This is a genomic window from Achromobacter sp. GbtcB20, assembly GCF_019091095.1.
GTDB lineage: Bacteria > Pseudomonadota > Gammaproteobacteria > Burkholderiales > Burkholderiaceae_B > Achromobacter > Achromobacter mucicolens.
This window is the reverse complement of the sequence record NZ_JAGXJZ010000003.1, coordinates 376,787-434,051: the sequence shown is the minus strand read 5'-3', so window position 1 is coordinate 434,051 and position 57,265 is coordinate 376,787. Positions and strand designations below refer to the sequence as shown.

Here is a 57,265-nt window from a genome sequence, read left to right as displayed (position 1 = left end):
CCACCGATACGGCCGAGCCAAAGGCGATGCCGGGGTCGATGTACTGGAAGACCTGCACGTAGAAGGCGCCGGCCACGCTCATGAAGGCGGCCGACAGCGCAATGCCGCCCAGCTTGACGCGCAGCGGATTCACGCCGATGGCGCGCGCCGCGTCCTCGTTGTCGCGCACGGCCTGCAGGTAGGCGCCGAAGCGCGAATGGCGCAGCCACGCGGTCACCAGCAGGGCCAGCAGCACGAACGCAAGCAGCAGGTAGATGTAGCCGCGGCGCGAGCCGAACTGCATGTTGGCCACGCCTTCCTGCAGCGGCACCATCAGCCCGACGCCGCCGCCGGTAAACGAGGCCGACAGCGCCAGGATGCGAAAGACTTCAGCGAATGCCAGCGTCACCAGCGCAAAATACGAGCCCTTGAGCCCGTAGCGGAACGTCAGCCCGCCCACCGCCACGCCGACCAGCGCGCCTAGCGCAATCGCCATGGGCAGCACCAGCCACGGGTTCAGGCCCAGGTTCAACTGGCCCAGCGCCTGCGCGTACGCGCCCACGCCAAAAAAGAGCGCATGCCCGAACGACAGCTGGCCGCCGTATCCACCCAGGATGTTCCAGGCCTGCGACAGCAGCGCCGCGTAGAGCGACATCATCACGAACGTCAGCAGCACGCCCGACTGGGCCAGCGCGGCCACGGCCACGAGCACCACCCCGAATAGCGCGATAGCGAAAAGATCCCGTTTCATGCTCAGCCCCTCGCCCCGAACAGCCCCTGCGGGCGAAACAGCAGCACCGCGATGAAGATCGCGAAGATGCCCATCTGTCCCAGCGAGTCGCCCAGGAACAGGCCGCCGATGGACTCCACCACGCCAATGAGCAGTCCGCCCACCAGCGCCCCCACGAAACTGCCCATGCCGCCCAGCACCACGATGGTGAAGGCGACCAGCACGAAGCCGCTGCCCACCTGCGGATTGACGTAGTAGGCCGGCAGCAGAAAGCACGCCGCCGCGCCCAGGCAGGCCATGCCGATGCCGAACGACACCGCGTAGACCTTTTCCACGTCGATGCCCATCAGCTTGGCGCCCTGCTTTTCGCGGGCGACGGCGCGGATGGCGCGGCCCAGGTCGGTGCTGCGGATGATCCAGAACAGCACCGCCGCCACCGCCAGCGCGCCGCAGAAGGCGATGACCTTGGGCAGCGCGATCATGGCCGGGCCGATCTCGACCGTGGACAGCGTGTACGCGGTGTCGATGCTGCGCGTGTCGGACTTGAACCAGACCAGCGCCAGGTTCTCCAGCACGATCGCCAGGCCCAGCGTCACGAGCAGGATGTTCTCGTCCTTGCCGTGGCTGGCGCGGTTGATGACGACGCGCTGCAAGGCGTAGCCCAGCACGAACATGCCGGGCACGACCAGCGGCAAGGCGGCATAGGGGTCGATGCCCAGCCGGTCCTTGAGCAGGTAGACGGCGTACAGCGCCACCATGAGCGCCGCGCCGTGGGCAAAGTTGATGATGTGCAGCACCCCGTAGATCAGGGTCAGGCCCAGGGCGATGAGCGCGTACACCGCGCCCGTCGTCAGGCCGTTCAGCACCGAGGAAAAGAGGATGGCGGGATCGAGCATGGATCTTGTCAGGCCTTCAGCGGGAACACGGCATCGGCCTGGCGGTATTCGGCCGGAAAGATCACCTTGATGTCGCCGCCGATCACCTGCGTGAGCAGCGGCTGCGCCCCGGTGTTCTGGCCATTGACGAACTTGGTCGGGCCATAGGGCATCAGGTTGTCCTGGAAGGTGCTGGACGCCAGTGCCTCGATGATCGCGGCGCGGTCGGCGGACTTGGCACGCTCCAGCGCATCGGCCAGCAGCAGCATCGCGGTGTAGGTCATGAAGACCTCGTAACTGAAGTACGCGCCCTTCTCTTCCACCCGGGCCTTCAGCGGCGCGACGCGCGCATCCTTCGGGTTGAACCAGTGGTTGCAGTCGATGATGCCGTTGGCGATGTCCGGAAATTCCTTCAGGAACTTGTAGCTGGAGGCCGCGCCGCCCAGCACCGAGTAGATGGCCTTGGGCTGCACCTTCTGCTGCTTCATGGCGCGCAGCAGCAAGGCGTATTCGTTGTAGTAGTTGGCCGGGATCACGATGTCGGGATTCACCGACCGCATGCGCAGCACGATGTTGTTGAAGTCGCGCGTCGGGTTCGGGTGCTTGACGACTTCCTTGACCTCGAAGCCGTGCTCCGGCAGCGCCTTGGACAGGAGCGCGGCGGTGCCCGTGCCGAACAACGAGTCCTCGTGCACGATCATCACGGTCTTGGCCGGCTTGCCGGCGGAGTCGTTCAGCGCGGCCAGGTCCAGGATGGCGCGTTCGCTACAGGCACGGTAGCCCGGACCGAAACGGAAGGTGTTCTTCAAGCCACGCTCGACGATCTGGTCGGCCACGCCCACGTCCACGACGTGCGGCAGGTTGTACTTGGCGGCCGTCTGCGTCGTGGCCAGGCAGATCGCCGACGCATACGCGCCCACGATCGCCGATACCCCCGCCTCGTTCATCTTCTCGACTTCGGCCGAGCCCGCCTCGGGACGCGATTGCGCATCGCCCAGCACCGCCTGCAGCGGCGCGCCGCCCAGCGACTTGATGCCGCCCGCCTTGTTGATGTCCTCGATGGCCAACAGCGCGCCCAGGCGGCATTGCTGGCCCGAATACGCCAGCGCGCCCGTCACCGGGTGCAGCACCCCGACTTTGATGGGCGCGGCGCCCTGCGACCGGGCCACCCACGGGGCGGACACGAGTGCCGCCGCGGCGGCGGATTGATAGAGGAAAGTGCGGCGCGAATTCATGGGCGGATCTCCGAGGGGTTCAATGAAATTGGGCCGACAGCTCTTCGCTGACCCAGACCTTGGCGTCGATGCTGCCGACGCGCGATAGCTGCAACTGATATTGGTAGCGGTCGGGCCGGTACAGGCCCTGCAGCAATTGCACCGGCCGGTCGCCCACGTCGCGCACCAGGCGCGTGACGGCCAGCAACGCCGAACCGACCGCAACGTCCAGCAGGCGCGCGACCTGCGCATCGGCCAGGCGCGCGGAAATCGTCTGCGTGGCGCCGCCGAACTCCACCCCCGCGGCTTCCAGCAGCATCAGGAGGGGTTCGCGTTCCAGGTCTTCGCGCGTGAAATCGGCCACGGACTGCGGCACGTAAGTGGTGATATGCGAGAGCGGCCCGGCATCGGTGCTGCGCACGCGCAGGCTTTTGTGCACGGGGGTGCCGGGCGGGATATGCAAGGCGTCGGCCACGGACGGCGGCGCATAGACGAGCGTGCTGTCCAGCACCTGCACCGACGTGCGCAAGCCCATGTTGACGATGTTCTCCAGCAGGCCGGTCAGGTGCGCCTTCTGCTGCGAATCGGGCGCCGGCGCACTGTGCGCGGTGGTTGCGCCGCGCAGGGGCCAGGTGCCCAGGCCGGGGCGCCGCGACACCAGGCCGTCGGCGACCAGCATTTCCATTGCCTTGCGAATGGTGATGCGCGCGACGTCGAACTGGTCCGCCAGCGCATGCTCGCCGGGCACGCCGTCCTGGTCGAACCGCCCCTCCTGCAGTTGTTCGCGCAGGACGAGATAGATCTGGTGGTATTTCGGAAGTGGCAATGAGGTTCCCATGACGGGAACTCTAGGGGTGTCCTAATGTACGGTCAATGGAACAAAGGGTCCCGGCGGTTGTTCTATCGGGAAAACACCGACTCGATCCGATTCCGTCCCCGCTGCTTGGCGTAATACAGCGCGCGATCGCTGCGGCTGAGCGCCAGCCCCGCATCGTCGTCGTTATTGTGCAGCGCGGAAATCCCGATGCTGACCGTCAGCGGGATGGGGCACCCGCCCGTGGAATACGGCGTGTCGGCGATCCGCCGCTGCACGTTGCGGGCAAAGACGTGCGCGCGTTCGAAGTCGGTGTCTGGAAGGACGACGGCGAACTCCTCGCCCCCGATGCGGCCCACCAGGTCGATTTCGCGCAATTGGGCGCGCAGCATGTTCGCGAAATGCTGCAACACACCATCGCCGATGGCGTGGCCCCAGGTGTCGTTGATGTGCTTGAAGTGGTCCAGGTCGCACATCAGCACGGCCGCCCCCTGACCGCCCTGCCCCTTTATCCGCGTCAGCTCCGCAGCGATGCGCGACATGAAGTGGCGGCGGTTGGGCAAGGTGGTCAGCGCGTCGGTCGCGGCCAGTTCGCGCAATTCAAGTTCCGCCCGCTTGCGGTCGGTGATGTCGGTGACAAAGCCGTGCCAGACCACGCCATTGTCGGCGTCGCGGCGCGGGCTGGCATCGCCCTGCCGCCAGCGCACGCCCTGAAGCGGCAGGCAGACGCGAAATTCCAGATGCCAAGGCATCTGCGCCGCGGCCGCTGCCTGCAGCGACGCGCGGTAGGCAGGCAGGTCGTCGGGATGGATGCGCTGTTCGATGGCGGTGGTGCTCGCGCGCACGTCGTCGGCGGTCAGTTCGAACATGTCCCAGATGCCCGCGCTGACATACGAGAACCACGATCCGCCCTCCGGCACCGGCCGGCATTGGAACACCAGCCCGGGCACGGCGTCGGTCAGGTTCACGACCAGATCCGCGGTGCGCTTGAGCCTTTCGGACATGGCGCGCAGGGTGCTGATGTCGGTGGTCGTGCCCATCATGCGCAGCGCGCGGCCCGTTTCGTCGCGGCTGACCACCTTGCCGCGGCTGCAGATCCACTTATAGCTGCCGTCCTTGCAGCGGATGCGGTGCTCGACTTCGTAGCTGTAGGTCTTGCCATCGAAGTGCGCCTGCATGGCGGCCCGGACATAGTCCAGGTCGTCCGGGTGCAGGCGGGTGTAGGCGTCTTCGATGCGCGTCGTCAGCTCGGCTTCGCTATAACCGAGCAACGCTTTCCAGCCCGGCGAATAGGTGATCTCGCCGGTCACCACGTTGCGGTCCCACACGCCGGTGCCGCTGCCGGCAATGGCCAGCGACAGTTTGCGGGCTTCGTCGCGCCAGGTGTCTTCGTCGGCACGCTCGCAGGCCAGCGCGTGGCGCTTTTCAATGGCCGTGGCCGCCAGGCCCGTCAGATCCTGCAAGGTTTGCTGATCGTCGGGGGATAGATTGCGTGTCTGGCTGTGCAGCAGGCGCAGCGTGCCGAGCAGGCGTCCATCGGCGGCGCGCACCGGATGGTCGAGGGACCAGGGACATGGCGCGGGCCCCGGCGCGGCGCCGGCCACTGCCCGCCACGCGCCGTCGGCGTCGGTGCACGCGATGATGACCGTGTCCACGCCTATCGTGCGCCGGGCCAGCCGCGCCAACCTGTCCAGCGGACCGTCCGGTTCGCGTGGCGCGCCGGCCTCGTTAGGGCCAGGCGGAGGGATGGGGGACGCATCTCCGGAAGCGGGCATTTCGAAACCTGATCAATACGGAATTCACCGGTACAGCCGGCCAGCGCGTGGTGGCTGACATTCTGTCACGTTCCGCACCAAAATTGCATCATTTCGGCGGGTTGATCAGGCAGATCGCGTCCCCGTTTTCCGTACTGCGGCGTCGTCCCCCCGCCCTTGCGCCCACCCGCTCAGGCCGCTTTCGGCCGGGTGTCCACCGGCAGGCACAGCAAGGCGGTCAGCAGGGCCAGACCCACATGCGCCACGTAGATGGGCGAGAAATCCGCGTGGCTGGCGGCGCCATGCCCCAGCAGCACCACGGTGACCGCCACACCCAGCACGCCGCCGATCTGGCGCGTCGCCTGGTTGACCGCGCTGCCCACCGCGTAATGCTGCGCCGGCAGCCGGTTCACCGCCGCGCCGGACAGCGACGGCAGCACCATGCCCACCCCGATGCCGCTCAGCAGCAGTCCGGGCAACCATTCGCGCACATAGGCCGGTTCCGCGCCCGGCACCAACAGAAACCACAACCCGCTGGCCGCATACACCAGCGCGCCGCCCACGAGGAAGGGCCGGTGCCCCATCCGCGCCGCCAGCCGGCCGGTGATGATCGCCGTCGGCATCACCAGCAGCGGACCGGGCGTGACCGCCAGCCCCGCGCGCGGCAGGCTGTAGTGCCACACACCCGTCATGTAGAAAAAGAACGCAAAGAACATCATGGCAAAGGCAATGCCAAAGCTGAGCGTCGCCAGATTCACGTAGCGATACGTCCGGTGCTTGAAGAGCGCCAGATCGACAAGCGGGTGCGGCGTCACGCGCGCCCAGACCACGAACGCGATCAGCGCCATCACGCCCACGGCGGCCGCAACCGTCAATTCGCCGCGCTGCCACGTTGGCGACTCCGACTGCACGATGGCCAGGGCCACCGCGCCCACGCCCACCATCAGCAACGCCATGCCTACCCCATCCACGCGCCGCCGCGCGTCGGGCCTGACCGACTCCTTGAGCATCCCCGCGCCGAACCACAGCGACACCGCGCCCAACGGCAGGTTGATGTAGAACGCCCACGGCCAGCCGGCCACGTCCACCACAAAAGCGCCCAGGCTCGGCCCGACGGCCGCCGCCAGTCCGCCCACCGCGCCCCACAGGCTCACCGCCACGGACCGCTGCGACGCCGGAAAGGCCGCCAGCACGATCGACAGCGATGCCGGCGTCAAAAGCGCCGCGCCGACCGCCTGCAGCACGCGCGCGGCGATGAGCCACTGTTCCGTGGCGGCCAGCCCACAGGCCGCCGACGCCGCCAGAAACAGCAGCACCCCGCCCATGAACATGCGCTTGCGGCCATGCGTGTCGGCCAGTCCGCCCGAGGGGATCAGCATGGCGGCAAAGACCACCGTATAGGCGTTCAGGACCCAGGACATGTCCGCGGCCGAGGCCGTCGGGAATCCTTCGCGCAGCGCGCCGAAGGCGGCATACAGCATCGTGCTGTCCAGCGACACCAGGAAGACCGCGATACTGGCGATCCAGAAGACGGGCCAGGGCGAGGCTTGCGGCGCGGCGGGCTGCGACGGGGCGACGCCGGTTGCGGTCAGGCTGACCGCCGCAGCCTTGTCGCCGGCGGTATCCGCCGCGACGTAGGCCGGGTCGTTGGCGCCCAGGCCGGCCGCGGACCCGGCGGAAGTTGTGGGGATACGCATGGCTGTCCGGTCCCCGCTTACAGATAGACGGCCGGGCTGGCGGTCAGGCCCTGCTTGACCTGGCGCGTCAGCTCGTCGGCCAGCACTTCGCGCTCGCCTGCCTCCAGCGCGTCCAGCGCCTGGGCCACGATGGCCTGCGGCGACGACTTGGGCGCATCGATGTCTTTGGTCAGATCGGTGTCCACGAAGCCCATGTGCAGGCCCAGCACCTGCGTGTTCTGGGCCTGCAGCTCTTGGCGCAGCCCGTTCGTCAGCGCCCACGCGGCGGATTTGCTCATCGCGTACACGCCCAGCATCGGCCTGTTGAGCCAGCTGGCGATCGACAGGACATTCAGGATCGCGCCGCCGCCGTTGGCGGCCAGCACCGGCGCGAAGGCCTGCGACACCAGTAGCGGCCCGAAGAGATTGACGTCCAGATGGCGGCGCGCCGACTCCACGCTACCCGGCGCGAGAAAACCGCCGAAGTCCGCAATGCCAGCATTGTTGATGACCAGCGTCACGTCGCCCGCCAGTTCGGCGGCGGCGGCCACATCTTCGGCGCGCGTCACGTCCAGCTTGACAGGCACGACGCCCTCCAGCGTGATGGCCGACGGATCGCGCGCGGCAGCGTAGACCTTGCGGGCGCCCCGGGCCAGCGCCTCGCGGGCAAAAGTCAGACCAAGGCCGCGATTGGCGCCCGTGATGAAAACAACGGCGTTTTTCAGTTCCATGATGCGCATTCCTGAGGATGAATTGATGTGGATGTAGGGACTTCGGCAAATCAAAATATGATGATCATCATATTTAAGGGCGGCAAAACGGCCGCGCAGTGCGGCCGGGGAAAATCGAATCAGTGAGACGTTGCGGCAGCCTCGTGGTCGTACTGGTCCAGCACCGCTTGGCGGGCGGAGGCCAGCACCGCGCGTCCGCGCGGGTTGTCGCCCAACGCCCGCGCCAGTTGCAACGCGCCGACCAGCGTGCTGAGCACGGCCGCGGCCGCGTGTTCGCCCGCCTGGGCGGGCAGCACCTGCTGCACGGCTTCCATCAGCCGCTGCACCCGGCTGGCCGCCACCTCGCGCACATCGTCCGACTGGCGGGGAATTTCCGAGGCCAACGCCGCCACGGGGCAACCCCGCTCGCAGCCGGCCAGATGCGCGTCGCTGAGATAGGCTTCGACCCAGGCGCGCAACGGGCTGGCGCCTTCGGCGCGGCGGCGTGCCATGTTCTGGGACAGGCGCGCCGCGCCGTCCTGCCCGGCGCGCTCCATCGCCGCCGCCAGCAACGCGTCGCGCGAAGGGAAATGCGCGTAGAAGCCGCCGTGCGTCAGACCGGCTTCCTTCATGACGTCCGCGACGCCTACCCCGGAATACCCGGCGCGGCGGATCGCGCGCGCCGCCGCATCGACAATGCGTTCGTGGGATTGTTCCTTGCGGGAGGCAGACATGACCGGGACGCCCGAAATATGATGATCGTCATATTAAGCCCGCCCTGTTCCAAAGGGCAAGCCCCGGCCCCTATTTCAGCGCCACGCCTCGGGTTCGAGGGTGACTTCGCCCTTGGCCGCCGAAAAATACACCACGCCGTCCGAGATATTGGCGTTCAGCTGCATCGTGCGCTCGGCCAGTTGGCCCAGCGCCCGGCTCTGCTCGGCCGGCAGGTTGATCACCTTCAGGTTGCGCGTGCGTTCCAGCTTGTTGCGCACGCCGTCCCACCAGATCTTGCTGGCCGAACCGCCATAGCAGTACACGATCACCTCGTCGGCACGGCCACAGGCGCGCAGGATGCGGCGCTCTTCGGGCTGGCCCACTTCGATCCACAGCTTGATCTCGCCCGTCAGGTCCTTCACCCACAGGTCCGGCTCATCGGTATCGCTCAGCCCCTTCGTGAACGAGAGCTCCTCCTGCGCATGCAACGCAAACGCCGCCAGCCGCACCATCATCCGCTCGTCCGTTTCCGAGGGATGACGCGCCACGGTAAGCCCGTGACTGCCGTAATAATGGCGATCGGTATCGGCGACGTTCAGGTCGGCCTTGTAGATGGTGGCGCGCAGGGCCATGGCGTAGGTCCGTTCAAAAGCGAATTGCGGGAAGGCCGCCATGATAACCGCCCGCTGCGGGGCGCCACGCGCCTCGGCACTCGTGAATCGCCCATGCCGGCGGGCATTGCAGCCGCCCGAAGCCGCAGGCCAAGCGCCACAGGCCACGGCTTAGGGGTCAAGGCTCAGGGGTCAAGGCTCAAGGGTCAAGACTCAAGGGTCAAGCCCAACGGCTAGACCGGGCGTTACACTTGCCGGGCCTGCGCCGCGCCAACCCTGCCGGCAGCGCCACTCAACATTCCCGCGCCATGACAGCCACCGCCGCCCTCCTCGCCTTCACCCTGGCCGCCGCCATCCTGACCATCACCCCCGGCCTGGACAACGCCCTGGTGCTGCGCACCGCCGCCGTCGAAGGCAGCCGCCGCGCCCTCATGGCCGGCCTGGGCATCAGCGCAGGCTGCCTGCTATGGGGCGCGATCGCGGCCTTCGGACTCGGCTCGCTGCTGGCCGTGTCCACGCTTGCCTACGACACCCTACGCATCTGCGCCGCCATCTACCTGTTCTATCTGGGCATCAAGCTGCTCTGGAGCACCCGCGCCGTGCGCAAGAACTCGGGCCGGGCCGCCAAGCAGATCAGTGGTACGGGCACGGAGGCTGACATTGGCACTGGCACCCGCACCGGCACCAGCATCGGCACTGGCATCGGCGCCGGCACCGGCATCGGCACCGGCACCGGCAACGGTACGGTGCCCCCCGCCTCCAGAATCGCCGCCGCCACGCGCCCCGGCAGCACCGCCACCGCCTGGTTCGTCCGCGGCTGCCTCACCAACGCCCTGAACCCCAAGGTCGGCGTCTTCTACATCACCTTCCTGCCCCAGTTCATCCCCGCCGGCGCCGACGTCCTTCGCTTCAGCCTGCTGCTAGCCACGGTCCACGCGATCGTCGGCATGCTCTGGTTCGTCCTGCTGGTAGCCGCCACCCGCCCCCTGGCCCGCTGGCTTTCCCGGCCCGCAGTCACCCGCGGCCTGGACCGTGTGACCGGGGCGGTGTTTATTGCATTTGGATTGAGGTTGGCGCTGGAAAAGCGCTGATGAATGGCGGGTTGTTTGAACACCCGCGCTTGGATGGGTGTCAGACACCCGGGAAGGCCGGCCACACTATCACGCGCATCTCGTAAGGGTGTCAGACACCTGGCGGGGGAGCACCGCGTCACCAGCGCGCAGCGTCATCACCACGACGCAAGACACCCAAACGCCAAAGAAGGCCGCCCGCGCGGCCGATTTTGGCGGCCCCGCAAGATCTTCCGCCCCACCCCACCCGCGACAAAAACGCAAGAACCCAACTCGCCCCGCCGCCCCGCGCCAGCAACTGACGGAGCGGCTGGTGACGGGACGGGTGCGAGCGCGGGGCGTCGATGCGCCCAAGGGAATCCGAAGGCAGGCGCCGAAGGGCGCCCACGAGGATGACGCAGGGGCAAGTCCGGAGCGAAGGCTCCGGACCGCAATCGTGGCCCCGCGCTCGCACCCGGCCCGGCGCCGGCCGCGTCTCAAGAACCCCGCCCGACGCCAGCACCGCCAGCACCGCCGGCATCGACAGCACCACCGGCATCGACAGCACCGCCAGCCAATACAGCGAATACAGCAAACAAAAAACAAAGCCAGAGGCAACCCAGCAAACCAGCAAACCAGCAAACCAGCCCACACCGCCTCAATAAACCCCAATAGCATGCCGCGCCACAAAATGCCCCTCACCCACGGCAACCAACGGCTCAACCAGCGGCTCATCCCCCACCCGGCGCATCGGGCTGGGAATCTCATCCACCAGCAGCGACCGCTCCCGATGCCGCCGCTGCGGATCCGCGATCGGCACCGCCGCCATCAGCTTCTTCGTATAAGGATGCTGCGGATTTTCAAAGATCGCCCGCCGAGGCCCGATCTCCACGATCTGCCCCAGATACATCACGGCCACCCGATGGCTCACCCGCTCCACCACCGCCATATCGTGCGAGATAAACAAAAACGACACACCCAGTTCACGCTGCAGATCCAGCAGCAGATTCACGATCTGCGCCTGAATCGACACGTCCAGCGCCGACACCGACTCATCCGCGATCACCACCTTGGGATTGAGCGCCAGCGCCCGCGCGATGCAGATCCGCTGACGCTGCCCGCCCGAGAACTCATGCGGATAGCGGTCGATCATTTCCGGCAGCAACCCGCACTTGTCCATCAGCCACCGCACCCGATCCTGCGCCGCTTTACCGCGCGCCACCTTGTGGATCAAGAGCGGCTCCATGATCGAATAGCCCACCGTCATCCGCGGATCCAGCGACGCGAACGGATCCTGGAAAATGAACTGGATATGCTGGCGCAGCGTCTGCATGGCGCTGCCGCGCAGTGCACCGATATTCTTGCCGTCGAATTCAATCGACCCGCTCTTGCTCTTGACCAGTTGCAGCAATGAACGGCCAGTCGTCGTCTTTCCGCACCCCGACTCGCCCACCAGCGACAGCGTCTCGCCCGGATACAGGTCAAAACTGACCTTCTCGACCGCATGCACGCGCTTCTGCACCCGGCCCAGAATGCCACCGGTAATGTCAAAGCTGGTGGTCAGATCCCGCACCTTCAGCACCGGCCCGTTCTCGCGCCGCACCGTCGATGGCGCGGCCACCGGCGTATCCACCAGCTTGGCCGGATCCGGCACGCGCGCGGCCTCGTCCACCTTCAACAGCGGAAACGGCGCCGGCTCGTCCGTGCCCTGCATCGCGCCCAGGCGCGGCACCGCCGACAGCAGCGCCCGCGTGTAGGCATGCTGCGGACGCGCAAAGATCTCGTCCGAACCGCCCTCTTCGACCTTGTCGCCCCGGTACATCACCAGCACGCGGTCGGCCACTTCCGCCACCACCCCCATGTCGTGCGTGATGAAGATCACGCCCATGTCCATCTCTTCCTGGAGCTGGCGGATGAGTTGCAGGATCTGCGCCTGGATCGTGACATCCAGGGCGGTCGTCGGCTCGTCGGCGATCAAGAGTTGCGGCTTGCAAGATAGCGCCATCGCGATCATCACGCGCTGGCGCATGCCGCCCGACAGCTGGTGCGGATAGCGGTCCAGAATGGCGCGCGCCTCGGGAATGCGCACGCGCTCCAGCATGCGCAGCGTCTCGGCGCGGGCGGCCGCGGCGTCAAGCCCCTGATGCAGCTGCAGGGCCTCGGCGATCTGGTTGCCGGCCGTGAAGCTGGGGTTCAGCGAGGTCATCGGCTCCTGGAAGATCATGGCGACATCCGCGCCGCGCACGCGTTGCAGCGTGGAATCGGGTGCATTGACCAGATCCAGCACGTCGCCGCTGCGCCGGCGCAGCAGCATCCCGCCGTTGGCAATATGTCCGCCGCCGTACTCGACCAGCCGCATCAGCGCCAGCGAGGTCACGGACTTGCCGGACCCCGACTCGCCCACGATGGCCAGCGTCTCGCCGCGGTTCACGTGAAAGGAAACATTGCGCACCGCTTCCACGGTGCGTTCGGGCGTTTTGAACCGCACCGTCAGGTCATTGACCTGCACGACGCGGTTGGAATCCATGGTTGCCATATCGATTACTTTTCCTGACGCGGATCGAGCGCGTCGCGCAGCCCGTCACCCAGCAGATTGAAGCCCAGCACCACCAGGAAAATGGCCGATCCGGGGAAGATCGACATCCAGGGCGCCTGGGTCATGAAGTTCTTGGCCGTGTTCAGCATCGAGCCCCACGACGGCGTCGGCGGTTGCAGGCCCAGGCCCAGGAAGGACAGGCTGGCCTCGGCGATGATGGCCGTGGCGATGGTGATCGTGGCCTGTACGATCAGCGGCGGCATGACGTTGGGAAACACGTGGCGGCCGATGATGCGCAGGTCGGAAGCGCCCAGCGCGCGGGCGCTCTGCACGTAGTCTTCATTTTTGACCGCCAGCACCTGCCCCCGGGTCAGCCGGATGAACTTGGGCGCCGCCGATACACCGATGGCGATCATTGCGTTCGTCAGGCTGGGCCCCAGGAAGGCGGCCAGCGCAATGGCCAGGATCAGGAAGGGAATGGCCAAGAGCGCCTCGGTGGCGCGCGAGATGACGCTGTCCGTCCAGCCGCCGAAGTAGCCCGCGGCCAGGCCAAAGGGCACGCCCACGACCAGCGCGATCAGCACCGACACCAGGCCCGCCATCAGCGAGGCGCGCGCGCCGTAGACCATGCGGCTGTAGATGTCCCGGCCCAGCTCGTCCGTGCCCAGCCAATGCGCCGCCGACGGCGCCTTGCGGATGGTGGTGAAGCTGGTTTGCAGGGGATCCTGGCTGACGATGAACGGGGCCAGGATGGCCACCAGCACGAAGAACAGCACGATGCCCAGGCCGAGCATCGCGATGCGGTTGCGTTTGAACTTGGCCCACGCGCGATTGCGGCTGCGGGGCGGCGTGACGGCTGCGGCCGTTGCAGGAATTGCGCTCATGAGTGCCTCAGGCGGGGATTGACCAGGATGTACAGGATGTCGGCCAGCAGGTTCATCAGGATGAAGCCCACCGCCACGCAGAGCACCACGCCCTGCACCACCGCGTAGTCGCGGGTGAACACCGCGTCGACCACCAGCTTGCCGAAGCCCGGGATTGTGAAGACCTGTTCGGTCAGCACGGCGCCGGCCAGCAGTTCGCCAAACAGCAGCGTGACCAGCGTGACGATCGGCATGAGCGCATTGCGCAGCGCGTGGCGCAGCACCACGCTGCGCGGCGACACGCCCTTCGCGCGGGCGGTGCGCACGTAATCCGCGGACAGCGCCTCCAGCATGGACGACCGGGTGTGCCGCATCAGGTACGCGGCAATCGCGGTGGACAGCACCAGCGACGGCATCAGCATGGTCTTGATGGACAGCCAGAAGTCCTCGGACGGCGACACGTAGCCCGAGGCCGGCAACAGCTTCCACTGCACCGACACCACCATGATGAGGATGATGCCCAGCCAGAAATTGGGAATGGACATGCCGGATAGCGCCGCGATGTTGGCGCCCATCTCGACGGGCTTGCCCTTGCGCACCGCGGCGATGATGCCCATGGGAATGCCCACCAAAAGCGCAAAGAACATCGCCATGGCGGCCAGTTGCAGGGTGACGGGCAGCTTTTGCGCGATCAGCGTCGTGACGGGCACGTCGGTGCGCAGGGACTTGCCCAGGTCGCCTTGCAGCACCTGCCCGGCCCAGGCCGCGTACTGCATCGGCAACGGGTCGTTCAGGCGGTATTTGTCGCGCAGGTAGTCCAGCACGGCCGGGTCGCGCTCTTCGCCGGCCAGGGTCAGCACCGGATCGCCGGGCAGGATTTTCTGCAGCATGAACACGATCATCGACACCAATATCAGTGTCGGGATCGCGACGATCACGCGGCGCAAGATGAGTTTAAGCATGAGGAAAACCGTAAGACAGGAACGACGGACGGCGCCGGCCGGACAAGGGACGATGCGCGTCCGCCGCAAACGACAACCGGACGCGCAAGGCGCGTCCGGCGGGTGCGGCGGTCGATTGCCGCCCCAACATTACTTCTGCGCGAACGTCACGCCCTTGAGCCGGATCATACCGTCCGGGTAGGGAGTGAAACCCTGGACCTTCTTGCTCATGACGAAGGGCCACGGCTGGTAGTAGTTGTACACGCCGGGCAGTTCGTCCTGGATGATGGTCTGCGCCTGGTCGTAGATCGCCTTGCGCTTGGCCTCGTCCGGCACCGTGCGCGCCTGGTTGAGCAGCTTGTCGACCTCAGGGTTGCAGTAGTGGCCGTCGTTCAGCGCGCCCTTGCAGGTGACGAAGGCGTGGATGTTGCCGTCGGGATCGACCCGGCCGGACCAGCCCAGCATCACGATCTGGAAGTTGCCGCCCGAGGCTTCCTTTTGCAACGCCGCGTATTCGGTCGGGCGCAGCGACAGGTCAAAGCCCGCCTCGGCGGCCATCGCCTGGACGATCTCGGCGATGGACGAGGTGGTGGTGTTGTTGCCAAACACCAGCTCGGCCTTCACGCGGTCAAAGCCGGCCTGCTTGAGCAGGCTCTTGGACTTGGCCACGTCGCGCTGGGTGACGGGGAACTTGTCGCTGTGATAGGGGCTGGCGGGCGGGAACGGCTGCTGGGCCGGTTCAAAGATGCCGCCGCCGGCCACTTCGTTGATGGCGTTGCGGTCGATGGCGTACTGGAACGCCTGGCGCACCAGCTTGTTCTTGAACGGGTTGTCTTCGGCGCGCTTGCCGTTGCCCACGTTGAACATGAACTGCTGGAAGCCCAGGCCAGCGACCGGTGCGAACGTCAGGCTGGCGTCGGTCTTGACCTGCGGGGCATCGGACGGATTCAGGCGCTCCAGCATGTCCAGGTCGCCGGCGCGCAGGTTGGACAGGCGCACGGTGGTGTCCGGGATGGGCAGGAACGTCAGGCGCTTGAACGCGTAGTCCTTGGCGCCGTAGTACTGGTCGAATTTTTCGAGAACGATGCGGTCGTTCTGGATGCGTTCGACGAACTTGTACGGACCCGAGCAGATGGGCTTGCGGCCCACGGCGGCGACGTCGTCCGAGAAGGTCTTGGGCGACAGCATCATGCCGGCTCGGTCGGACAGCTGCGCGAGCAGCGTGGCGTCCGGTTCCTTCAGGGTGAGCACCAGCGTGGTGGCGTCCGGCGCGTCGACCTTGGCGACCGAACGGAGCTCGCCCTTGCGCAGGCTGTCCGGCAGGCTCATGGCGCGTTCCAGGTTGGCCTTGGCCGCGGCCGCGTCGAACTTGGTGCCGTCGTGGAACGACGCGTCGTCGCGCAGCTTGAAGGTCAGCACCTTGTTGTCGTCGCTGAACGACCACGAGGTGGCCAGTTGCGGCACGAAGTGCAGTTTGGGATCGATGTCCACCAGCTTGTCGCACAGCGACGTGAACACGATGCGGCCCACGTAGGTGCGGGCGCGGTGCGGATCCAGAACATCGGGATCTTCCTGCAGGCCGATGCGGATGTTCTGGGCGCTGGCGGCGCCGGCGGCCAGCGCCAGCAGGCTGGCGCCGAAGGTCATGGTCAAGCGTTTCATTGTGTTTATTCCCCTTGTTGCTGCATTTGCCGGTTTAAGGAAGCGCTTTAGAAGCCCACCGCCTGGCCGTCACGACGGCTGTCGCTAGCGGCGACGTAACCCAGTTCGTTGTCGTTTTCGGACATGCGCCAGATGAATTGGCCGGCGCCGAAATCCATGTACGGATCGTCAACGGATTTCAAAGCATGCCCCAGGTCCTTCAGTCCCGCAATCGTAGAAGCCTTCATATTGGTCTCGATGTCGAGCGTGAAGTCGCGGTTGACCTTCCAGCGCGGGGCGCAGCATGCGGCCTGCGGGTTCTGGTGGTAGTCGATCATGCGGACCACGGTCTGCATGTGGCCCTGGGGCTGCATGTCGCCGCCCATGACGCCAAAGCTCATGACCGGCTTGCCGCCGCGCGTGAGGAAACCCGGGATGATGGTGTGGAACGGGCGCTTACCGCCTTCGACCACGTTGGCCGACTTGGGATCCATCGAGAAGCCCACGCCGCGGTTCTGCATGCTGATGCCCGTGCCCGGCACGACCACGCCCGACCCGAAGCCCATGTAGTTGGACTGGATGAACGAGATCATCATGCCGTTTTCGTCGGCGGCGGTCAGGTAGATGGTGCCGCCCGCGTGCGGACGGCCGGCCTCGAAGTGGGTGGCCTGGTCCAGGCGGATCAGCTTGGCGCGGCTGTCCAGGTAAGCGTCCGACAGCATCTGCTCGGGCGTGACCTGCATGGCGCGGGGGTCGGCGACGTACTTGTAGAGGTCGGCGAACGCCAGCTTCATGGCTTCGATCTGGATGTGCTGCGATTGCACCGAATCCACGGGAATGTCGGCCATGTCGAAGCGTTCGACGATACCCAGCGCGATCAGCGCGGCGATGCCCTGCCCGTTCGGCGGGATTTCGTGCAGCTCGTAGCCGCGATAGGACTTGGAGATGGGCTTGACCCATTCCGGACGGTAGCCGCGCAGGTCTTCCAGCGTCATCGCGCCGCCGCATTCCTTGCTGAAGGCGGCGATGCGCTCGGCCAGTTCGCCTTCGTAGAAGTCGCGGCCCTTGGATTCGGCGATGCGGCGCAGCGTGTTGGCGGCGTCGGGGAAGCGGAAGTGCTCGCCGACCTTGGGCGCGCGGCCTTCGGGCAGGAAGGCCTGGGCGTAGCCAGGCTGCGACTTCAGTTCCTCGGCGGCGGCGGCCCACTTGTGCGCCACGACGGGCGGCACGGCGTAGCCGCGTTCGGCGATCTCGATGGCGGGTTCGAACAGTTGTTCGAACGGCAGCTTGCCCAGCTTTTCATGCAACGCGGCCCAGCCGGCCACCACGCCGGGAACCGTGACCGCGTCCCAGCCGCGCTTGGGCTGGATGGCCAGGCCATTGGCGTCGGTGCCGTACTTGCGCTTGAAGTATTCGGTGTTCCAGGCGGCGGGCGCGACGCCCGACGAGTTCAGGCCGTGCAGCTCCTTGCCGTCCCAGACGATGGCAAAGCAGTCGCCGCCCAGGCCGCAGGAAACCGGTTCGACCAGGACGATCGTGGCCGCGGCCGCGATGGCGGCGTCCACGGCGTTGCCGCCCTTGAGCAGCATGCGCAGCCCCGCCTGGGCAGCCAGCGGGTGCGACGTGGAAACCACGTTGCGGGCAAACAGCGGAATGCGGACGGAAGGATACGGGTTGGCCCAGTCGAAGGTTTTCATGTGGCGGGTCTCATAAGGTTAAGCGGGCGAAGTTACTCTCGTGCTTTAATTAAATCAATTTGATTTTTTGTTCCGTCATAAAAGAATTTTTTATGAGTACGATCCGGTTCATGCGCACGTTTCTGGCTGTCGCGCACCATGGTTCCTTCTCGGAAGCGGCCGAGCAAGTGGCCCTGACGCAGGCGGCCGTCAGCTTTCAGATGCGCTCGCTGGAAGCCGAGCTGGGGCGAGAACTTTTCGACCGCAGCGGGCGCCTGGCCATCCTGAACGCGGCCGGGCGCGAATTGCTTCCTGAAATCAAGCACTTGCTTGATTTATACGACAGACTGCGGCGGCCGAACACCGCGCCCGGCGAATTGGCCGGGTCCGTGTCGGTGGGCAGCATCGTGTCCTGCATGGGGACGCTATCGAAGGTCATCTCGGGATTGAAAAAGGCCCACCCCAAGCTGGACGTGCGCATCCTGTCGGGCAAGGCCAGCGAGCTGGCGGGCAAGGTCGAGGACGGCGAGCTGGACGCGGCATTCCTGGTGGAAGCCGGGCGCAAGATGGCCAGCACGCGCTGGACCGCACTTTATGAAGAACAGATGGTGGTGATCGCCCCGCGCTCGGCGGCCGGCAAGGACGCCCGCGAAGTGCTGGCGGGCAATCCGTTCCTGCGCTTTGACCGCACCCAGCGCACCGGGCTGCAGATCGACCGGCTGCTGCGCCGGATGGCGGTGCCGGTCAATGACTTCCTGGAACTGAACGCGATCGAGACGCTGGTGGAACTGGTGCGCCAGGAAGTCGGCGTGACGCTGCTGCCGCTGATCAACGGGGCGAACTGGCAGCACAGTCCGGAGTTGCAGATCTTTCACCTGCCCGACGACCTGGGGCCGCTGTCCCGCTCCATCGGGATGCTGGAACGCCGCGAACACGCCCGCCAGGGCATCACCGCAGCGATCTGCGAGGCGTGCGCGCAGGCTTTCCGCGCACGCGAACCGCAGACCGCCGCGTGACGTTTACATCGCCATGGCCGGATCGGTCACGGACGCCTTGCCGGTTTCGACGCGGCCGGCAAAGCGGCGCAGCCACGACGGATCCTCGGCCAGCCGCACCGTGAAGTCGTACCACGCGTGGCTGCCCGCAAGCGCCCAATGCTGCTCGACCTGCGCGCCCGCCGCGACCGTGAAGGTCCAGCGCTCGTGGTTGGCGTAATACGCATTGGGCGTGACTTCAAAGGTGCACGGGGTCTTGCCGGCGTTGATGAAGCTGACGTAGACGTCGCCATTGGCGATGTCGTAGCAGACGCGGATCTCGGCATCCTGCTGCGCCGTGCGGTCATGCGCCACGTCGCCGGCGAAATGGCGGTGCCAGCCGTTGGGGCCCAGGACCCACAGGTCATATTTGCCGCCGTCGGCCGCCGTGTCCCAGCTGCCTTCGAGCTGCTTGCCCGGTTCCACGGTGTAGCGGCGCGGCAGGCGGTCCAGATGCAGGCGGTCATACACATGGAACACCGCGGCCTGTTTACCGGTGTTTGAAAACACCAGCCACATGTTGCCGGTGCCCGGCTGGCTGCGGCCGCTCGCGTGCAGCTCGTACGGCAAGGCGCGGGAATAACGCACGCCGGGCTCTTGCACACCCTTGGCCTGCGTGGACGGATCGGGCAGCGGCACGGCGGTCAGCGCTTCCTGCGCGGCGCGTTCCTGGTCCGATCCGCTGCGGGTCAGGATGTTCAGGTCGGGCAGCTTTTCGTCGTTGGGCGTGGCGAAGTTGAAGGCCGAGGTCAGGTCGCCCAGCACGGCGCGGCGCCACGGGCTGATGTTCTCTTCCTTCACGCCGAAGCGGGCTTCCAGGAATTGCAGCACGGAGGTGTGGTCGAAGGCCTGGGAATTGACCCAGCCGCCACGGCTCCAGGGCGACACGACGTACATCGGCACGCGGGGGCCGGGGCCGTAGACGCGATTGTCGGCCGCGTCCTGGGCGGACGCGTGCGTGTGGCGCTCCAGGTCGGTGTTGACGGTGGAGGCGCCGGCCATCGAGCCATCGGCATTCAGCGAGGGCGCGGCGGGCGGCGGCACGTGGTCGAAGTAGCCGTCGTTCTCGTCGAAGTTGATGAGCAGGACGGTCTTGCTCCAGACGTCCGGATTGGCGGTCAGCGCGTCCAGCGTTTCCTGGATGTACCAGGCGCCCTGCACGGGGCTGGAGGGGCCGGGGTGCTCGGAGTAGGTTGCCGGCGCCACGATCCATGACACCTGCGGCAGCGTGCCGTTCATCGCGTCGTCGCGCAGCGCCTGCAGGAAGCCGCCGTCCGGCATCGTGTTGGCGGTGCCCTTGTAGAGCGGATTGGCCGCGTCCATGCTGGGCGTCCAGGCCGGGTAAGGCGCGCCATTGCTGCCGTTGCCCGCCAGTTCGTTGGCGCGGCGGTACTGCTGGAAGCCAGCCAGTGGGTTGTCGCCGAAGTTCTCGGGCAGGTTCTGGTAGACCTTCCACGTCACACCGTTTTCCTGCAGGCGCTCCGGATACGTCTTCCAGGTCCAGCCGATGTTCGAGGCGCCCAGGCTGTCCCACTGGTTGCGGGTCGAGGGGCCGTTGCCCTGCGCCAGCGGATCGTTGGTGCCGGTCCAGTGAAAGAGGCGGTTGGTGTTGGTGCCGCCGTGGGTGGAACAGTGGTAGGCGTCGCACAGGGTGAAGGCATCGGCCAGCGCGAACTGGAACTCGACTTCCTTCTGGCGGTAGTAGCCCATCGACTGGTTCTGCTTGTAGCGGGGCCATTGATACATGCGGCCGCCGTCCCAGGCCATCTGCGCATCCACGTAGTCGTGGGGCGTGCCGGCCACGCGCTGGGCGTTGCCCTGCGTACTGTCCAGGTGGTACGGCATGACGACGCGCGTGCCGTTGGTCTGTTCCCAGACCGAGCGGTCCTGCGGCAGCGGGATGGTGATGCGGTCGCCAAAGCCTCGCACACCCTTGAACGTGCCGAAGTACATGTCGAACGAGCGGTTCTCCTGCATCAGGATGACCACGTGCTCGACGTCGTTGATGGTGCCGGTGCGGTTATTGGCGGGAATGGCGAGCGCGCGGCGGATCGCGGGCGGGAACATCGACAGCGCGGTCAGGCCCGCCGTGGAGGCAGCGGCGTTGCGCAGGAACCGGCGCTTGCCGGCGTGGATCGTGTCTTTATCGGACTTCACGGAGGATTTTCCTATGTGTCTGGAATAGGCGCGGCTCAGGGCGCGCAACGCAGTTCGGGCTTGGCCGGCGGCGGCGTGGTGGGCGTTTCGGGCTGGGTGGGCGTACCCGGATTGCCGGGCGTGGCGGCGTCGTCGTCGCCGCCATCGTCGCCACCGCAGGCGGCCAGGGTGGCGGTCAGCATCAACACCGCGCCGGCGCGCAGGAAACCGCGCAAAATCATGGACTTGCTCATGGGGTATTTATCCTTGGGACATCAGGGAAACAGTTCGTGGACGGACTTGCCGGACAGGGCGAGGGACTTCACTTCTTCCTCGGTCAACGCCCGCGACCAGAACGCCAGGTCATCGAAAATCATCGTGTACGGGCCCTTGGTGCCGGCGCAGCAGATGCCGTAGGTGCCGCGACCGTCTTCGTTCAGGCCGATGTGCGGACCGAAGATGCCGGCGACCTGGGCCAGGTTGACGCCGGGCGTGGCGGTGGAGGTCACGCTGCGCACAAAGCCCAGTTCGCTGTCGTAGCGGTAGGCGGTCATGGTGCGGGCCGTCTTGTCGATGGTCATGGCGATGTAGACGGGCTTGTTGGGCGTGAACTTCACGCCGTTGATGTCCGCGCGCTTGCCGCCGCCAGCGATGTTGAAGCGCAGTTCGGGCCCTGCCCATTGGGCGATGGTGATGCCAGGGTTGCCGCCGGAGTTGTAGTCTTTATTGCCGATGATCGAGCGGTCATTGGCGGTGCCGTCGGACTGGAACCAGAAGCCGATGGTGAACGCCTGCACGCTGTCCAGGAGGCCCGCCGGATAGTCCAGCTTGAATGCGCCCAGGGCCGCCGAGCCGCGCTCGTTCCGGAAGCTCTTGCCGTACACGCCGGGGTCGGCATAGGCGGGCGCCTGGGTGCCGTCGAAGGGCGTGATCGCGCCGCCGCCGGCGGCCTTGTCGGCCACGTCGCCCTCGAAGGGGAAGAACATGGTCAGGCCGGTGCGCAGCGAGGCCAAGAGGGGCACGGGCTTGACGTAGACGACCGTGGCGCGCGCGGCGCTGACCGCGTGGCCGGTGGAGACGCTGTAGGCCACTTCATGCACGCCCTCTGCAGTGAAGGTGAAGCCGGTGTCGACGTATTCGGTGGCGGTGCCGGGCAGGCGCGCGACTTCCTTGCCGTCGCGGCTGACGACGATGTCGCCGGCGGGCTCCCCAACGCGGACCCAGGTGACGGTGACGCTCTTGTTGTCCATGGAGGTGCGGGTGGCGACGCGGCGCAGCGCCAGCGGCTCGCTAAGCGCGGTGCCGGCCATGTCGTAGGCGGCGGCGTCGGGCAAGGCATCCAGGTGCGACAGGACGGTGGGCGCCACGTCGGCCGCGCTGGGCAGCGCGTACCAGTTGGTGTCCCATACGCCGTCGAACGAGGCGTCGTCGGCGCTGCCGCCGAGCAGCGCGGGCTGATTGGCGGCGAGCAGAATGGTCTTGTTGGAGGAGAACGGCAGGCCGTCGCTGCCGCCGGTCTTGTCCAGGCCGTGGCTTGTGGCGACGACCATGAGCCAGTTTTCGTTGGGATGCGCGGCGCGGCGGTCGGCCAGCTGTTTGGCCAGGACGCCAAGGGCGGCGTCGGTCTGGCGGATGACGGCGTCGTAGGTGGTGCCGAAGCCGTTTTCGGCAGCGGCGCGTTCGGGCGCGCCGAATTGCGCGACGACGAGGTCGTAGCCTTCGGCGATGCGGTCGCGGGCTTGAGAGGCGACGCAGTCGTCCTGGCCTGCGCAGTCGGTTAGCGTCTGGACGTAGCCGGCGTCGCGGTCGATGTTTAAAAGGCTGGCCAGCAGCGGAGAGTTGAAGGCGCCGGCGGTGCGCGCTTCAGGCTGTGCGGTCTTGATGCGTTGGAACAGGCTGGGGGCTTTCATGCCCTGGCTCTGTGCATTGGAGCGCACGCCGTGGACGTCGGCCCATTGCCCGGTGAGCAAGGTGGCCCAGCCGGGCGCGGTGAGCGTGGGCTGTTGGGTCACGGTGCCGGTCACGCCGCCGGTCCAGGCGCGGGTGACGGTCAGCTGGCTCAAGTTGGGCAGCGTGTTGTCCGCCACGCCGCGCCGCAGCGCGTCATACGTCAGGCCGTCCACGCCGACAAACAGCACCTTGCTGGCGCTCGCCTCGCCCGGCGTTGTCACGGGCGGCTGGGTCGGCGGGGCCACGGGGGCTTCGTCGTCATCGTCATCGCCGCCTCCACAGCCGGCCAACACGCTGGTCGCCAGCAACATGGCGCACCATCTTCTCCAATTCAATGTCTGCATTGCTTCTCTTCTCTTTTTCATGAAGGGGGTCTTACGCTGGCCGACATGGTGGCGACTGAACGTGAAAGACCCGTGAAGCAAAGGCGAGAAACCTTGATTGCTGAATCAGGATTCTTTTGCGGATGAGGCAATGCGCGTCGGACTTCTGGGCAGGTGGATTGCGTGCGAGGCAAGGGAGCGGGTGGGTTTTTGGCGGCTGGGAATGTGGTGATGGCGGGTGTTTTGACACTCGGAAAGTCGACACGACATGCCGGCGACCTTCTCCCAGGGCTGCCTGACGGCTTGTTCCCTTTTTGCGTGTTGGCTTGCCTGGGGTTGGGTTCTTGAGACGTCCGGCACGGCGACGGCCCGGGGCGCGCGGGGCCACGATTGCGGTCCGGACCCTTCGCTCCGGACTTGCCTAGGCGGCCCCCCCCGTCGTCATCTTCGTCCGCCTTCAGCTCCCTTCAGATTCCCTCGGGCTTATCGACGCCCCGCGCACCCCGGGCCGCCACCGCACCGGACTCGAGCGGCTGAAGTTTTCCGGGCGGCGGGACGGTCAGCGTGCTTGGCGTTCTGTTGGAGACGTGCCCGGGGTTGAAGCGGCTTGCGGTGCCCGTCCCCGGTTGGCCGCGCGGGCGGCCTCCGGGGACTTACGCGGTGTCTTGCGGCGTGGCGATGACGCTTCGCGTGTGGCGGGGTTTGGGTCGGAATTCTTTGGGGGGGAGGTGATGGTGCCGGGTGTCTGACACCCAATGAGACATTGCGGCAAACCGGCATTCACTTCCATGGGTGTCAGACACCCAACATTGCTGTCATGAATCGCCGCTATAGTCGGCCGCGTTGCTTCATCTGCCGTTCAATCCCATGCCTTTGTCCCTGCGCCTGCCCCTGCCCTCCGCGCCCGCCTTGCTGCGTGTCCTTGCCGTGTTGATTTTTGCCGCGGGGCTTGGCGTGTGGGCGTCTATCCTGTTTGCGCCACAGCCCGGGCCCCTGCCCCCGGCGGTCTCGGCCGCTGCGCCGCGTGCGGCCGACAATACGCCGGTCGCGTTGTGGTTCGGCAAGGACGAAGCCATGCGCACGCAGATAACGGTACTGGGGGTGATCGCGGCTGGGCCCGATGGTGCGGCCGTGCTGAGCGTGGACGGCGGACCGCCGCTGGCTTGGCGCGCGGGGGCTGAAGTGGCGCCGGGCATCGTGCTTCGCGACATCGCGGCGGACGCCGTGACGGTCGAGCAGTCGGGCCGCGCGAGCCGCCTGGCCGCGCCGGCTGCCCAGGACGCGCCGGGCGGAATCACGCGCTTGAAGTGAATGCCGGCGGGTGACCTGCCGGCGTGCGCATTACTGTCATATTTCATGTCCACAATCCCGGGCTTCTAGTGAAAGACCGGAGTTGCAAAGTGCGTCAGTTACCGCGCGGGCTTGCCCGCCAGCAGGGCTTCACCCTCATCGAGATCATGGTGGTGATTGTGATCATGGGGATTCTGGCCGCGCTGGTGGTGCCACGCGTGCTCGACCGCCCGGACCAGGCGCGTCAGGCGGCCGCCCGGCAGGACATTGCGGGCATCATGCAGGCGCTCAAGCTGTACCGGCTGGACAATGGCCGCTATCCGACCACGGCGCAGGGCCTGCGCGCGCTGGCGCAGAAGCCGGAGGGCGTTGCCAACTGGCGTGGCTACCTGGACAAGCTGCCCAACGATCCGTGGGGACACCCCTACCAATATCTGAGCCCCGGCGTCAAAGGCGACGTGGATGTCTTCTCGTTCGGCGCCGACAACAAGCCCGGCGGAGAAAGCGGCGATGCCGACATCGGTTCCTGGGAACTCTGAACGCGGTTTCACGCTGGTCGAAGTCCTGGTGGTGCTGGTGATCGTGGCCATCGCGGCCAGCATGGTGAGCCTATCGGTCGGCCGTGGCGACAATCGTCTGCGCGCCGACGCCGAGCGACTGGCGGACGCGTTCACCGTGGCGCAGAGCGAGGCCCGCAGCGACGGGCGCCCGATCCGGTGGCTGGCAAACGGCCAGGGGTGGTCGTTCGAGCGCAACGGCCGCGCGGCCGGCCCTACCGCGCAAGACGACATCCCGGTGCCCCCGGACCGTCTCGACACCGACGAGGTGCTGCGTCCGCAGGCCTGGTCGGCCAGCCCGGTGCAATGGCGGCTGGATCCGGACCGGCCGCTGATCTTCAATACGGAATGGGTGGCCGCGCCCATGACGTTGACGTTGAGCGCGGCAGACGTGCGCGTGACACTGCAACGCGATGCCGCGGGACGCTATGAGATCCGCTGACGAATTCGACCAGGCCGCCCTCGATGGCGCGGCATTGCCGCGTCCGCGCAACCGCGAACGCGGTTTCACGCTTATTGAAGTGCTGGTTGCGCTGGCGATCATCGCCGTGGCGATGGGCGCGGCGTTGCGCGCCACGGGCGTCATGGCCGCGAACAACCGCGCGCTGCAGGACAAGACCCTGGCGTTGCTGGCGGCGCAGAACGCACTTACGCAGCTGCGTCTGGAACAGACGCTGCCGCGCGCCGGCTCGCAGACCGTGCCGTGTCCGCAAGGCGGCCTGGCGCTGCAGTGCGAACTGGTCTTTACCAATTCGATGAACCGCAGCTTTCGGCAGGTGTCGGTGAAGGTCCGCGACGCTGCGTCTTCGCGCGATGGCGCGATCCTGCTGCAGCTCGACGGACTGCTGTCCAGCCTGCGATGATCGTGCGCCGCCCACCGCAACCCCAGGCCGGCTTCACGCTGATCGAGGTGCTGGTCGCCCTGGCGCTGATGGCGCTTGTCAGCCTGATGGCCTGGCGCGGCCTGGCCAGCGTGTCGGGCGCGCGCGATCTTATCGCCGCGCAGGCCGAGGACACGGACGCCATCGTACGCACGCTGGGCCAGATGGCGCGCGATGTGGAGCTGTCGTACGCGGGCCCTGCGTTCGATTCACCGGGTCTGGACGCGGTGTCGTTCACGACGGGCCTGCGGCTGTTGCCGCGCGCCGCCGGCGGGCAGACGCTGGAAGTCCTGCGTCCCGATCCCGATGGCAACGGCCTGTGGCAGCGTGTTCAATGGCAGGTCCGCAACGACGGCCTGTGGCGCACCAGTGGCCCATCCGCGCCGCGCAGTCCGCTGCCGGCGGCCGTTGACGGCGTGCTGCTTTTGCCGGGCGTGCGCAATCTTGCACTGCGCGCCTGGGTGCCGGGCGTGGGCTGGGTGGACGCGAACGCGGCGCTCACGGCGGCGCCCAGCGGGCTGGAGATCGTTTTTGATCGTGGCGTGCCGGGCGATCTGCGGCGCTACTCGCGCATCCTGGAGCTGCCATGAGCCGCAGGGCTGTTCACGCACAGGCCTCGTGCAGCGGTCATGGGAGAGGCGGCGGGAACCGCCAACGCGGCGCGGCGGTCGTCAGCGCGCTCATCGTGGTTGCGATCGTGGCCGCGCTGACGACCAGCCTGTTCCAGCGGCAGACCGCCAGCACGCGGCGCGTGGAGAATGAACTGGCGCGCGTGCAGGCGCGCGCGATGCTTGCGGGCGGCATCGACTGGGCGCGGCTGGTGGTGCGCGACCATGGCCGGCGCGAGCCCACCACCCGCGGCGACCAGATTTGGGCGACCCCGGTGCTGGACACCCGTATCGAGCGCCCCGGGGACGACCGCGTGGCGGTGTTCTCGGGCGGGGTCCAGGACGAACAGGGCAAGTACAACCTCTTCAACCTGGCGCGCAACGGCGTGGCGCAGCCCGAGCAGGAAGAGATTCTGCGGCGCCTGCTCGGCACGCTGGAATTGCCCGACACGCTGGCCGCGCGCATCGTCGACATCGTTGCGGCCGCGCAGCCGCCCGCGCTGGCGGCGGACGCGCCCAACACCGCGGCGCAGCCCGGCCCGCTGGCGCGCGCGCCGTTGCCGCGCGGCGTGGACGAAGTCGCGGCGCTGCTGGACCTTGAACCGCCCATGCGAAACGCGTTGCGGCGCACGATGACGCTGCTGCCGTCGGCCACCCAGGTCAACGTCAACACCGCGCCCGCGGAGGTGATCGCCGCGCTGGTGCCGGGGCTGTCGCTGGCGCAGGCCCGTGCCCTGGCGGGCGAGCGCGACCGCGGCAACTGGTTCAACAACACCGGCGACTTCGCCAACCGGCTGGCGGGCACGGGCGTGAAGACGCCCGCACCCGCCGTCTCCACCAATAGCAGCTGGTTCCTGGCCAGCGGCACCGTGGTCTATGAACGGGCGCGCGTCTCCATGCAGGCGCTGATGCGCAGCGCCCCGCCGGCCGCTCCCGAAACCCTCTGGACGAGAGAAACACCTTGAAGAACACCCTGCGCATCGCCCTGCCCGCGCTGGAGGAATTTGGCGCCGATTCGCCGCTGCCCTACGCCTGGTTCGACCGGCGCGGCCGCTGCGTGCGGCAAGGCGAGCTGGCGCTACGCGCTCTTGGGCACGCCTGGCCCCAGGCCGCGTGCGAAGCGGTTCTGCACCCGGCCGACGTCATTTCGGCCACGGTGCAGATTCCCGCCGTGGCGCGCGCGCACTTCGGGGCAGCCGTGCGCGGCGCGCTGGAACCGCTGGTCCTGAGCGACCTGGATGGCCTTGCCATCGGTCACGGCGCACGCGCCGCTGACGGGTCCGTTGCGCTGGCCTGGTCCCCGCGCGAACCGGTGCGCCGCGCGTGGGGCCTGCTGAGCGAGCAAGGCCTGCGCGTGCGCGCGCTGATCGCCCCGCAAGCGCTGGCGCCAGCCACCGATGCGCCGCTGCGCGACCCTGCCGATCCGCGCTGGCACGCGCCCTCGCCCGCCTGGTCGCTGGCCATGCCGCATCTTGCGCCGGTCAGCGTGTCACGCTGGCGGCCGGTGTGGCGATGGGGCGCGCTGGCGGCCGTGGTGTGGATTGCGGGTTTGAACCTGTATGCCGCGCAACTGCGCGGCGAAGCGGACACCTTGCGGCGTGGCATGCACGACCAGGTGCTGGCGGCATTTCCGAACGTGCCCGTCGTGCTGGACCCGGCACGCCAGGCGCAGCAGGGGCTGGACGCGTTGCAGGCCAATCGCGGCGCCGCCAGCGCCGGCGACTTCCTGCCGCTGGCCCGCGCCGCCGCGCAGGCGCTGCCCTTTGCCGCCGACAAGGTCGCTCACCTGACATATGCCGACCAGGCGCTCACGCTGCAACTGGCGGACGCCGGCCCGCAAGCGCAACGCGTCGCTGAAACGCCGGCGCTGATCCAGCAAGCCGCCGCCCTGGGGCTGAAGCTGGAGCGCGGCGACACCGACAACACCTGGCGCATCGTGCGCAGCCAACCATGACACCGCTACATCGACTTCAAGCCGCGTGGCAGGCCGCCCGCAAACCCGTGGACCCCGCGCTGGCGCGCGCCCGAGCGCGCTACCAGGCGTTGGCCCCGCGCGAACGCCGCCTCGTCGCCGGCGCCGCGTTGCTTCTGGGCGCGGCGATTGGCTTTGTGACGCTGATCGAGCCCGCCCTGAACACTGTGCGCAAACTGCACGCCGAGCTGCCAGGCCTGCGCACGCAGGCCGCCACCGTCGCCGACCTGACGGCGCAAGCCTCCGCCCTGCGTCAGCGCAACGCGGTGCCCGCGGGGGCCATGCCCAGCACGCAGGAACTGTCGGCCAGCCTGGAACGCGCCGGCCTGCCCGCCGGGCAATGGACGCTGGCCGATGCCGACGCGGGCGGCGTCGCGCTGTCGTTGGCGCAGGCGCCGTCATCGGCGCTGATGCGCTGGCTGGACGGCGCGGGGCGCGATTGGGGACTGGCCATCTCGCAGGTGGACCTGACGCGCGCCGCAAACGCCAACGGACGGCCGCTGCCGGGCCTGGTCAACGGCAAGGTCGTGCTGCTGCCGCCGCAGGCGGCCGGGAGCCGCTGATGCCGCTGAAACTTCCTTCACGCCGCGTGGCGGGCCTGTGGCTGGCTGGCGTGTTGTGCGCCGCAGCTGCGGGTGCCGCCGTACTGCCTGCGCGATGGGTGCTGGCGCTCTTGCCCGCCGACGCGCCGGTCACGTTGGCCGACGCCAGCGGCACGCTGTGGCACGGCAGCGCGTGGATCGCCCTTGGCGCCGAAGGCGTGCGCCGCGTGCTGCCGCAACCGGTGCAATGGCAATGGCGCTGGGACACGATGGCGCTCGACATCTCGCACCCCTGGCTGCAAGGCGCGTTGCGCGCGCGCCCGGGGTGGAGCAGTCTGGCGCTGCCCGCGTCGTCCTTGCGCGTGCCCGCGACGGTTCTGCCCGCGCTCGGCGCGCCTTGGAATACGTTGTCGCCGCAAGGCATGCTGGAAATCAGCTGGCAGCCTTTGCGCCTGGGCGCCCCGCTTCCCCCCGGCCCGGCCGTGGACGTGCGCTGGCGAAACGCCGCGACTGCGCTCTCGCCCATCTCGCCGGTGGGGACTTATTTGCTGCGCGTGCAGGGCGGTAAAACCGGCGCGACGCTGGTCCTCAGCACGGAAAGCGGCCTGCTCGACGTCAAGGGCCAGGGCGGTAGCGGCCCCCAAGGCATCAGCTTCCAGGGCGAAGCCACGTTCGCCCGATCGGCCAACGAGGCCGATCGCGCCGCGCTGGACGGTCTGCTGTCGACCCTGGGCCGCCGTTCGGGCGACACGGTGACGTTCAGCGTGGGGAAATCCGGGCGATAGGAGCGGCGTCGGGCGCGGCTGCTACGCGTCGCGCGTGACGCGCAGGATTTCCTCCGGCGACGTCTGCCCGGCGTCCACCCACCGCTGGCCGTCCTCGCGCATGCTGCGCATGCCGGCGGCCGCCGCGGCGCGGCGCAGTTCGCGTTCGTCGCGGCCTTCGTGGATCAGGCGGCGGGCCTCGTCGTCCACCGTGAAGAGCTCGTGGATGCCAGAGCGGCCGCTGTAGCCGGTGTGGTTGCAGGCCTCGCAGCCCACGGGGTGAAAGACCTGCACGCCATCCAGCATCGACGGCGACTTGCACGCCGGGCATAGCTTGCGCACGAGCCGCTGCGCCAGCACGCCCAGCAGCGACGACGCCAGCAGGAAGGGCTCGACACCCATGTCGGTCAGACGAGTGACGGCGGACACGGCATCGTTGGTGTGCAACGTGGCCAGCACCAGGTGGCCGGTCAGCGAAGCCTGCACCGCGATCTGCGCGGTTTCCAGGTCGCGGATTTCGCCGATCATGATGACGTCCGGGTCCTGGCGCAGGATGGCGCGCAGGGCGAGCGCAAAGCTCATGTCGATCTTGGCATTGACCTGCGTCTGGCTGATGCCGGCCAAGTCGTATTCGATGGGATCTTCCACCGTCAGGATGTTGCTGGTGGAGGCGTCCAGACGGCTCAGCGCCGCATATAGCGTGGTGGTCTTGCCGCTGCCGGTCGGGCCGGTCACCAGGACGATGCCGTGCGGCTGGCGGATCAGACGGTCCAGCTGCGACAGAACGCCCGGGCTCATGCCGAGCTTTTCCAGTTGCAGCCGGCCGGCCTCCTTGTCCAGCAAGCGCAGCACGGCGCGCTCGCCGTGCCCGGTCGGTAACGTGGACACGCGCACGTCGATGGGTCGCCCGCCCACGCGCAGCGCGATGCGCCCATCCTGCGGCAGGCGCTTCTCGGCGATGTCCAGGTGCGCCATGATCTTGATGCGCGAAATCAGCGCGGCATGCAGCGCCTTGCGCGGCGACACCACGTCGCGCAGCGTGCCGTCCACGCGGTAACGCACCACGGAATGCGTTTCGAAGGGTTCGATATGGATATCGCTGGCGCCGTCGCGCGCAGCCTGCGCGAACAGCGCATTGATCATGCGGATCACCGGCGCATCGTCCTGCGCTTCCAGCAGGTCCGCCACCTCGGGCATGTCCTGCATCAGCCGGTCCAGGTCGATCTCGTTTTCCGCCACGCCCATGACCGACGCGGCGTCTTCCGAGTGGCTGTAGGCCGCGGTCAGCAGCGTCTCCAGCGCCTCGTCGTCGATCTGCGTCAGCCCGATGTCGCCGTGGCAGCGCCGGATCTCGCGCACGGCCCATTCTGGCGTGCGCGGGCTGACCGTCAACTGCGCCTGCCCCCCGCGCAGCGACAGCACCGCGCGCTGCGCGCGGGCCCAGGCATAAGGCAAGGGGTGCGCGCTCATAGCAGCTTCTCGGGGTCCACCGCCACCGTCATCATGACCGGCCGCGGCGCGCGGATGGGTTGCTGGGCGGGCGCGGGCGGCGTGCCGGGATACTGGCGCACCGCAAAGGTCTCGACCGTGGCCGGCGGCGGACGGCGCAGCGTGGCCGCCTGCTGCTCGGGCCGCAAATCGTAGGCGTTGTTCGACACCGACGGCGCCGAGCCCGGCAGCGGCAGCATCGGCGCCTGCATGTCCGGCAGCGCCCAGTGGTCGCGCGGCTGCACCGCGCCCTGCGCGCGCCGCATGTAGTCGTAGCGGTCCATCGTGACGCTGGCGCTGCGGTTGGCGTCGCGCACCACGTACGGGCGCAGGAACACCATCAGGTTGGTCTTGGTGCGCTTGCGCGTGTCGTAGCGGAACAGCGAACCGATCACGGGCAACGAACTCAATCCCGGCACCGCGTTGGACGTGAGCGTCACGTTGTCTTCCAGCAGGCCGCCCAGCACGATGATCTGGCCATCGTCGATCAGCACGCTGGTGTCGATGGCGCGCTTGTTGGTGACGATGCCGGTGGTGGCGTTCGAGCGGCTTTCGTCGATGCTGCTGACTTCCTGGTAGATGTCCAGCTTGACCGCGCCGCCTTCGGAAATCTGCGGCCGGATGTTCAGTTTCAGGCCCACGTCCTCGCGTTCGATGGTCTGGAACGGATTGGAGCTGCCATTGCTGCCCGAGGTCACGTACTGGCCCGTCACGAACGGCACCGTCTTGCCGACCAGGATGCTGGCCGACTGGTTGTCCAGCGTCAGCAGGTTGGGCGTGGACAGGATGTTGGCCTCGCCCGTGTTCTGCATGGCGCGCGCCAGCACGCCCAGGTTGATGACCTCGTTGCCCAGCACGTCGACCGTGCCCTTGACCACGCCCAGGCTCAAGCCGCTGCCCAGCGCGTCGATCGAGGTCGGCCCGTTGCCGGTGATGCCGCTGCCGCCCAGGTTCGTGCCGCCGATGAAGCTGGTGCCGTTGCCGTTGATGTTGCCCGCGCCGGTCATCCACTGGATGCCGAATTCGGCGGCCTTCTCTTCACTGACTTCCACGATCAGGCTTTCCACCAGCACCTGCGCGCGGCGCTGGTCAAGCTGGTCGATCACTTCACGCAGGCTGCGGTACAACGGCTCGGGCGCGGAGATGATGAGCGAGTTGGTTGCGGGGTCCGCCTGGATGGTGGCGCCGCCCGCGGAATACGACACCGCCTGCGTCGAATTGTCTTCGCGCGCGATGCGCTCCTGTTCGCCCGACAGGCCACTGCGCGACGAGCCCGACTGGCTGGACATGCCCATGCCTGCCTGCGTCCCCGAGCTGCTGGCCGTGTTCTGCGCGCGCGCGCCGCCCTGCGCGCCGCCGGTGCTGCTGCTGGCGCCCGGGGCCACGCCCGGCGCCGAATTTGCCTGGCCCGTCAGCAGCCCGCCCAGCACCTCGGCGATGCGCGTGGCCTGCGCGTTGCGCATGTACACCACGTGCAGATTGCCCGCGCGGTTCTGCTGCGCGTCCAGCTTCTGGATCAGTTCGCGCGCCAGGCGCGTGCGCGCCGGGCTGCCCGAACGCACCAGCACGCTGTTGCTGCGCGGATCCGCCACGACCGCGATGCGCTGCGTGGGGTCGCTGCTTTGCGTGTCGAGCAGCTGCGAGGCCAGGATGGCGATGTCCGTCGCGATGGCCGATTGCACAGGCACCACGTCCGTGTCCATCGAACTGGGCACGTCGATGCGCGCGATGACCGCGGCGATGCGCTCCAGGTTGTCCGCATAATCCGTCACGACCAGCGTGTTGTTGCCGGGGTACGCGTTGATCGGGTTGTTCGGCGGCACCATCGGGCGCAGCACCGGCACCAGGTTCGCGGCGTTCTCGTACTTCAGCGGGAACACCCGCGTCAGCATTTCGCCGCTGTTGCCCCCGCCTTTGGCAAAGGCCGACACGGGCACGGGCGCCCTGCCCGCCGCGGCCGGCGCGCCAGCCGCAGGCTTGGCGCCTGCCGGTCCCGCTCCGCCCACAACGGCGCTGCCTTGCAGCTTGGCGTCGGCCTCGGGCACGACGCGCGTCACGCCGTCCACGTCGACGATGGCAAACCCTTGCAGCCGCAATGCGCCGGTCAGCATTGACAGCGCCTGCGCGCTATCGACAGGACGATCCGAAACCAGGGTGAGCTTGCCCTTGACGCGGGGGTCCACCAGGAAGTTGCGCTGCGTGAACAGGGACAGCGCGCGCAACACGGCGGGGATGTCCGTGTCGACGAAGTTCAGGCTGACGCGGTTGTCCGCCTGTTGTGCGTGAGCCGTGCCGGCGGCGGGTCCGAGTTGACTTGCGGCAAGCAGGAATGCAAGGCTGAATTGCGCGATGTGACGCATGACGAGATAGGTGCCCGAGACGTGAAATCGTTTGGAAAAACGGGAAAGCGCGTCGGAGTATACGGGGTGTGACTGCAACATCCCGGTCATATTTCATAGGCAAGGTGACGGGCTGGAAACCCTTTAAATTCGGGGCTCTTGGCGATTTCGGCAGGTGCTTCCGCTTTATTACAGCCATGCCTTCCTATCGCTATGAAGCCACCGACGCGCTCGGAAAAATCGTGCGCGGCACGATCGATGCCGACTCCGAACGCGGCGCCCGGAACCAGTTGCGCGGCCGCGGTTTGTTGCCCCTGTCGACCGCGCTGGCGGCGCGCGCCGAAGGCATGGGCGCGGCGCTGCGCGCGCGTCTGTCGGACGCCGATCTGGCGTGGTTGACGCGCCAGCTCGCCAGCCTCCTGGCCGCTCGCCTGCCATTGGATGCGGCGCTTAGCGCCACGCTGGAACAGGCCGAGAAAAAACACATTGCCGCCACGCTGGGCGGCGTGCGCGACGACGTGCGCGCCGGCCATCGCCTGTCCGCGGCGCTGGCCTCGCGGCCGCGCGACTTTCCCGAAATCTATCGTGCGCTGATCGGCGCGGGCGAGGAATCGGGCGACCTGGCGCAGGTGATGGAAAAGCTGGCCGACTACATCGAGGAACGCAACACCTTGCGCAGCAAGGTCATGACGGCCTTCATCTACCCGGCGGTGGTGGCCAGCGTATCGGTGGTCATCGTGATCTTCCTGCTGGGCTATGTGGTGCCGCAGGTGGTGTCCGCCTTCAGCCAGGCCAAGCAGGAATTGCCGATGCTCACGCGCGTGATGCTGGGGCTGTCGGACTACGTGCGCGAATGGGGCGCGGTCACGGGCATTGCAGCCGTGGCGGCCATCGCCTTGTGGCGCTACACGCTGCGCGCGCCGGCCGCGCGGCGGGCCTGGCACGCGCGCGTGCTGCGGCTGCCGCTGGCCGGCCGCTTCGTGCTGGGCGTGAACGCCGCGCGCTTTGCGTCCACCCTTGCAATCCTGAGCGGCAGCGGCGTGGCCCTGCTGACCGCGCTGGAAGCCGCGCGGCGCACGCTCAGCAACGACGTGCTGCGGCTGGCGGTCGACGAGGCCGCGGCGCGCGTGCGCGAGGGCGCGGCGCTGTCGTCATCACTGGGCGCGCAGAAGGTCTTTCCGTCGCTGCTGGTGCACCTGATCGCCAGCGGCGAGAAGACCGGGCGGTTGCCCGAACTGCTGGACCGGGGCGCGCAGAACCTGTCGCGCGACCTGGAGCGGCGCGCGATGGCGATGACGGCCCTGCTGGAGCCGGCGCTGATACTGCTGATGGGGGGATTCGTCCTCTTGATCGTGCTGGCGGTGATGATGCCGATTCTGGAGATGAACCAGTTGATCAGGTAGGAACGCGGGCCGCGAGTGCGGCCCGGTACAGACAAAGGCTCAGAGCGCCTCTTCGTCGCTCTCGCCGGTGCGGATGCGGATGGCCTGTTCCACCGGCGTCACGAAGATCTTGCCGTCGCCGATCTTGCCGGTGCGGGCGGCCTTGACGACGGCTTCGATGGCGGCTTCGACCTGGTCGTCGGGCAGCACGACTTCGACGCGGATCTTGGGCAGGAAATCCACCACGTATTCGGCGCCGCGATAGAGTTCGGTGTGGCCCTTCTGGCGGCCGAAACCCTTGACTTCGGTAACCGTCAGGCCGCTGACGCCGACTTCCGCCAGCGCCTCGCGGACTTCGTCGAGCTTGAAGGGTTTGATGATGGCGGTGACTTGTTTCACGTTGGTCGTCCTGGGTTTTTGATGTGGTGCGTCGCCCTGCCGCGCGGCCCGCTGTCTTGTGACACAGGCGGGCGCCGGGCGCAATGGACAGAGAATAACACCGCGCGGTCGCCACGCGGCGCCCGCGAATTTTCTGCCGCCGCCCCAATGTGGTGCGCGGCGCCGCCGTCAGCAGCCGCCCTCAGCTTTCAGGCGCCTCGTCGGGAATCTGGTCGGCCTCGCGCATCCAGACCACGGACTCGGAGTCGCTGGGCGCGCGCCAGTCGCCGCGCGGCGACAGCGAGCCGCCGGAACCCACCTTGGGCGCGTTCGGGATGCAGGTGCGCTTGAACTGGCTGGTCCGGAAGAACTTGTCCAGGAAGATCTTCAGGTTGCGCTTGATGGCGGCCAGATCGTATTCGTTGCGCACGACGTGGCCGGCCTCGGGCCACGCGCCCGCCTCGCGGTCGCGCCAGGCTGTCCACGACAGGAAGGCCACCTTGGTCGGCGCAAAGCCGTAGCGCAGCGTGTAGTACAGGTTGAAGTCCTGCAGCTCGTAAGGGCCGATCGAGGCCTCGCTCTTTTGCTCGGGCTTGTCGTCCGCGCCGCCCGGTACCAGCTCGGGGCTGACGTCGGTGCCCAGCACGTCCAGCAGCACCTGTGCGCCCTCGTCGCCCAGCCGGCCCGATTCGGCCACCCAGCGCACCAGGTGCGTGATCAGCGTCTTGGGCACGCTGGCGTTGACGCTGTAATGCGACATATGGTCGCCCACGCCGTACGTGCACCAGCCCAGTGCAAGTTCGCTCAGGTCGCCCGTGCCGATGACGATGGCATTGCTGAAATTGGCCAGCCGGAACAGGTGGTTGGTGCGCTCGCCTGCCTGGACGTTCTCGAAGGTGATGTCATAGACCGGCTCGCCATTGGCGTAGGGATGGCCCAGGTCCTTGAGCATCTGCAGGCAGCTGGGGCGGATGTCGATTTCAGAAGCCGTGCAGCCCACCACCGCCATCAGGCGGCGCGCCTGCTGCAGCGTGCGGGTGCTGGTGGCAAAACCCGGCATCGTGACCGCCAGGATGTTCGAGCGCGGCAGGTCCAGGGCGTCCATGGCCTTGGCGCACACCAGCAGCGCATGCGTGGAGTCCAGCCCGCCCGAAATGCCGATGACCACCTTCTTCATGCCGCTGGCCGACAAGCGCTGCGCCAGCGCCTGTACCTGGATGTTGTAGACCTCCTTGCAGCGCGCGTCGCGGCGCTGCGGGTCGGCCGGCACATAGGGAAAGCGCGCCACGCGCCGTTCCAGCGCCAGTTCGGCGTCCTCCAGCGGCGGATTGACCGGCACCGCCACGCGGCGGAACCGGCGGACTTCGTCCGCGTGGCGGCGCACGGACTGGCCGAAGGTGCTCTGGCGCATGCGTTCGCGCGACAGGCGGTCCAGGTCGACATCCGAGAACAGCAGGTGGGAATGGTTCAGGAAGCGCTCGGATTCGGCCAGCAGCTCGCCGTTTTCGTAGATGAGCGCCTGCCCGTCCCAGGCCAGGTCCGTCGACGATTCGCCCCGGCCGGCCGAGGTGTACATATAGGCCGACAGGCAGCGCGCCGATTGCTGCGACACGAGCTGGTGACGGTAGGCGGACTTGCCGACGACGATATTGGAGGCCGACAGGTTGACCAGCACCGTGGCGCCGGCCAGCGCGGCATAGGACGACGGGGGAATGGGCACCCAGACGTCTTCGCAGATTTCAACGTGGAACTGGAACAGGGGCAGCTTTTCCATCTGGAACAGCAGCTCGGACCCGAACGGCACCGTCTGGCCCAGCAGGTCGATCTGCGTGCCGATGGCGCAGTCAGCCGCGCTGAACTGGCGGGCTTCGTAGAACTCGCCGTAATTCGGCAGATACGTCTTGGGCACGACGCCAAGCACCCGCCCGCCGGCCGCCACCACCGCGCAGTTGAACAGTTGGTGCGCCATCCGCAGCGGCGCCCCCACGACGATGGCGATATCCAGGTCGGCGGTCGCCTCGACCACCTGAGCCAGCGCCGCCTCGCAGGCGTCCAAGAGGGCCTTCTGGTGAAAGAGATCGTCGCAGGTGTAGGCCGACAGGCCCAGTTCCGGGAAAGCCGCCAGCACCGCGCCGCCTTGGGCAGCCTGCTGCGCCAGCGCGATGGTCTGCGCGGCATTGAACGCGGGATCGGCGACACGGCACTCGGGCACGCCGACCGCGACCCGGGCGAAGCCGTGGGAATACAGGTTGAAGAACGGATTCGACATCGGGGATTTCGCCTGGGAGGTTCGCCTGGAGATTGCGACGTGGAGGGGTGCGCCGGGGGGGCTGGAGGCCCGGGAATCAACGGCCGGATTATCTCACGGGCCCTATTCCGCCTGGCGCGGCATCTTGCCGTCGGTCAGGCCGCGCTCGAACGGTAGCGCCGGACTGCCGTCCATGGATCCTTGCCGGTCGCGCTCGGCCGACAGCGCCGCCTGGATGGCGCTGTCGCGCAGGTATCCGCCCATGGCGCCGATGTCGGCGCCGGACGGCTGCTGGTACAGGCGCAGGCCCAGCTCGGGCAGGATCGCCAGCAGATGGTCGAACACGTCGCCCTGGATGCGTTCGTATTCCACCCACGCGGTCACGGCGGTAAAGCAATAGACCTCGACCGGAATGCCCTCGGAGGTGGGCTCCATCATGCGCACCATCATCGCCATGTCCTGGCGGATTTCCGGATTCTGCTTCAGGTAGGCCAGCGCATAGGCCCGCAGCGTGCCGATGTTGGTCAGACGGCGCCGGTTGGCCGGCACGCTGGCCAGTTCGCCCAGCGTCTGGTTGGCCTGAACGATGTCCTGCGTCTTGCTTTGCAGATAGTCGTGCAGCAGCCGGAACTTCATCAGCCGCTGCGCCTCGTCGTCGGTCAGAAAGCGCACGCTGGCCGCGTCGATGCGGATGGTGCGCTTGATGCGCCGGCCGCCGGACTCGAACATGTGCCGGTAGTTGCGGTAGCTTTCCGAGAACAGCTTGTAGGTCGGCACCGTGGTAACGGTGTTGTCCCAGTTCTGCACCTTCACGGTATGCAGCGCAATGTCCTTGACGAAGCCATCCGCGTTGCATTGCGGCATCTCGATCCAGTCGCCGATGCGCAGCATGTCGTTGCTGGTGAGCTGCGTGCTGGCCACCAGCGACAGGAGCGTGTCCTTGAACACCAGCAGCAGCACCGCCGACAGCGCGCCCAGGCCGGAGATCATCCAGAGCGGCGAGCGGTCGATCAGGATGGAAAGCACCAGGACGGTGCATACCGCCATCAGGATCAGCTTGCCGATCTGGATGTAGCCCTTGATGGACCGGGTCTGCGCGCGGGTCGTTGCCGAATAGGTGTCCTGCCAGGCGCTCAGCACGCCCGAAAACGCGATGAACACGCAGATCCAGGCGCCCGCGTGCGCCAACCGGCCCACGATGGTGACCACCCGCTCGGCATGGGGCACCAGGTCGATGCCCATGGACACCACCGCAAACGGCACCGCGTACCAGAGGTTCTGGTACGCGCGGCGGCGCTGCAGCGCCTTGTCCCAATCGCCGTGGCCGCTGACCACGAGCAGCCGGTGCGCCAGCAGCAGGACCACCCGCGCGACCACCCACTGCACGAACAGCGCGGTCAGGATGAGCGCGCCAATGCCGATCAGCGTCTGCGCCCAGATCTCCCGGGGCATATGGGTATCAATTTGGGTGACTAGCTCTTCCCATTCCAGGGGCATGGATCCGTACTCGCTTTACAGGGTCTAGAAATTGATCTGGATTATCCGACAACTCACGCCATCTGCGCGTTTTGGCCCCGCATAACGGCCGCCGTCGCCCGGCGTGGCGCAAGGCCCTATAATCCTGCCCATCATGGCAAACACTCCCTCCTCCGATCAAAACCAGTTCGCCAACAAGGCGCAGGCCTGGTCCGCCCGGTTCTCCGAGCCGGTTTCCGAACTCGTCAAACGCTACACGGCGTCCGTGGATTTCGACAAGCGCCTGGCGCGCCACGACATCCAGGGCTCGCTCGCGCACGCCGACATGCTGGCCGCCCAGGGCATCATCGGCGCCCAGGATCTGGCCGACATCCAGCGCGGCATGACCCAGATCCTGTCCGAGATCGACGCTGGCTCGTTCCAGTGGCTGCTCGACCTGGAAGACGTCCACCTGAACATTGAAAAGCGCCTCGTGGAACTGGTGGGCGATGCGGGCAAGCGCCTGCATACCGGCCGTTCGCGCAACGACCAGGTCGCCACCGACATCCGCCTGTGGCTGCGTGACGAAATCGACACCCTGCAGGATCTGCTGCGCCAGCTGCGCCACGCCTTGGCCACGGTCGCCCTGGAAAACGCCGGCACCATCATGCCCGGCTTCACGCACCTGCAAGTCGCCCAGCCCGTCACCTTCGGGCACCACCTGCTCGCTTACGCCGAAATGTTCGGCCGCGACGCCGAGCGCCTGGCCGACTGCCGCCGCCGCGTCAACCGCCTGCCGCTGGGCGCCGCCGCCCTGGCCGGCACGTCGTTCCCCATCGACCGCGAACGCGTCGCCAAGACGCTGGGCTTCGAGGGCGTGTGCCGCAACTCGCTGGACGCCGTCTCCGACCGCGACTTCGCCATCGAATTCTGCGCCGCCGGCGCGCTCATCATGACGCACGTCTCGCGCCTGTCCGAAGAGCTGGTGCTCTGGATGAGCCCGCGCGTGGGCTTCATCGACCTGGCCGACCGCTTCTGCACCGGCAGCTCGATCATGCCGCAAAAGAAGAACCCCGACGTGCCCGAGCTGGCCCGCGGCAAGACCGGCCGCGTCAACGGCAACCTGGTCGCCCTGCTGACCCTGATGAAGGGCCAGCCCCTGGCCTACAACAAGGACAACCAGGAAGACAAGGAAGGCCTGTTCGACACGGCCGACACGCTGCGCGACACGCTGACGATCTTCGCGGACATGGCCGGCGGCATCAAGGTCAAGGCCGACAACATGCGCGCCGCGGCCCTGCAGGGCTTTGCCACCGCCACCGATCTGGCCGACTACCTGGTCAAGCGCGGCGTGCCCTTCCGCGACGCCCACGAAGTCGTGGCCCACGCCGTGCGCGACTGCGAACAGCGCGGCTGCGACCTCGCCGACCTGTCCACCGCCGAACTCACGGCCTACCACCCCAGCATCACCGAGGACGTGCACCAGGTCCTGACGCTGGAAGGCTCGGTCGCCGCGCGCAAGCACGTGGGCGGCACCGCCCCCGAACGCGTCGCTGAAGAAGCCCAGCGCGTGCTGGCGGAAACGGCGCAAGGCTGATTTCGGCTTGCCGTAGATGCATTGGATGCAAGGCCCCCATTTGGGGGCCTTGTTGTTTCCGCCCTCAGGCAGCAATCCCGCTCCCGGGCCGGATATGATGGCGCCTTTGCCGCTCTGTCCCCGAGACCATGATCCTCGCGCGCGCGCCGCTCAGGCCCCTTATTCCACTGCGGATGTCGCTGGCCGTGCTGGCCGTCTCCGCGCTGCTCGTTGGCGCCGGCGCGCCGCCCGTCCAAGCCCAAACCGCCCGCAAACCCTCCCCGTACGAAAACGGCCGCCCCCTGCGCCCCGACGAGGTCGAGGCGCGCAAGGCCGAGGACGCGCGGTGGGGAGGCCCGCGGTTCCTGGCGCAGATCAAGACCCGGGCCGAATTCGATCAACTGGCGCGGGTCTATAACGCCGGCACGCCGCTGGAAATCCCCCATGTGCTGTTCATCATCGACCGCCAGCGCGCCGACCGCATCTATTACGTCAACACGCCGCGGTACGCGCTGCACGAGACCTTTGCGCGCGAGCGGCGGCTGCTGTCCGGCGACCGGGCCGCACTGGTGGCGCAGTACAAGGATCCCAATCGTCGTCTGCTGTTCGGCACGCTGAGCTGGCAGAACAGCCTGCCCGGCTATACCTATGAGTTCTGGGAAGGCGATCTGCTGACGCCAGAATTGCTGACCCTGACGGCGCAGCGGCTCGGGGCCACGTTCCCCGAGCCGCTGAAATTCAAGAGCAACTCCACGCTGCAGGAAGAGACCGCGCGGCGGGCCGGGCTGGACTTCGTCACGCAGGAGGCACTGCTGCGCGAGCAGACCTTCTTGCCGCTGAACACCGGGCGCGCGCAGGGACGGCTGCGCATCGTCAAGGCCGTGGATGAAACGACTGACCTCTCGCCCACCGACATCGTGGTGCTGGACGAGGTGCCCGTGGCGCTGACGCCGGTGGCGGGCCTGGTCACGCAGCGCCCGTCCACGCTGCTGTCCCACGTGAACCTGCTGGCCAAGGGCTGGCGCATTCCCAATGCCTACGTGCGCGACGCCGTGGCGGCCTTGCGCGAGCATGATGGCCAATGGGTCGAACTGACCGTTGAAAGCAACGGCTACCGGGTGCAGCGCATCGCGCAGCCGGCCGCGTCGCCAGCCACGGCGGCAACCCCAACCGCTGCCGCCTCGCTGCCCACGCCCGACCTGTCGGTGCGCGCCCTCAAGCCGCTGTCCGGCATGACCACGCGCGACAGCCGCCACTGCGGGGTCAAGGCGGCAAACCTGGGCGCGCTGACGGCCGTGTTGCCGCCCGCGGCCAGCGTGCCGGATGGGTTCTGTATCCCGTTTGCCCAATACGCGGCGTTCATGGACCAGTTGGGCATGCCCGCGCGCTTGGCGGCGCTGGAGCAGCGGGCCGACTTTGCCAGCGACGCCAACGTGCGGCGCGCCGAACTGGCCAAGCTGCGCCAGGACATCGTCGACGCAACGCCCGACCCCGCCCTGTCGGCCGCCTGGCGCGCCCGCTGGGAAAAGCAGTTGGGTGGCCACGGCGTCTTCGTGCGCAGCTCGTCCAATTCCGAAGACCTGCCGGGTTTCAGCGGCGCGGGCCTGTACACCACCGTGCCGAACGTCACGCAGGCCGATGCGCTGGTCCGGGCCGTGCAGACGGTGTGGGCCTCGGTCTACAACTTCGAGGCTTTCGAGGCGCGCCGCACGGCAGGCTTCGGGCAGGACGCCGTCGTCATGGGGGTACTGGTGCAGCGGGCCGCGGCGTCGGACAGCTCGGGCGTCATGATCACGCGCGATCCCTTCGACGCCTCGCGCCGCCACGTCACCTACCTGTCCGCCAAGCGCGGACTGGGCATCAAGGTGGTGGAAGGCAAGCGGCAGGCCGAACAGGTCATGTACTCAAGCTGGTCCAAGGCGGTTCAGGTGCTGAGCCGTTCCGCCGAGGACACGCAGCTCGTGGCTGACGCGGGCGGCGGCGTGCGCGAAGTGCCCATCGAGGGCGGCCGGCAGGTGCTGAACGATGCGCTGGTCGCCCGGCTGGCCGCCGTGGGACGGCAGGTGAAGAAGCGCTTGGGAAATGGAGACCAGGACATCGAATGGGCCGTGCAGGCAGACAAGATCCTGATCCTGCAAGCGCGGCCTTACATCGACGGGAGCCGCTGAAGGCCAGCGCGCCAGGCGCCCGATGGGACCGCCGCGCAGGTTCTGCATGCGGCATGAACAGGACGAAAGCAAACACGGCGCGGCCTTTGCGGGCCGCGCCGTGCCGGGGCATCAGGTCTGCAGACCGTCAGATATGCAAAGCATGCCCCAGCGCCTTGAGCGCGGCCTCCTGCACCGCCTCGCCCAGCGTGGGATGCGCGTGGATGGTGCCCGCCACGTCTTCCAGCGTGGCGCCCATTTCCAGCGACTGGCCAAACGCCGTCGATAGCTCCGACACCGCACGGCCTACCGCCTGCCACCCCACGATCAGGTGGTTGTCGCGCCGGGCCACCACGCGCACGAACCCGTCGGTGGATTCCAGCGTCATGGCGCGGCCGTTGGCGGCGAAGGGGAAGGATGCCGTCACGCAATCCAGGCCGGCGGCTTCAGCCTCGTGCGGCGACAGGCCCGCCACCACGACCTCGGGATCGGTGAAGCACACGGCCGGGATGGAGGCCGGCTGGAAGTGGCGGCGCTTGCCCGCCACCAGTTCGGCCACCATCTCGCCCTGCGCCATGGCGCGGTGCGCCAGCATCGGTTCACCGGCGATGTCGCCAATGGCCCAGACGTCGCGCATGGACGTGCGGCATTGGTCGTCGATGCGCAGCGCGTTGCCCTTGCGGTCCAGCTGCAGGCTTTCCAGCCCCCAGCCCTGCGTGCGCGGACGGCGTCCCACCGAGATCAGCACGCGGTCGGCCGGCAGCAGGGTTTCGGCGCCGCTGGCGTCTTGCACCCGCACCGCGTCGCCCTTGCCGTTCAACCCCAGCACCTTGCGGCCCAGGTGCAACGCCACGCCCATCTTGCCCAGCGCGGCCGAGACGGGCTTGGTGAGCTCGGCGTCGTAGGTTGGCAGGATGCGGTCCTGCGCTTCCACCACCGCGACTTCGGCGCCCAGCTTGCGGTACACGGTGCCCAGTTCCAGGCCGATGTAGCCGCCGCCCACCACCACGAGCTGCTTCGGGATGCTGGCGGGCGACAGCGCCTCGGTGGACGACACCACCATGCCGCCGAAAGGCATGGACGGCAGCGGCGTGGGTTCGGAGCCAGCGGCCAGCAGCAGGTGCTCGCACTGGATGCGAACGCGCCCCGCGTCGGGCGTTTCGACTTCGGCCGTCTTGCCGTCCAGAAGCGTCGCCCAGCCGCGCACGACTTCCACGCCGTTCTTCTTGAGCAGCGCGCCCACGCCCCCCGTCAGCTTGCCGACGATGCCGTCTTTCCAGGCGACCGTCTTGGCGATGTCGATGCGCGGCGTGTCCACGGCGATGCCGAGCGCCGATTCGCCGGCGTAGTGGCGCGCCTTGTCGAATTCCTCGGCCGCGTGGATCAGGGCCTTGGAGGGGATGCAGCCGATGTTCAGGCAGGTGCCGCCCAGCTGCGCGCCCTCGACCAGGATGGTAGGCACGCCCAGCTGCCCGGCGCGGATGGCGGCCACGTAGCCGCCGGGGCCGCCGCCGATCACCAGCAATGTCGTTGTCTTTGTGATCTGGCTCATGCTCACTCCACGAAAAGCAGCGCGGGTTGTTCCAGCAGCGCGCGCACGGCCTGGATGAAGCGCGCCGCGTCCATGCCGTCCACCACGCGGTGGTCGAAGGACGAAGACAGGTTCATCAGCTTGCGCGCCACCACGGCGCCGTTGCGGAAGGCGGGGCGTTCGACGATGCGGTTCACGCCCACGATGCCGACCTCGGGATGGTTGATGACCGGCGTGGTGACGATGCCGCCCAAGGGACCCAGGCTGGTGATGGTGATGGTCGAACCGGACAGCTCGTCGCGGCCGGCCGACCCGCTGCGCACCGCCTGCGCCAGCCGATTGATCTCCGCAGCCATGGACCACAGGTCGCGCGCCTCGGCGTGGCGCATCACCGGCACCATCAGGCCGCCGTCGCTTTGCGTGGCAATGCCGATGTGCACCGCGCCATAGCGCGTGACCACCCCCGCCTCGTCGTCGTAGCGCGCATTGATCTGCGGGAAGTCGCGCAGCGCCACCACCATCGCGCGGGCCAGGAGCGGCAGCAGCGTCAGCTTGCCGCGCGACTCGCCCCATTTGGCGTTCAACTGCACGCGCAGGTCTTCGAGCTCGGTCACGTCGATTTCCTCGACGTAGCTGAAATGCGGAATGCGGCGCTTGGACTCGGCCATCTTCTGCGCGATCTTCCTGCGCAGACCGATGACCGGCACGGCGTCTTCGTCGTTGCGTTCCACATAGGCCGACCCGGCGCGTGCGCTGCTGGCCGACCCCTGCCCTTGCAGCCAGGCGTCCAGGTCTTCGTGCAGGATGCGCCCGGCCGGGCCGCTGCCCTGCACGAAGCGCAGCTCCACGCCCAGGTCCCACGCGCGCTTGCGCACGGCGGGCGAGGCCAGCGGCTTTTCACCGGGCTGGCGAATGGCCGCGGGCGCGCCGCCGGATTGGCGGGTGGCTGGCGACTTGGCCGGCGCCGACGCGGGGCCAGAGGCAGATGCGGATGTTGATGCAGATGATGATGACCTGGCCGGCGGGGAAGTTGCGGGCGTCGATGCCGCCACGCCACTTTCCACCAGACTCGGACCACCAGCGCGCTGCGCGCCGTCGGCAGCAATCCCGCCAGCCGCAGGCACAGCCGCTTTCGCCGCCGGCGCCGCCGCCGCAGCAGCGCCCGCCTTCACATTCCCTTCGCCTTCGACTTCCAGGCGGATCAGCTCCCCGCCCACGGCCATCACCTGGCCAACATCACCGCCCAGCGAGATCACCTTGCCCACCACCGGCGACGGGATCTCGACCGTGGCCTTGTCCGTCATCACGTCCGCCAGCGGCTGGTCCTCGGCGACCGTGTCGCCCACCTTGACGTGCCAGCCCACCAGCTCGACCTCTGCGATGCCTTCGCCGATGTCGGGCATCTTGATGATATGAATCCCCATGTCATGCCTCCATCGCGCGTTTGAACGCTTCGCCGACCCGGCGCGGGCCGGGGAAGTACGCCCATTCCTGCGCGTGCGGATAGGGAGTGTCCCAACCGGTCACGCGCTCGACGGGCGCCTCCAGGTGATGGAAGCAGTGTTCCTGCACCAGCGCAATCAGTTCCGCGCCGAAGCCGCAGGTGCGCGTGGCCTCGTGCACGACCACGCAGCGCCCCGTCTTCTTGACGGAGTTGACGATGGCGTCCAGGTCCAGCGGCCACAGGCTGCGCAGGTCGATGATCTCGGCGTCGATGCCGGTTTCCTCGGCCGCGGTCAGCGACACGTGCACCGTGGTGCCGTAGGTCAGCACCGTCAGTTCCGAACCCGGCCGCACGATGGCCGCCGATTCCAGCGGCACGGTGTAGTAGCCCGTGGGCACGACGCTGCCGGGACGGCCGGTCCACGGCGTGACCGGCCGGTCGTGGTGGCCGTCGAACGGGCCGTTGTAGAGCCGCTTGGGTTCCAGGAAGATCACCGGATCGTCGTTCTCGATGGCGGCGATCAACAGCCCCTTCGCGTCGTACGGGTTGGACGGCATCACCGTGCGCAGCCCGCAGACCTGCGTGAACATCGCCTCGGGACTCTGGCTGTGCGTCTGCCCGCCGTAGATGCCGCCGCCGCAAGGCATGCGGATGGTCATGGGGGCAATGAATTCGCCGACCGACCGGTAGCGCAGGCGCGCGGCCTCGGACACGATCTGGTCCGAAGCCGGATAGAAGTAGTCGGCGAACTGGATCTCGCACACCGGCCGCAGGCCATAGGCGCCCATGCCCACCGCCACGCCGACGATGCCGCCTTCGGAGATGGGGGTGTCGAACACGCGCGAACTGCCGTACTTGGCCTGCAGGCCTTCTGTGCAGCGGAACACGCCACCGAAGTAACCGACGTCCTGCCCGAACACCACGACGTTGTTGTCGCGCTCAAGCATGACATCCATGGCCGAGCGCAAAGCCTGGATCATGGTCATCGGCGCCGAGGCCGGACCAGCGTTGTTATCGATTGCCATGGTCAGACTCCGAGCTGCTGGCGCTGCCGGCGCAGATGCTCCGGCATGTCCTTGTACACGTCTTCAAAAATGCTGGCGGCGCTGGGGACGTGGCCGTCCACCAGGGTGCCGTAGCTCTCGGCTTCCTTTTGGGCCGCCAGGATCTCGGCGTCGAGTTCGGCGCGGACCGCGTCGTGCTCGGCGTCGGACCAGATGCCCAACAGGATGAGATGTTTCTTGAAGCGCTCGATCGGGTCGCCCAGGGGAAAGTGGCTCCAGTCGTCGCCGGGCCGGTACTTGGAGGGATCGTCCGACGTTGAGTGGGGCCCCGCGCGGTACGTCACCCATTCGATCAGCGTCGGGCCCAGGTTGCGGCGGGCGCGCTCGGCCGCCCAGCGCGAGGCGGAATAGACCGCCAGGAAATCGTTGCCGTCCACCCGCAGCGACGCAATGCCGCAGCCCACGCCACGGCCCGCGAAGGTCGCGCCCTCGCCGCCGGCGATGGCCTGGAAGGTGGAAATGGCCCACTGGTTGTTGACCACGTTCAGGATGACGGGCGCGCGGTAGACGTGCGCGAAGGTCAACGCGGTGTGGAAGTCGGCTTCGGCGGTGGCGCCGTCGCCGATCCAGGCCGAGGCAATGCGGGTGTCGCCCTTGATGGCCGACGCCATGGCCCAGCCCACCGCCTGGATGAACTGCGTGGCCAGGTTGCCCGAAATCGTGAAAAAGCCGTTTTCGCGGTCGGAATACATGACCGGCAGCTGGCGGCCCTTCAGCGGATCACGCTCGTTGGACATGAGCTGGCACATCATCGTCACCAGCGACACATCGCGCGAGAGCAGGATGCTTTGCTGGCGATAGGTGGGAAAGCACATGTCCCCCTTTTCCAGCGCCATCGCGTGGGCGGTGCCGATGGCCTCCTCGCCCAGGCTCTGCATGTAGAACGAGATCTTCTTCTTGCGCTGCGCGGTCAGCATGCGCCCGTCGAAGATGCGGGTCTTGAGCATCGCCCGCATGCCGGCGCGCAGCATGTCGTGGCTGATCTCCGGCGCCCACGGCCCGACGGCATGGCCGTCATTGTCGATGACCCGGACCAGGCTGTAGGCCAGGGGACCGGTGTCGACCGCGGCAACATCAATGGGGGGTTTGGGCACCTCGCCGGGCGGCGATAGATGCAGATAGGAGAAGTCTGTCTTGCAACCCGGTCGCCCTGTCGGCTCGGGGACGTGCAACTTCAGCGGCCCATATTGGCTCATGTATTGTCTCCACGCTTGATCGTGTCATGCGTTTTCTTCCTACCAAGGCATTGCCAGAGGCGTGTGACCTCGGACGCTGCCGTCGCCGGCCTGCGCCCGGGGATACATGGGCAAGGCCGTTGACGAGATTAGCACAGGGGACAGGGCCGATGAGCGGGCCGCGCGGCCTTTTGGGGCCGCATTGGACTGAGGGTTTTCCTCAGGCGGCGCCGGTCCATTCCGTGACGAATTCACGGTAATCGGGACGCTTGGCGGGGGGCACCGCGCACGCGGGCGTGCCCACGGCCAGAAAGCCCAGGAAGCGGTAATCCAGCGAGTCCAGACCCAGCGCGTTCTGCACGTCTTCGACGTAGGTGCCCAGGCCGGTGCTCCAGAAGGCGGCGTAGCCCAGCATGTGGACCGCGTTCAGGATGTTCATGACCGAGCAGCCCGTGGCCAGAAGCTGTTCCTGCTCGGGGATCTTGGTGTTGTCGTGGGCGATCTTCTGGGCCACGGCGATGAACAGCGGCACGCCGGCCATCCATTCGCGGACGGACTTTTCCTTTTCAGGCGTCATGCGCGGATCGCCGCTGCGCTTGACCGCGTCCAGCGCCATGTCCGCCAGCTTGCCGATGGCTTCGCCCTGGATCACGACGAAGCGCCACGGGCGCAGCGCGCCATGATCGGGCGCCGCCATGGCGGCCTGCAGGATCTGTTCGAGTTCGTCGGGTTTGGGCGCCGGGGCCCGCAGGAACTTGAAGGAGCGGCGCGAAGTCAGGGCGTGGAGCGGGGTGGCGGTCTGGGTGACGGTCATTGATCGATGCGCAAATGGGAAAAAAACAGATTCTCATAGTACGCGATGACGGCCGCCGGATCGCCGATCCCCTGGCCTGCAACAAGGACATCCCGCCCCGCGCGGTCACCCCAGGTGGGTATGGCGCTCCTGCCGCTCTTCGACCTGCATTTCGGTCAGGCCGTGCAGGATGCCGCAGTCGTCCGTGTCCGGGCGCGCCGAGACGCAGCGCTGACGCAATTCGCTCAGTTGGGATTTCAGCTGCATCAGTTCGGCAATGCGCTCGTCCACGTGCGAGATGTGCTCGTCGAACAGCTGGTTGATCGGGCCGCAACCGGTGCGGTGGTTGTCGGCCACGGACAGGATGGCGCGGATCTCGTCCTGCGTCATGTCCAGCGCCCGGCAGTTGCGGATGAGGCGCAGGCGCTCCAGGTGCATCTGCCCATAGCTGCGGTAGTTGTTCAGACCCCGCTCCGGCGCGGGCAGCAGTCCTTCCTTTTCGTAGTACCTGACGGTTTCGACCGTGGTGCCGGCCGCCGTGGCCAATTCGCCGATACGCATCGCTGCCTCCCGGATCCGATCCGATGATTAGGGGTTGACCCTATAGTAACTCCAAGGTGTGGAATTGCGTCATCAGCTTATTTGAAGGGTCAAGCGGATGTCTTTACCTCCGGTCAAACAACGCGAACATCAGTCGGGCGCAGATTGCGGTCCCTGCTGCGGCGGCGAACCCACCCAGCCGCGGGCAGCGCCGGTCGCGATGGCGCGCATCGAAAAGACGGGCCATGATGCCTGCTGCGATCACGATTCCGCCAAGGATTCCAGCAACCAGCACGGTCACGGACACCCTGCACAGGGACACGGACACGCGCATGGCCCGGACGCCTGCTGCGGTCACGATCACGGCGACGCCATTCTGCAGCCAGCTACCGGCGCAGCCGCTGCGACGCTCACCCCCGGCCCCGGCCAGTTGCTGGCGCGCCTGCGCATCGGGCAGATGGACTGCCCCACCGAGGAAACGCTGATCCGCAAAAAGCTGGACGGCGTGGATGGCGTGCATGCGCTGGACTTCAACCTGATGCAGCGCATCCTGACCGTCGTCCACGCGGAGGGCGCGCTGGATCGCATCGTCGCGGCCATCAAGTCGCTGGACATGACGCCCGAGCCCCTGGCCGACGGCGCGGCCGCGGCGCCCGCCCCCGCCGCCAAGGCGGTGAACTGGTGGCTGATCGGCGGCGCGGGCGTGCTGGCCGCGCTGTCGGAGGTCTCGCACTACCTGGACGCCCCGCTCTTGGTGACCGCCGCGCTGGCCGTGGCCGCCATCCTGGCTTGCGGCGTCAGCACCTATCGCAAGGGCTGGATCGCCGTGCGCAACGGCAACCTGAACATCAACGCCCTGATGAGCATCGCCGTCACCGGCGCGGTGCTGATCGGCCAGTGGCCCGAGGCGGCCATGGTGATGTTCCTGTTCAACGTGGCCGAATTGATCGAAGCCCGTTCGCTGGACCGCGCCCGCAACGCCGTGCGCGGCCTGCTGGACCTGGCGCCGGAGACGGCGACCCTGCGGCAGGCGGACGGCAGCTGGGTGGAAGTGCCCGCCGCGTCGCTGCAGCCGGGCGGGATCGTGCGCGTGCGGCCGGGCGAGCGCATCGCGGCCGATGGCATCGTCGTGAACGGCACGTCGGCCGTGGACCAGTCCCCGATCACGGGCGAAAGCCTGCCCGTCGAAAAGACGCAAGACGATCCCGTCTTCGCGGCCACCATCAACACCTCCGGCTCCTTTGAGTACCGCGTGACCGCCGCGGCCGGCAACACCACGCTGGCGCGCATCATCCACGCGGTGGAACAGGCGCAGGGCGCGCGCGCGCCCACGCAGCGCTTCATCGACCGTTTCTCGCGGATCTATACGCCCGCGGTCGTGGCCATTGCGCTGGCCGTGGCGGTGCTGCCGCCGCTGCTGTGGGGCCAGCCGTGGTTCGATGCCCTGTACCGCGCGCTTGCGCTGCTGATCATCGCCTGCCCGTGCGCGCTCGTGATTTCCACGCCGGTCAGCATCGTCAGCGGCCTGACCGCCGCCTCGCGCCGCGGCATCCTCGTCAAGGGCGGGGTCTATCTGGAAGAAGGCCGCAACCTGAAATGGCTGGCGCTGGACAAGACCGGCACGCTGACGCACGGCAAGCCCGTTCAAACCGACCTGCAGGACTGGGACGCGGCGGCGCCTGGCCCTCACTCCGCCGCCCTCATCGCGGCAAGCCTGGCGGCCCGATCGGATCACCCGGTATCTCTGGCCGTGGCCAACGCCGCGCGCCAGGCCGGCAGCACGCTGCTGGAAGTCGAGGCCTTTACCGCCCTGCCCGGACGCGGCGTCAGCGGCCAGGTGGGCGGGCAGACGTACCACCTGGGCAACCGCCGCCTGATGCGGGAATTGGGCGTCTCCAGCGCCGCGCTCGACACGCGCTTTGACGAGCTGGAAAGCCAGGGCAAGAGCGTCATCGCGCTGTCGGACGGCAGCCGCGTGCTGGCGGTGGCCGCCGTGGCCGACACGGTCAAGCCCACCAGCGCGCAGGCCATCGCCGACCTGCACGGCCTGGGCGTGCGCACGCTCATGCTGACGGGCGACAACACGCCGACCGCGCAGGCCATCGCGCGCCAGGTCGGCATCGACGAGGCGCGCGGCGACCAATTGCCCGAGGACAAGCTGGCCGCCATTGAAAGCAAGCTGGCGCCGGACGTCCGGGTCGGCATGGTGGGCGACGGCATCAACGACGCGCCCGCGCTGGCCCGGGCCGACATCGGTTTTGCCATGGGCGCGGCCGGCACCGGCACGGCGATCGAGACCGCCGACGTGGCCCTCATGGACGACGACCTGCGCAAGATCGGCACCTTCCTGCGCCTGTCGCGCGCCACGCATCGCATCCTCGTGCAGAACATCGCGCTGGCGCTGGGCATCAAGGTGGTGTTTCTGGCGCTGGCCGTGACGGGCCACGCGACGCTGTGGATGGCGGTGTTTGCCGACGTGGGCGCCAGCCTGCTGGTGGTGGCGAACGGTCTGCGCCTGCTGCGCGCCGCCCCGGCCAGCCGGTAAGCGCCGCGGTCCGCGCGGCGAATCCCCGTATGATGGCGAAAAACAGAGCCGCCCCGCGCGCCATCAAGGAGACTCCCGCTTGTCCGCAGGTACGATTTCGCCCGTCCCGGAGACCTTTCCCACCTTCGAATCCTCGGATTTCTCGGGAGAGGGATCCTTTTACTTCGACCTCGTGCGCCTGCAGGACCACGACGACATCCCGCGCGGTTTCCTGCACCGGCACCGCTATTACCACCTGTTGTGGATGACCGAGGCGCAAGGCACCCACCTGCTGGACTTCGAGCAGCACGCGGTGCGCGACCACTCGGTCTTTTTCCTGTCGCCCGGCCAGATCCACGCCTGGACGTCGTCGGTCAAGCCCAGCGGCTACGTCATGAACATCAGCACCGAGTTCTTCGCGCAGATGTTCCCGCGCGCCGACGACATTGCCAAGTTCCCGTTCTTTCACCTGGCCGGCGGATCGCCGGTCATCTACCTGACGCGCGAGCAGCACGACGCCATGCTGCCGCTGCTGGCGGAAATCGAACGCGAAACGCGCGACCGCCAGACGGGCCGGTTCGACGTGGTGCGCTCTTACCTGCTGATCCTCCTGACGCAGCTGCGCAGGCTGTATCCGGCCGACGAGCGTGAAACTGCGGCGGGTCCCAGCTATTCGCTGGCCAAGCGCTTCACCATGCTGATCGAAGAGCACTACCTGGATTTCTCGGCCATCCGCCAGTACGCCGACGCGCTATGCATCAGCGAACGCCAGTTGAACGAGGCGGTCAAGCGCAGCGTGGGACGCACGGCCAGCCAGCTCGTGCAGGAACGCATTGCGCTGGAGGCCAAGCGGCTCCTGTGCAACACGGATCTGGGCATCGCAGAGATCGGCTTTCAGTTGAACATCGAGGATCCGGCCTATTTCGCGCGCTTTTTCAAGAAGCACACCGGCTGCACCCCGGGCGACTTCCGCAAGAAGTACTACCGCCCCATCGAGTGACGGCTGGACGGCGGGCTGCGCAGGCCGGCCCGCAAAAAAGTGCAAAACAAGCTCTGATCTGTCCTAACGCGCCCTGACCGGGGCTGCGTAAAGTTCATCCGGACTCAACCCGCCGCGCTGCGGCCAGATTGAAATTGCGATGAACGACACTTCGACATTGATGACGGGCGGCCAGCACGTGGTGCGGGCCCTGCTGGACCACGGCGCGGATACCGTATTCGGCGTACCCGGCGAGAGCTACCTGGACGTATTGGACGCGCTGTACGCGCACAGCGACCGCATCCGGCTGGTGTCCTGCCGCCACGAAGGCGCGGCGGCATTCATGGCCGAAGCGCACGGCAAGCTGACCGGCCGCCCCGGCATCTGCATGGTCACGCGCGGCCCCGGCGCCACCAACGCCAGCATCGGCGTGCAGACGGCCTTTCAGGATTCCACGCCGCTGATCGTGCTGGTGGGCCAGGTCGGCAACGACATGGTCGAGCGCGAGGCGTTCCAGGAGATCGACTACCGCCGCATGTTCGGCCAGTTCACGAAGTGGGTGGCGCAGATCGACAGCGCCGCGCGCGTCACCGAATACCTGAACCGCGCGTTCTCCGTCGCCACGTCCGGCCGCCCCGGCCCGGTCGTCCTGGCGCTGCCCGAGGACATGCTGACCGACGTGGCCCCGGCCCTGCCCTGCGGCACGATCCAGGTGCCGCAGGCCTATCCGGCGCCCGACGCCCTGGCCGACATGCGCACGCTGCTGGCGGGCGCCGAGCGCCCCTTGATGATCGTCGGCGGTTCGGGCTGGACCGATGCGGGACTGGCAAGCCTGACCCGCTTTGCCGAACTGAACGGCCTGCCCGTGGCGTGTTCGTTCCGCCGCCAGGATCTGTTTGACAACCACCACGCGCAATACGTGGGTGAAGTCGGCATCGGCGTGAACCCCGAGCTGGCCGAGGCGGTGCGCCAGGCCGACGTCATCCTGGCGGTGGGCGCGCGACTGGGCGAGATGGTGACGGGCGGCTATTCGCTGCTGCAATCGCCGGTGCCCAGCCAGACCCTGATTCACGTGCTGGCCAGCCCCGAAGAGCTGGGCCGCGTGTACCAGCCGGCCGTGAAGATCCAGGCCGGCATGGACGCCTTCGCCAAGACGGCGGTGGAGCTGGAGCCCGTGGACGCATCGCCGTGGCGCGCGTGGGCGCAGCGCCTGCACGACAACTACCTGCGCTACACCGAGCTGCCTGCCCCGCGCACGGGCCTGGACCCGGCGCGCGTCATTGCCGCGCTGCGCGACCAGCTGGACCCCAGCGCCATCCTGACCAATGGCGCGGGCAACTACAGCGCCTGGGCGCATCGTTACTACCGTTTCACCCACCCGCGCACACAGCTGGCGCCGACCAGCGGCGCGATGGGTTACGGCGTGCCCGCGGCCATCGCGGCCAAGCTGCGTCATCCCGACCGCCAGGTGATCTGCCTGGCGGGCGACGGCTGCTTCCTGATGACTTCGCAGGAGCTGGCCACCGTGAAGCAGCACCAGCTTGGCATCGTCTTCATCGTGTTCAACAACGGCATGTACGGCACGATCCGCATGCACCAGGAAGTGCACTACCCCGGCCGCACCATCGGCACGGACCTGTGCAACCCGGATTTCGTGGCCTACGCCCAATCGTTCGGCGTGACGGCCGAACGCGTACAGACGCATGAAGCCTTCACGCCCGCGCTGGCGCGCGCGCTGGACAGCGGAACCCCGTATCTGATCGAACTCAGCCTGGACCCGGAGGTGATCACGCCCCGGGCCACCCTGACGAGCCTGCGCGAAAAGGCGCGCACCGCCGGCGCCTGAGAGACCAGGCCCGGCAACCCATAAAAAAACCCAAAACACTGGAGAGAGACATGACGAAAACCCTGACCCCCGTGCGGCGCCTGGCCGCCACCGTTCTGATGGCCGCCGCGTCGCTGGGCACGGCCGCAACGGCCGCCGCGGCCGACTTCCCCGAACGCCCCTTGCGCATCATCGTGCCCTTCGCCGCGGGCGGCGCCACCGACGTGATCGCGCGCACCGTGGCGCAGGCCATGTCGACGCGGCTTGGCCAGCCCGTGGTGGTGGAAAACAAGGCGGGCGCCAACGGCAACATCGGCGCCGTCATGGCTGCGCGCGCCGAGCCCGACGGCTACACGCTGCTGATGGCCACGTCCAGCCACGCCATCAACGCCACGCTCTATCACAAGCTCGACTACAGCCTGACGCGCGACTTCGCCGGCCTGTCCAACCTGGCGTCGGTGCCGCTGCTGCTGGTGGTGAACCCATCGGTGCCGGCCAAGACCCCGCAGGAACTGGCGGCCTATGCCAAGGCCAACGGCAACCGCGTGAACTACGCCTCGGGCGGCACCGGCACGGCTTCGCACCTGGCCGGCGCGCAGTTCAATTCGCTGGCTGGCGCGCAGATGACGCACGTGCCGTACAAGGGCGGCGCGCAGGCGCTCAACGACCTCATGGGCGGACAGGTCCAGATCATGTTCGCCAACCTGCCCGAAGTGCTGTCGCAGGTGCAGGCCGGGCGCCTCACGCCCATCGCGGTCACCGGCACGCAGCGCCACTCGGCGCTGCCCAACGTGCCCGCGTTCTCCGAGGCGGCCTACCCGGCCATGAATGCGCGTTCGTGGTTCGGCCTGTTCGTGCCGGCCGCCACGCCCGCGCCGGTGGTCGAAAAGCTCTCCAAGGCCGTCACCGACAGCGTCGCCGACCCGGCCGTGCAGGACAAGTTGAAGGGCCTGGGCGCCGATCCCGTGGGCGACGGCCACGCCGCTTTCCAGAAATACGTGAACACCGAAGTGGAACGCTGGAGCGAGCTGGTCAAGCAGTCCGGCGCCACGGCCGAATAACACGCTTTCCGCTACCCCTATCAAGGATCAACATGCTTTACGACGTCCGTACCTACACGTGCCGCGCCGGCACCATCAAGAAACACCTGGCGCTCTATGCCGAGCACGGCTACGAGGTGCAGAGCCGCCATCTGGGCAAGCCGCTCGCCTACATGCAGACCGAAACCGGCAACGTCAACACTTACATGCACATCTGGGTGTATGACAGCGCCGCCGACCGCGAAGCCAAGCGCCAGGCGCTGCAGAAGGACCCGGCCTGGGCGACCTACCTGACCAAGAGCGCCGAAGCCGGCTACCTGATCAGCCAGGAAAACCGCCTGATGACGCCGACGGCGTTCTTCAAGCCCTGATGTAGCACGCAGCAGGCGGCGCTAGCCCGCCTGCTCTTCCTGCGGCCAGTCCCGCAGCACGGGCGCGTCCGGCGCGCCCGGTCCCACGTCGCGCAGATGGTCATGCTGCAACAGCGCCATCCGGTAGGCATCGCGGTACGCGCCGTTGGAAAAGAATTCTTCCTTGAGCAGGCCTTCGATCTGGAAGCCGCACCGTTCGTAGATGTGCACGGCGGCGGTATTGTCCTTGTCCACCACCAGATACACCTTGTGCAGGTTCAGCACCCGAAACGCATAGCCCACCGCAATGCGCGTCGCGGCCTTGGCGTAGCCCCTGCCCTGGTAGCTGGGCGCGATGATGATCTGGAATTCTGCCCGGCGATGGATGTAGTCGATCTCCACAAGCTCGACCAGCCCGGCCGGCTGCCCCGTGTCGTGCTCGATGATGAAGCGCCGCTCGTTCTGGTCGTGAAGGTGGCGGTCGTACAGCGCGACGAGTTCGTCATAGGCTTCGTACGGCTCTTCGAACCAGTAGCGCATGATGACGTCGTTATTGTTGATCTTGTGCACGAAGTGCAGGTCGCCGCGTTCGAGCGGGCGTAGTTTGATATCGGATGTGGCCGACATGGGTACCTCCGTGAGTCAGGGCATTGTATGCCGCGGCCGCGCGCGCAATCCGCATTGTCCCTGATGCCCGTGGCGCGCGCGTGCCGTTCAAATGCGCCGCATACACGGTATCCTGGACAGCTTCATGCGCCGGCTGTCGCGCGTCCGTCGCGCGCCGGGCGGCCCCCTCCACAGGAACCGAACATGCACATCCTGGTTGCTGGCTTCCAGCACGAGACCAACACCTTTGCGCCCTCCAAGGCGGGTTACGACAATTTCGTGCGAGGCGAAGGCTTTCCCGCGATGGTGCGCGGCGCGGACATGCTGGCGCTGCGCGAGGTCAACATCCCGGCCGGCGGATTCATCAATGCCGTGGCCGCTGAAGGCCACACCGTGCAGACGGTGATCTGGGCGGGCGCCAGCCCGTCGGCCCACGTGACGCGCGATGCCTACGAGCGCATTGCCGGCGAGATCCTGGACGCGGTGCGGGCCGGCGGCTTTGACGCCATCTACCTGGACCTGCACGGCGCCATGGTCACCG

Annotated in this window: 49 protein-coding genes (2 of these 49 cut by a window edge); 20 read left to right on the top strand and 29 right to left on the bottom strand. The window is 67.6% G+C overall.

The window, feature by feature from the left end:
- The 9 genes from KVT32_RS07210 to KVT32_RS07170 all read right to left on the bottom strand — a co-directional run.
- A protein-coding gene (locus KVT32_RS07210) for a branched-chain amino acid ABC transporter permease (protein ID WP_056316460.1) crosses the window boundary here: on the bottom strand, positions 1–730 show its 5' portion. It extends 242 nt beyond the left edge of the window; 730 of the gene's 972 nt are visible here — the first part of the coding sequence; its start codon is at positions 728–730; its stop codon lies beyond the left edge, outside the window.
- Positions 731–732: 2 nt separating this feature from the next.
- Positions 733–1,605: a branched-chain amino acid ABC transporter permease gene (locus KVT32_RS07205; RefSeq protein WP_056316458.1), complete on the bottom strand. Its 873-nt coding sequence runs from the start codon at positions 1,603–1,605 to the stop codon at positions 733–735.
- A gap of 8 nt (positions 1,606–1,613) precedes the next feature.
- Positions 1,614–2,819 (bottom strand): ABC transporter substrate-binding protein, encoded by a 1,206-nt coding sequence (locus tag KVT32_RS07200; RefSeq protein ID WP_152384146.1) that lies wholly within the window; start codon positions 2,817–2,819, stop codon positions 1,614–1,616.
- A 19-nt stretch (positions 2,820–2,838) separates the two neighbouring features.
- Entirely contained in the window at positions 2,839–3,636 is a 798-nt protein-coding gene (locus KVT32_RS07195) for a GntR family transcriptional regulator (RefSeq protein ID WP_152384145.1), read from the bottom strand.
- 62 nt (positions 3,637–3,698) lie between these two features.
- Positions 3,699–5,387 (bottom strand): sensor domain-containing diguanylate cyclase, encoded by a 1,689-nt coding sequence (locus KVT32_RS07190; RefSeq protein ID WP_217617902.1) that lies wholly within the window; start codon positions 5,385–5,387, stop codon positions 3,699–3,701.
- A 170-nt stretch (positions 5,388–5,557) separates the two neighbouring features.
- Complete coding sequence (locus tag KVT32_RS07185; RefSeq protein WP_254636784.1) at positions 5,558–7,063, bottom strand: DHA2 family efflux MFS transporter permease subunit; 1,506 nt, start codon at positions 7,061–7,063, stop codon at positions 5,558–5,560.
- A 17-nt stretch (positions 7,064–7,080) separates the two neighbouring features.
- Positions 7,081–7,773 carry an SDR family oxidoreductase gene (locus KVT32_RS07180; protein WP_056318659.1) on the bottom strand — a complete coding sequence of 231 codons (693 nt, stop codon included), beginning with the start codon at positions 7,771–7,773 and terminating at the stop codon, positions 7,081–7,083.
- A gap of 119 nt (positions 7,774–7,892) precedes the next feature.
- Positions 7,893–8,486 carry a TetR/AcrR family transcriptional regulator gene (locus KVT32_RS07175; protein ID WP_056316442.1) on the bottom strand — a complete coding sequence of 198 codons (594 nt, stop codon included), beginning with the start codon at positions 8,484–8,486 and terminating at the stop codon, positions 7,893–7,895.
- 75 nt (positions 8,487–8,561) lie between these two features.
- Entirely contained in the window at positions 8,562–9,098 is a 537-nt protein-coding gene (locus KVT32_RS07170) for a YaeQ family protein (protein WP_063952521.1), read from the bottom strand.
- Between the two features lie 287 nt (positions 9,099–9,385).
- Between KVT32_RS07170 and KVT32_RS07165 the strand changes: the two genes are divergently transcribed.
- A complete protein-coding gene (locus tag KVT32_RS07165; RefSeq protein ID WP_217617901.1) occupies positions 9,386–10,168 on the top strand; it encodes a LysE family translocator in 783 nt (260 codons plus the stop codon).
- A 616-nt stretch (positions 10,169–10,784) separates the two neighbouring features.
- On the opposite strand, the gene KVT32_RS07160 is transcribed toward KVT32_RS07165, so the two are convergent.
- From KVT32_RS07160 to ggt, 5 genes are all read right to left on the bottom strand, one after another.
- Positions 10,785–12,653 carry a dipeptide ABC transporter ATP-binding protein gene (locus KVT32_RS07160; RefSeq protein WP_152385475.1) on the bottom strand — a complete coding sequence of 623 codons (1,869 nt, stop codon included), beginning with the start codon at positions 12,651–12,653 and terminating at the stop codon, positions 10,785–10,787.
- Between the two features lie 14 nt (positions 12,654–12,667).
- A complete protein-coding gene (locus KVT32_RS07155; protein ID WP_056316437.1) occupies positions 12,668–13,546 on the bottom strand; it encodes an ABC transporter permease in 879 nt (292 codons plus the stop codon).
- Entirely contained in the window at positions 13,543–14,487 is a 945-nt protein-coding gene (locus KVT32_RS07150) for an ABC transporter permease (RefSeq protein WP_056316436.1), read from the bottom strand. The genes KVT32_RS07155 and KVT32_RS07150 overlap by 4 nt, the downstream gene beginning before the upstream one ends.
- A 129-nt stretch (positions 14,488–14,616) precedes the next feature.
- Positions 14,617–16,128 (bottom strand): ABC transporter substrate-binding protein, encoded by a 1,512-nt coding sequence (locus KVT32_RS07145; protein ID WP_152384142.1) that lies wholly within the window; start codon positions 16,126–16,128, stop codon positions 14,617–14,619.
- A gap of 47 nt (positions 16,129–16,175) precedes the next feature.
- Positions 16,176–17,804, bottom strand: a complete 1,629-nt coding sequence (gene ggt, locus KVT32_RS07140) for a gamma-glutamyltransferase (protein WP_056316430.1) — start codon at positions 17,802–17,804, stop codon at positions 16,176–16,178.
- 92 nt (positions 17,805–17,896) lie between these two features.
- Here ggt and KVT32_RS07135 point away from each other — a divergent pair, with 92 nt between their 5' ends.
- Positions 17,897–18,799, top strand: coding sequence for a LysR family transcriptional regulator (locus KVT32_RS07135; RefSeq protein ID WP_175157373.1), 903 nt, complete (start codon positions 17,897–17,899; stop codon positions 18,797–18,799).
- Positions 18,800–18,802: 3 nt separating this feature from the next.
- On the opposite strand, the gene KVT32_RS07130 is transcribed toward KVT32_RS07135, so the two are convergent.
- From KVT32_RS07130 to KVT32_RS07120, 3 genes are read right to left on the bottom strand one after another with little or no spacing between them, the layout of a single operon-like run.
- Positions 18,803–20,974, bottom strand: a complete 2,172-nt coding sequence (locus KVT32_RS07130; RefSeq protein ID WP_217617900.1) for a phosphocholine-specific phospholipase C — start codon at positions 20,972–20,974, stop codon at positions 18,803–18,805.
- Positions 20,975–21,009: 35 nt separating this feature from the next.
- Positions 21,010–21,207, bottom strand: coding sequence for a hypothetical protein (locus KVT32_RS07125; protein WP_174245375.1), 198 nt, complete (start codon positions 21,205–21,207; stop codon positions 21,010–21,012).
- Between the two features lie 21 nt (positions 21,208–21,228).
- The gene (locus KVT32_RS07120; protein ID WP_152384140.1) at positions 21,229–23,214 is read right to left on the bottom strand and encodes an alkaline phosphatase family protein; all 1,986 of its coding nucleotides are present in this window, start codon (positions 23,212–23,214) and stop codon (positions 21,229–21,231) included.
- A gap of 879 nt (positions 23,215–24,093) precedes the next feature.
- On the opposite strand from KVT32_RS07120, the gene KVT32_RS07115 reads away from it, so the two are divergent.
- The 9 genes from KVT32_RS07115 to gspN all read left to right on the top strand — a co-directional run bounded on the left by KVT32_RS07115 (position 24,094) and on the right by gspN (position 29,861).
- Positions 24,094–24,537 (top strand): general secretion pathway protein GspC, encoded by a 444-nt coding sequence (locus tag KVT32_RS07115; RefSeq protein ID WP_217617899.1) that lies wholly within the window; start codon positions 24,094–24,096, stop codon positions 24,535–24,537.
- 89 nt (positions 24,538–24,626) lie between these two features.
- Positions 24,627–25,055 (top strand): type II secretion system major pseudopilin GspG, encoded by a 429-nt coding sequence (gspG, locus tag KVT32_RS07110; RefSeq protein WP_056316420.1) that lies wholly within the window; start codon positions 24,627–24,629, stop codon positions 25,053–25,055.
- The gene (gspH, locus tag KVT32_RS07105) at positions 25,027–25,515 is read left to right on the top strand and encodes a type II secretion system minor pseudopilin GspH (protein ID WP_128828106.1); all 489 of its coding nucleotides are present in this window, start codon (positions 25,027–25,029) and stop codon (positions 25,513–25,515) included. The genes gspG and gspH overlap by 29 nt, the downstream gene beginning before the upstream one ends.
- Positions 25,502–25,936, top strand: a complete 435-nt coding sequence (gene gspI, locus KVT32_RS07100; protein WP_175157370.1) for a type II secretion system minor pseudopilin GspI — start codon at positions 25,502–25,504, stop codon at positions 25,934–25,936. The genes gspH and gspI overlap by 14 nt, the downstream gene beginning before the upstream one ends.
- Positions 25,933–26,544, top strand: a complete 612-nt coding sequence (locus KVT32_RS07095; RefSeq protein ID WP_217617898.1) for a prepilin-type N-terminal cleavage/methylation domain-containing protein — start codon at positions 25,933–25,935, stop codon at positions 26,542–26,544. The genes gspI and KVT32_RS07095 overlap by 4 nt, the downstream gene beginning before the upstream one ends.
- On the top strand, positions 26,541–27,527 hold the full coding sequence (gene gspK / locus KVT32_RS07090; RefSeq protein WP_240622169.1) for a type II secretion system minor pseudopilin GspK: 987 nt from the start codon (positions 26,541–26,543) through the stop codon (positions 27,525–27,527). Before KVT32_RS07095 ends, gspK begins: the two co-directional genes overlap by 4 nt.
- Positions 27,524–28,516 (top strand): type II secretion system protein GspL, encoded by a 993-nt coding sequence (gene gspL / locus KVT32_RS07085; protein ID WP_108006374.1) that lies wholly within the window; start codon positions 27,524–27,526, stop codon positions 28,514–28,516. Before gspK ends, gspL begins: the two co-directional genes overlap by 4 nt.
- Positions 28,513–29,097 carry a type II secretion system protein GspM gene (gspM, locus tag KVT32_RS07080; protein WP_175157367.1) on the top strand — a complete coding sequence of 195 codons (585 nt, stop codon included), beginning with the start codon at positions 28,513–28,515 and terminating at the stop codon, positions 29,095–29,097. Before gspL ends, gspM begins: the two co-directional genes overlap by 4 nt.
- Positions 29,097–29,861, top strand: coding sequence for a type II secretion system protein N (gene gspN, locus KVT32_RS07075; protein ID WP_217617897.1), 765 nt, complete (start codon positions 29,097–29,099; stop codon positions 29,859–29,861). Before gspM ends, gspN begins: the two co-directional genes overlap by 1 nt.
- Positions 29,862–29,882: 21 nt before the next feature.
- Here the strand turns inward: gspN and gspE are convergent, their stop codons facing one another.
- Entirely contained in the window at positions 29,883–31,310 is a 1,428-nt protein-coding gene (gene gspE, locus KVT32_RS07070; protein ID WP_056316401.1) for a type II secretion system ATPase GspE, read from the bottom strand.
- Positions 31,307–33,688, bottom strand: coding sequence for a type II secretion system secretin GspD (gene gspD, locus KVT32_RS07065; protein WP_217617932.1), 2,382 nt, complete (start codon positions 33,686–33,688; stop codon positions 31,307–31,309). The genes gspE and gspD overlap by 4 nt, the downstream gene beginning before the upstream one ends.
- 176 nt (positions 33,689–33,864) lie before the next feature.
- On the opposite strand from gspD, the gene gspF reads away from it, so the two are divergent.
- Positions 33,865–35,070, top strand: a complete 1,206-nt coding sequence (gene gspF / locus KVT32_RS07060) for a type II secretion system inner membrane protein GspF (protein ID WP_217617896.1) — start codon at positions 33,865–33,867, stop codon at positions 35,068–35,070.
- A gap of 39 nt (positions 35,071–35,109) precedes the next feature.
- Here gspF and KVT32_RS07055 read toward each other — a convergent pair whose 3' ends face one another.
- The 3 genes from KVT32_RS07055 to KVT32_RS07045 form a co-directional block, all read right to left on the bottom strand.
- Positions 35,110–35,448: a P-II family nitrogen regulator gene (locus KVT32_RS07055; protein ID WP_006386376.1), complete on the bottom strand. Its 339-nt coding sequence runs from the start codon at positions 35,446–35,448 to the stop codon at positions 35,110–35,112.
- Positions 35,449–35,629: 181 nt separating this feature from the next.
- Positions 35,630–37,696, bottom strand: coding sequence for an NAD(+) synthase (locus tag KVT32_RS07050; protein WP_217617895.1), 2,067 nt, complete (start codon positions 37,694–37,696; stop codon positions 35,630–35,632).
- A 102-nt stretch (positions 37,697–37,798) separates the two neighbouring features.
- The gene (locus KVT32_RS07045) at positions 37,799–39,172 is read right to left on the bottom strand and encodes a mechanosensitive ion channel family protein (protein ID WP_152384131.1); all 1,374 of its coding nucleotides are present in this window, start codon (positions 39,170–39,172) and stop codon (positions 37,799–37,801) included.
- A gap of 133 nt (positions 39,173–39,305) precedes the next feature.
- Between KVT32_RS07045 and argH the strand changes: the two genes are divergently transcribed.
- Together argH and KVT32_RS07035 are read left to right on the top strand one after the other, a co-directional pair.
- A complete protein-coding gene (argH, locus tag KVT32_RS07040) occupies positions 39,306–40,727 on the top strand; it encodes an argininosuccinate lyase (protein ID WP_056316393.1) in 1,422 nt (473 codons plus the stop codon).
- A 128-nt stretch (positions 40,728–40,855) separates the two neighbouring features.
- The gene (locus tag KVT32_RS07035; RefSeq protein WP_217617894.1) at positions 40,856–42,874 is read left to right on the top strand and encodes a PEP/pyruvate-binding domain-containing protein; all 2,019 of its coding nucleotides are present in this window, start codon (positions 40,856–40,858) and stop codon (positions 42,872–42,874) included.
- A 127-nt stretch (positions 42,875–43,001) separates the two neighbouring features.
- On the opposite strand, the gene lpdA is transcribed toward KVT32_RS07035, so the two are convergent.
- The 6 genes from lpdA to cadR all read right to left on the bottom strand — a co-directional run bounded on the left by lpdA (position 43,002) and on the right by cadR (position 49,421).
- Positions 43,002–44,405, bottom strand: a complete 1,404-nt coding sequence (gene lpdA / locus KVT32_RS07030) for a dihydrolipoyl dehydrogenase (RefSeq protein WP_175157362.1) — start codon at positions 44,403–44,405, stop codon at positions 43,002–43,004.
- A 2-nt stretch (positions 44,406–44,407) separates the two neighbouring features.
- Positions 44,408–45,808: a dihydrolipoamide acetyltransferase family protein gene (locus KVT32_RS07025; protein WP_217617893.1), complete on the bottom strand. Its 1,401-nt coding sequence runs from the start codon at positions 45,806–45,808 to the stop codon at positions 44,408–44,410.
- A 1-nt stretch (position 45,809) separates the two neighbouring features.
- Positions 45,810–46,853, bottom strand: coding sequence for an alpha-ketoacid dehydrogenase subunit beta (locus KVT32_RS07020; RefSeq protein ID WP_063952498.1), 1,044 nt, complete (start codon positions 46,851–46,853; stop codon positions 45,810–45,812).
- A gap of 2 nt (positions 46,854–46,855) precedes the next feature.
- Positions 46,856–48,088 (bottom strand): 3-methyl-2-oxobutanoate dehydrogenase (2-methylpropanoyl-transferring) subunit alpha, encoded by a 1,233-nt coding sequence (locus tag KVT32_RS07015; RefSeq protein WP_056316373.1) that lies wholly within the window; start codon positions 48,086–48,088, stop codon positions 46,856–46,858.
- 199 nt (positions 48,089–48,287) lie between these two features.
- Positions 48,288–48,881, bottom strand: a complete 594-nt coding sequence (locus tag KVT32_RS07010; RefSeq protein WP_056316369.1) for a nitroreductase — start codon at positions 48,879–48,881, stop codon at positions 48,288–48,290.
- Between the two features lie 105 nt (positions 48,882–48,986).
- Positions 48,987–49,421, bottom strand: a complete 435-nt coding sequence (gene cadR / locus KVT32_RS07005; protein ID WP_056316368.1) for a Cd(II)/Pb(II)-responsive transcriptional regulator — start codon at positions 49,419–49,421, stop codon at positions 48,987–48,989.
- A 199-nt stretch (positions 49,422–49,620) separates the two neighbouring features.
- Between cadR and KVT32_RS07000 the strand changes: the two genes are divergently transcribed.
- The 5 genes from KVT32_RS07000 to KVT32_RS06980 all read left to right on the top strand — a co-directional run bounded on the left by KVT32_RS07000 (position 49,621) and on the right by KVT32_RS06980 (position 56,139).
- A complete protein-coding gene (locus KVT32_RS07000) occupies positions 49,621–51,945 on the top strand; it encodes a heavy metal translocating P-type ATPase (protein ID WP_217617892.1) in 2,325 nt (774 codons plus the stop codon).
- A gap of 79 nt (positions 51,946–52,024) precedes the next feature.
- Positions 52,025–52,924, top strand: a complete 900-nt coding sequence (locus KVT32_RS06995) for a helix-turn-helix domain-containing protein (RefSeq protein WP_056316364.1) — start codon at positions 52,025–52,027, stop codon at positions 52,922–52,924.
- A 139-nt stretch (positions 52,925–53,063) separates the two neighbouring features.
- Positions 53,064–54,749, top strand: coding sequence for a thiamine pyrophosphate-binding protein (locus tag KVT32_RS06990; RefSeq protein WP_152384125.1), 1,686 nt, complete (start codon positions 53,064–53,066; stop codon positions 54,747–54,749).
- A gap of 50 nt (positions 54,750–54,799) precedes the next feature.
- The gene (locus KVT32_RS06985) at positions 54,800–55,789 is read left to right on the top strand and encodes a tripartite tricarboxylate transporter substrate binding protein (protein WP_152384124.1); all 990 of its coding nucleotides are present in this window, start codon (positions 54,800–54,802) and stop codon (positions 55,787–55,789) included.
- Positions 55,790–55,821: 32 nt separating this feature from the next.
- The gene (locus KVT32_RS06980) at positions 55,822–56,139 is read left to right on the top strand and encodes an NIPSNAP family protein (protein ID WP_056316357.1); all 318 of its coding nucleotides are present in this window, start codon (positions 55,822–55,824) and stop codon (positions 56,137–56,139) included.
- Between the two features lie 21 nt (positions 56,140–56,160).
- On the opposite strand, the gene speG is transcribed toward KVT32_RS06980, so the two are convergent.
- The gene (gene speG / locus KVT32_RS06975; protein WP_056316355.1) at positions 56,161–56,745 is read right to left on the bottom strand and encodes a spermidine N1-acetyltransferase; all 585 of its coding nucleotides are present in this window, start codon (positions 56,743–56,745) and stop codon (positions 56,161–56,163) included.
- A gap of 183 nt (positions 56,746–56,928) precedes the next feature.
- Here speG and KVT32_RS06970 point away from each other — a divergent pair, with 183 nt between their 5' ends.
- Positions 56,929–57,265, top strand: the start of a protein-coding gene (locus KVT32_RS06970; protein ID WP_217617891.1) for a M81 family metallopeptidase. It continues 1,160 nt past the right edge of the window; the window shows 337 of its 1,497 coding nt (coding positions 1–337); the start codon lies at positions 56,929–56,931; its stop codon lies beyond the right edge, outside the window.

Excerpts from the sequence above, each read along its gene's own strand:
- KVT32_RS07205 (WP_056316458.1), bottom strand. The coding sequence starts at position 1,605 with ATGCTCGATCCCGCCATCCTCTTTTCCTCGGTGCTGAACGGCCTGACG.
- KVT32_RS07200 (WP_152384146.1), bottom strand. The coding sequence starts at position 2,819 with ATGAATTCGCGCCGCACTTTCCTCTATCAATCCGCCGCCGCGGCGGCA.
- KVT32_RS07195 (WP_152384145.1), bottom strand. The coding sequence starts at position 3,636 with ATGGGAACCTCATTGCCACTTCCGAAATACCACCAGATCTATCTCGTC.
- KVT32_RS07190 (WP_217617902.1), bottom strand. The coding sequence starts at position 5,387 with ATGCCCGCTTCCGGAGATGCGTCCCCCATCCCTCCGCCTGGCCCTAAC.
- KVT32_RS07185 (WP_254636784.1), bottom strand. The coding sequence starts at position 7,063 with ATGCGTATCCCCACAACTTCCGCCGGGTCCGCGGCCGGCCTGGGCGCC.
- KVT32_RS07180 (WP_056318659.1), bottom strand. The coding sequence starts at position 7,773 with ATGGAACTGAAAAACGCCGTTGTTTTCATCACGGGCGCCAATCGCGGC.
- KVT32_RS07175 (WP_056316442.1), bottom strand. The coding sequence starts at position 8,486 with ATGTCTGCCTCCCGCAAGGAACAATCCCACGAACGCATTGTCGATGCG.
- KVT32_RS07170 (WP_063952521.1), bottom strand. The coding sequence starts at position 9,098 with ATGGCCCTGCGCGCCACCATCTACAAGGCCGACCTGAACGTCGCCGAT.
- KVT32_RS07165 (WP_217617901.1), top strand. The coding sequence starts at position 9,386 with ATGACAGCCACCGCCGCCCTCCTCGCCTTCACCCTGGCCGCCGCCATC.
- KVT32_RS07160 (WP_152385475.1), bottom strand. The coding sequence starts at position 12,653 with ATGGATTCCAACCGCGTCGTGCAGGTCAATGACCTGACGGTGCGGTTC.
- KVT32_RS07155 (WP_056316437.1), bottom strand. The coding sequence starts at position 13,546 with ATGAGCGCAATTCCTGCAACGGCCGCAGCCGTCACGCCGCCCCGCAGC.
- KVT32_RS07150 (WP_056316436.1), bottom strand. The coding sequence starts at position 14,487 with ATGCTTAAACTCATCTTGCGCCGCGTGATCGTCGCGATCCCGACACTG.
- KVT32_RS07145 (WP_152384142.1), bottom strand. The coding sequence starts at position 16,128 with ATGAAACGCTTGACCATGACCTTCGGCGCCAGCCTGCTGGCGCTGGCC.
- ggt (WP_056316430.1), bottom strand. The coding sequence starts at position 17,804 with ATGAAAACCTTCGACTGGGCCAACCCGTATCCTTCCGTCCGCATTCCG.
- KVT32_RS07135 (WP_175157373.1), top strand. The coding sequence starts at position 17,897 with ATGAGTACGATCCGGTTCATGCGCACGTTTCTGGCTGTCGCGCACCAT.
- KVT32_RS07125 (WP_174245375.1), bottom strand. The coding sequence starts at position 21,207 with ATGAGCAAGTCCATGATTTTGCGCGGTTTCCTGCGCGCCGGCGCGGTG.
- KVT32_RS07120 (WP_152384140.1), bottom strand. The coding sequence starts at position 23,214 with ATGTTGCTGGCGACCAGCGTGTTGGCCGGCTGTGGAGGCGGCGATGAC.
- KVT32_RS07115 (WP_217617899.1), top strand. The coding sequence starts at position 24,094 with ATGCCTTTGTCCCTGCGCCTGCCCCTGCCCTCCGCGCCCGCCTTGCTG.
- gspH (WP_128828106.1), top strand. The coding sequence starts at position 25,027 with ATGCCGACATCGGTTCCTGGGAACTCTGAACGCGGTTTCACGCTGGTC.
- gspI (WP_175157370.1), top strand. The coding sequence starts at position 25,502 with ATGAGATCCGCTGACGAATTCGACCAGGCCGCCCTCGATGGCGCGGCA.
- KVT32_RS07095 (WP_217617898.1), top strand. The coding sequence starts at position 25,933 with ATGATCGTGCGCCGCCCACCGCAACCCCAGGCCGGCTTCACGCTGATC.
- gspK (WP_240622169.1), top strand. The coding sequence starts at position 26,541 with ATGAGCCGCAGGGCTGTTCACGCACAGGCCTCGTGCAGCGGTCATGGG.
- gspM (WP_175157367.1), top strand. The coding sequence starts at position 28,513 with ATGACACCGCTACATCGACTTCAAGCCGCGTGGCAGGCCGCCCGCAAA.
- gspN (WP_217617897.1), top strand. The coding sequence starts at position 29,097 with ATGCCGCTGAAACTTCCTTCACGCCGCGTGGCGGGCCTGTGGCTGGCT.
- gspE (WP_056316401.1), bottom strand. The coding sequence starts at position 31,310 with ATGAGCGCGCACCCCTTGCCTTATGCCTGGGCCCGCGCGCAGCGCGCG.
- gspD (WP_217617932.1), bottom strand. The coding sequence starts at position 33,688 with ATGCGTCACATCGCGCAATTCAGCCTTGCATTCCTGCTTGCCGCAAGT.
- gspF (WP_217617896.1), top strand. The coding sequence starts at position 33,865 with ATGCCTTCCTATCGCTATGAAGCCACCGACGCGCTCGGAAAAATCGTG.
- KVT32_RS07050 (WP_217617895.1), bottom strand. The coding sequence starts at position 37,696 with ATGTCGAATCCGTTCTTCAACCTGTATTCCCACGGCTTCGCCCGGGTC.
- KVT32_RS07045 (WP_152384131.1), bottom strand. The coding sequence starts at position 39,172 with ATGCCCCTGGAATGGGAAGAGCTAGTCACCCAAATTGATACCCATATG.
- argH (WP_056316393.1), top strand. The coding sequence starts at position 39,306 with ATGGCAAACACTCCCTCCTCCGATCAAAACCAGTTCGCCAACAAGGCG.
- KVT32_RS07035 (WP_217617894.1), top strand. The coding sequence starts at position 40,856 with ATGATCCTCGCGCGCGCGCCGCTCAGGCCCCTTATTCCACTGCGGATG.
- lpdA (WP_175157362.1), bottom strand. The coding sequence starts at position 44,405 with ATGAGCCAGATCACAAAGACAACGACATTGCTGGTGATCGGCGGCGGC.
- KVT32_RS07025 (WP_217617893.1), bottom strand. The coding sequence starts at position 45,808 with ATGGGGATTCATATCATCAAGATGCCCGACATCGGCGAAGGCATCGCA.
- KVT32_RS07020 (WP_063952498.1), bottom strand. The coding sequence starts at position 46,853 with ATGGCAATCGATAACAACGCTGGTCCGGCCTCGGCGCCGATGACCATG.
- KVT32_RS07015 (WP_056316373.1), bottom strand. The coding sequence starts at position 48,088 with ATGAGCCAATATGGGCCGCTGAAGTTGCACGTCCCCGAGCCGACAGGG.
- KVT32_RS07010 (WP_056316369.1), bottom strand. The coding sequence starts at position 48,881 with ATGACCGTCACCCAGACCGCCACCCCGCTCCACGCCCTGACTTCGCGC.
- cadR (WP_056316368.1), bottom strand. The coding sequence starts at position 49,421 with ATGCGTATCGGCGAATTGGCCACGGCGGCCGGCACCACGGTCGAAACC.
- KVT32_RS07000 (WP_217617892.1), top strand. The coding sequence starts at position 49,621 with ATGGCGCGCATCGAAAAGACGGGCCATGATGCCTGCTGCGATCACGAT.
- KVT32_RS06990 (WP_152384125.1), top strand. The coding sequence starts at position 53,064 with ATGAACGACACTTCGACATTGATGACGGGCGGCCAGCACGTGGTGCGG.
- KVT32_RS06985 (WP_152384124.1), top strand. The coding sequence starts at position 54,800 with ATGACGAAAACCCTGACCCCCGTGCGGCGCCTGGCCGCCACCGTTCTG.
- KVT32_RS06980 (WP_056316357.1), top strand. The coding sequence starts at position 55,822 with ATGCTTTACGACGTCCGTACCTACACGTGCCGCGCCGGCACCATCAAG.
- speG (WP_056316355.1), bottom strand. The coding sequence starts at position 56,745 with ATGTCGGCCACATCCGATATCAAACTACGCCCGCTCGAACGCGGCGAC.